Origin of the sequence: Pyxidicoccus trucidator, assembly GCF_010894435.1 — a bacterium.
Taxonomy (GTDB): Bacteria; Myxococcota; Myxococcia; order Myxococcales; family Myxococcaceae; genus Myxococcus; species Myxococcus trucidator.
Map to the genome: position 1 here is coordinate 79302 of NZ_JAAIXZ010000030.1, position 44889 is coordinate 124190.

Below are 44889 nucleotides of genomic sequence, written 5' to 3' on the forward strand. Positions count from 1 at the left end.
CATCCTGCCGTTCGTGGCGCTGGAGCTGCGCCGCTACGGGCACAGGGCGGTGCTCGCGCTGCCGCCCTCCTTCGAGTCGCTGGCGCGCGGCCACGGCGTGGAGTTCGTCCCCGTGGGGGCGGACCTGCGAGGGGCCCAGGACGACATCACCCAGGCGCTGCTGGTGAGTCCGGAGCGCATTGGCGCTGCGGACCAACTCCAGACGATGTTCGGCCCCCTGGCTCAGGGCCTGCCTCGCATGCTGACGGACCTCCGTGCCGCCTGCGTGGGGGCGGATGTGCTCATCAGTGGGCGTGTGCAGCCCGCCGCGCGAATGGTGTACGACCTCACCGGCATCCCCTTCGTGTCCGTCTACGTGGAGCACTCGGGCAGCGGAGGTGGGCACCCGGCGTTCCAGGAGGCGGTGCGCGGCATCATCAACCCCGTGCGGGTGGGCGCGGGGCTTCCCCCGTTCCACAACCCGCTGGTGGACCAGGAGTCGCCGCAGCTCGTCCTCTACGCCATGAGCCAACACGTGCGCCCGCCGCCGCGCGACTGGCCCGGCCACCACCACATGGTGGGCTACTTCTTCCTGGACGGTGACGTGCTGGGTTGGGAGCCGCCCGCCGAGCTGCGCGACTTCCTGGCCGGCGGCGAGCTTCCGCTGTTCTTCACCTTCGGCAGCCTCAAGCACGAGGACCCGGACGCGTTCACCGACCTGCTGGTGGAGGCGGCACAGCGGGCCGGGCGCAGGGCCATCATCCAGCGGGGCTGGAGCGGGCTGGCGCGCAAGCCGCTGCCCCCCGGCTTCCTCGCGGTGGATGGGATGTTGCCCTACGCGTGGCTCTTCTCGCGCGTGTCGTGCGTCGTCCATCACAGCGGCGCGGGCACGTGCTCGCTGGCGTTTCGCGCGGGGGTCCCCCAGGTGCTGGTGCCGCACGCCTATGACCAGTTCCTCTGGGCGGACCTGGGACATGCCCGGGGCTGCGCTCCCGCGCCCCTGCCCGCCGCACGGCTGACCGCCGAGCACCTGGCCGCGGCCATCCAGGAGGCCCTGGTGTCCCCGCTCATCCGAGAGGCCTCCGCCGCCGTGGGCGAGCGTGTCCGGACCGAGCAGGGCCTGCTCGTGGCGCGGCAGCACATCGAGGCGCTGCTGGCGCGGCTGGGACGCGCGGGAAGCGCCAAGGACGACTGGGGCGATGACGAGGCGCCCGGGGCGCGCCGCAACTCCGCCCTGGAGCGCCAGCGCGCGCGCAGGCGGGACTTCTGACTTCCGACATCGACATGGGGACTCACACCATCATGGCTACAGACAACAACTGGAACGGGCTGGAGCTTGCGATCATCGGAATGGCGTGCCGCTTCCCCGGTGCCCGTGATGTCGAGGCGTACTGGAAGAACCTGAGGGAGGGCGTGGAGTCCATCAGCTTCCTCCAGGAGTCGGAGCTGGAGCCCTCCATCCTGGAGGACCCGGCGGCACGCAAGGACCCGGGCTATGTGCGCGCCGCGGCCGTCGTCGATGGCGCGGAGGACTTCGACGCGTCCTTCTTCGGCCTGCCGCCCCGGGAAGCCGAGATGATGGACCCGCAGCACCGCGTGTTCCTGGAGTGCGCGTGGTCGGCGCTGGAGGACGCGGGATATGACCCGGAGCGCTACCGCGAGCGCATCGGCGTCTATGCGGGCGCGCGCACCAACACGTACGTCTTCAACCTGTTCTCCAACCCCTCCACGCTGGGCAGCAGCGCGTTCGAGGTGGGGCTCGGCAACGACCTCGCCTTCCTCAGCACGCGGGTGTCGCACCTGATGAACCTGCGTGGGCCGGCGTACTCGCTGCACACCGCCTGCTCCACGGCGCTGGTGGCCGTCCACCTGGCCGGGCAGGCGTTGCTGGCGGGCGAGTGCCGAATCGCCCTGGCGGGAGGCGTGGCCATCCAGACGCCCCAGCGCACCGGCTACCTGCACCAGTACGGCGGCATCACCTCGCCGGATGGGCACTGCCGGGCCTTCGACGCGAAGGCGCAGGGCACCCTGTTCGGCAATGGCGCCGGCGTGGTGGTGCTCAAGCGGCTGGAGGACGCGCTGGCGGACGGCGACACCGTCCACGCCATCATCCGCGGCTCCGCCATCAACAACGACGGCTCGCAGAAGGCCAGCTTCGGCGCCCCCAGTCCCCAGGGGCAGGCGCGCGTCATCCGCGACGCGCTCTCCGCGGCGGACGTGGACGCGCGCAGCGTCACCTACGTGGAGGCCCACGGCACCGGCACGCAATTGGGTGACCCCATCGAGGTGCGGGCCCTCACCCGCGCGTTCCGCGCCAGCACCGACGAGGTGGGCTTCTGCGCACTCGGCTCGGTGAAGACGAACATCGGCCACCTCGACGCGGCCGCCGGCATCGCCAGCCTCATCAAGGCGGTGCTGTGCCTGAAGCACCGGGAGCTGCCGCCCACGCTGCACTTCGAGCAGCCCAACCCCCAGCTCGAGCTGCCCACCAGCCCCTTCTTCGTCAACACCACCCTGCGCCAGTGGGAGCCCGGGGCCTTCCCGCGCCGCGCGGGGGTGAGCGCGTTCGGCATCGGCGGCACCAACGCGCACATCATCCTGGAAGAAGCGCCCGCGCGGGGGCCCGGGGCCGAGGCCCGCCCGTGGCACCTGCTGCCGCTGTCCGCCAGGACGGACACCGCGCTGGACACGGCGGCGTCGGAGCTGGCGTCGTGGCTGGAGCGTCACCCCGAGCAGCCCTTCGCGGACGTGGCCTACACGCTCCAGGTGGGCCGGCAGCACTTCAACCACCGCCGCATGGCCGTGGTGAAGGACCGCGAGCAGGCTGTGCGCGTGCTGCGCGGCGAGGAGCCCGAGCGCATCGTCAATGCCATCCAGGAGTCGCGCGCCCGCCCGGTGGTCTTCCTCTTCCCCGGCGGTGGCACGCAGTACGCGGGCATGGGCGCGGGGCTGTACGCCACCGAGCCTGACTTCCGCGCCGAGGTGGACCGGGTGGCCGCGCTCTTCCAGCCGCACGTCGGCCTGGACCTGCGCACGCTGCTCCTCGCGGAGCCGGGGACGGACGCGCCGGAGCTGTCGCGCAACGCGGTGGCCCTGCCCTCCATCTTCCTCATGGAGTACGCGCTGGCGCGGCTGTGGATGGCCTGGGGCGTGGAGCCGGAGTCGATGATCGGCCACAGCCTGGGCGAGTACGCGGCGGCATGCCTCGCGGGCGTGCTGTCGCTGGAGGATGCAGTGGCGCTGGTGGCGCTGCGCGGCCGGCTGATGGACACGCTGGCTCCGGGGGCCATGCTGAGCGTCAGCCTGTCCGAGGCGGAGCTGCTCCCGCTGCTGGGCACCAGCCTGGACCTGGCGGCGGTGAACGCGCCCACGCAATGCGTGGCCTCCGGTCCGGTGGAGGCCGTGGAGGCCCTGGCCGCGACGCTGACCTCGCGCGGCGTGGAGCACCGGCGGCTGCACGTGGAGGCGGCGGCGCACTCGCGGATGCTGGACGCCCTGCTGCCCGCCTTCCGCGAGAAGGTGTCCACCCTGAAGTTGCACCCGCCGGAGCGGCCCTACGTGTCGAGCATGACGGGCCGCCAGGTCACCGCGGAGGAAGTCACCCGTCCCGAGTACTGGGTGAGCCACCTGCGCCAGCCGGTGCGCTTCCAGGACGGCCTGCGCGTGCTGCTGGCCGAGCCCGCGCGTGTGCTGCTGGAGGTGGGCCCCGGCCAGTCCCTCATCGCGCTGGCGCGGCTCCAGGGCGAGCCCCCCGGCTCACGCCCCCTGGTCGCCTCCACGCGCCACCCGAAGGACTCGCAGCCCGGTGAGGCCTTCCTCCAGGGCGCGCTGGGCCGACTGTGGCTGGCGGGCGTGGAGGTGGACTGGGCCGGTGTCCACGCGCACGCCGCGCGGTGCCGCGTGCCCCTGCCCACCTACCCGTTCGAGCGTGAGCGCTTCTGGGTGCCCCCCGGAGAGCGCTCGGCCGCGGAGGCGTCGGCGAAGGCGCCCCGGGGCAAGCTGCCGGACGTGGCGGACTGGTTCCACCTGCCGACGTGGCGGCGCACCCCGCCGCCCGCGCTCACTCCGGAGACGCTGTCCCAGCCTCGCGGCTGGGTGGTCTTCACCGACGATGGCCCGCTCGCAACGCGGCTGGTGGCCCTGCTGGAGGACGCGGGACAGGACGTCGTCACCGTGGCCGCGGGCACCTCGTTCTCGCGCGACGGTGAGCGGCGCTTCACGGCGGCGCCGGACCAGCCGGCGGACCACGCCGCGCTGATGAAGGCCCTGTCCGAGCGCACGCGGCGGCCGGAAGTCTTCGTCCACCTGTGGAGCCTCACGCCGCAGGGTGACGTCGGCTCGTCTCCGGAGCGCTTCCGGGCCGTGCAGTCGCGCGGCTACTACAGCGTGCTCGCCCTGGCGAAGGCACTGGCGGGCGCCGGCACCTCCGAGCCGGTGCGGCTGGAGGTCATCTCCAACCACGTGCATGACCCGGACGGAGTGGCCGAGGCCCTGCCCGAGAAGTCGACGATGCTGGGCATCTGCAAGGTGCTGCCCCAGGAGCAGCAGCACGTCACCGCGCGCTGCATGGACGTGGTGCTGCCCTCGGACGGAGGCGTGGACGCGCTGGCCTCGCGGCTGCTGGCCGAGCTGGCCACGCCCTCGCGGAACCAGCTGGTGGCGTACCGGGGTGCCCGTCGCTGGGTGCAGGACTTCACGCCGACGCGGCTTTCGGGAGACTCCGCTCCCACGCGTCCGCTGCGCGAACGGGGCGTGTACCTCATCACGGGCGGTCTGGGTGGCGTGGGCCTGCTGCTGGCCGAGCACCTCGCGGAGACGCGGAAGGCACGGCTCGTGTTGCTGGGCCGCTCGCCGCTGCCTCCTCGTGACGAGTGGGGCGCGTGGCTCGCGGAGCACCGCGAGGATGACCGCATCAGCCGGCTCATCCACCGGGTGCAGCGCATGGAGGCGCAGGGCGCCGAGGTGCTCATCCTCGGTGCGGACGTCGCGGACACCGGGCGCATGCGCGAGGTGCTGGCCCAGGTGGACGCACGCTTCGGCGCGCTGCACGGTGTCCTGCACTGCGCCGGCGTCACGCATGGCGACTCGCTCTACAACGCGCTCGGCGACCTGGGCACGCAGGCGTCCGAGACGCAGTTCCGTCCCAAGGTCCACGGCGCCTACGTATTGGAGGAGGTGCTGCGCGGACGCACGCTGGACTTCGTGCTGCTCTTCTCCTCGAACGCCGCGGTGCTGGGCGGTCTGGGCTACCTCGCCTATGCGTCCGCCAACCTGTTCCTGGACGCGTTCGCCGCGCACCGTGCCCGGCCGGGAGACGGTGGCACACGCTGGGTGAGCGCCTCGTGGGACGGCTGGCCCGAGGAGACGAAGCACTACGCCGGCTTCCGCACCAGCATGGACCAGTACGCGATGACGCGCGACGAGGGCGCGGACGCCGTGCGCCGGCTCGTCACGCTGGACCTGGACGGACCGGTGGTGGTGGCCACGGGTGACCTGGCCTACAGGCTGGCGGTGTGGATCCACCGCGACGCCCCGGTGAGCCGGCCCGGCGCGGGGAGCGCGGCGGCGCGGCAGGCGCGCAAGGGCCCGCACGTGCCTCCCGCCAACGAGGTGGAGCAGGCCATCGCGGGCATCTGGCAGGAGGTCCTCGGCCTCGAGGCCGTGGGCCGCCATGACAGCTTCTTCGACCTGGGCGGCCACTCGTTGCTGGCCACGCGCATCGTCGGGAGGCTGCGGTCGGCGTTCAAGGTGGACCTGCCTCTGGCGAAGCTGTTCGAGGCCTCCACCGTGGCGGGCCTCGCCCAGGCCGTCAGCGCCGCCCAGGCCGAGCAGGAAGAGGCGCTCTACCGGGAGCTGCTCGCGCAGGTGGTCGACATCCCCGAGGACCAGCTCGAGGCCGAGCTCGAGCGTGCCGGCGGCAACTGAGCGCGCCACCTTCGCTCCCGTGGCCGGGCTGCATGGCCCGGGCGCCAGCCCCTCCTTCACTGCCTCCGCCCCGGCCTCGCCGCGTGGCGGGGGTATGTCCCTCCCCCTTCTGGGTTTTCCGCCATGAGCGACATCTCCAAGCAGCTCAGCAAGCTCTCTCCCAAGCAGCGGGAGCTGTTCGAGGCGCTGCTGCGCCAGCGTCAGAAGCAGCAGGAGGCCGCCGCGCCTCCGGCCCTCCAGAAGCGGGCGGGTGAGGGGCCTCTGCCGGCGTCGTTCGCGCAGCAGCGGCTGTGGCTGTTGAACCAGCTTGAAGGGTGGCACTCCGCCTACAACATCTCGGTGGCCGTGCGGCTGGACGGCGCGCTGGAGCAGCGTGCACTGGAGCGGGGCCTGAAGGACCTGGTGCGCCGCCACGAGGCCCTGCGCACCTGCTTCCGGACCGGCGAGGACGGCCTGCCCCTGCAGGTCATCCAGCCCGAGGCCAAGCACCCGCTGCCCGTCGTCGACCTGAGCGGGCTGCCGGAGGCGCAGCGCGAGCCCGAGGCGCGGCGGCTGGCGACCGAGGAGGGCCAGCGCCCGTTCGACCTCGAGGCGGGGACGCTGTTCCGCACCACCCTGCTGCGCCTGGCCGCGGACCGGCACGTGCTGCTGATGTCGATGCACCACAGCATCTCCGACGGCTGGTCCACGGCCGTGCTCGCGCGGGAGATGGCCGTGCTCTACACGGCCCATGCCTCCGGGCGTACGCCGACGCTGCCGCCGCTGGAGGTGCAGTACTCCGACTACTCCCTCTGGCAGCGGGAGTGGCTGCAGGGCCCGGTGCTCCAGACGCAGCTCGACTACTGGCGCCGCCAGCTCACCGGGGCCCCTGCCCTGCTGGAGCTTCCCACCGACAGGCCGAGGCCCATCGAGCAGACGTTCCGGGGCGCCGCGGTGCGGGTGGAGATGGGCGCGAAGCTGTCGGAGGCGGTCCTCGCACTGGGCCAGCGTCACGGCGCCACGCCCTTCATGGTGCTGCTGGCCACCTGGCAGCTGCTGCTGTCGCGCTACTCCGGCCAGCAGGACGTCGCCGTCGGCTCACCCATCGCTGGCCGCACCCGGGCCGAGCTCGAAAGCCTCATCGGCTTCTTCGTCAACACCCTCGTGCTGCGCTCGCAGGTGTCGCCGGAGCTCACCTTCCTCGGGCTGCTGGCCCAGGTGAAGGCCACCACGCTCGCCGCCTATGAGCACCAGGACGTGCCCTTCGAGCGGCTCGTCGAGGAGCTGCGCCCCAAGCGCAGCCTCAGCTACTCGCCGCTGTTCCAGGTGATGTTCGTCCTGCAGAACACCCCGGGCACGGAGCAGAAGCTGCCGGGGCTCGCCGTGGAGGTGCTGCGACCGGAGGTCAAGACCACCCAGTTCGACCTCACGCTGGCCCTGGCCGAGTCCCCCGGAGGCTTCAGCGGCATCCTCACCTACAACACGGACCTGTTCGACGCCGCCACCGCCGAGCGCATGGTGGGGCACTACCTCACGCTGGTGCGCGAGGTGGTCCGCGCTCCGGACACCCGGGTGGGGGCGCTGCCCCTGCTGTCTCCGGAGGAGTCCCTCCGCATGCTGGAGACCGGGAGGGGCCCGCCAGTCCCCTCGCCGGAGGACTGGCGCCAGTGTCTCCACCTGCGCTTCGCCACCCAGGCGGAGCGCACGCCCGAAGCCACCGCGCTGGTCTGCGGTGAGCACCGGCTGTCGTACGCCCAGCTCGACGCGCGGGCCAACCGGCTGGCGTGGTACCTGCGTGGGCAGGGCGTGGGGCCCGAGGTGCGGGTGGGTGTCTGCGCGGAGCGCTCGCCGGAGCTGGTGGTGGCGCTGCTGGGCATCCTCAAGGCGGGGGGCGCGTATGTGCCGCTCGACCCGGGCTACCCGGCGGACCGGCTGGCGTTCATGCTGGAGGATGCCGGCCTCGCGCTGGTGCTGACGCAGCGCCCGCTGCTGGAGCGGCTGGGCACGCCGGGCGTGCGCGTGCTGTGCCTGGACTCCGAGGAGGCACCCGTCGAGTCACGGCCCTGGGACGCGGCGCCGGAGAGCGGCGTGCGCCCGGAGCACCTCGCCTACGTCATCTACACCTCCGGCTCCACCGGCAGGCCCAAGGGCGTGACGGTCACCCACGCCAACCTCGCGCACTCCACCTTCGCTCGCGTCGCTCACTACCCCGAGCCGATGGAGCGCTACCTCATGCTGTCGTCGTTCGCGTTCGACAGCTCGGTGGCCGGCATCTTCTGGGCGCTCACCCAGGGTGGCACGCTGGTGCTCCCCCAGGAGGGAGCGCAGCAGGAGCCCCGGCGGGTCGCCCAGGTGTTGGCGCGGGAACGGGCCACACACCTGCTGTGCGCGCCCGGGATGTACCAGCTCCTGCTCGCCGAGCACGCCGTGTCGCGCGCGCTGGACTCGCTCGAGGTGGCCATCGTCGCGGGCGAGGCCTGCCCCCGTGAGCTGGTGCGGCAACACCATGCGCTGCTGCCGGCCACCCTCTACAACGAGTACGGCCCCACGGAGGCCAGCGTGTGGTGCACGGTGCACCGCTGCTCCGCGGAGGACTCCCGGCCGCTGGTCCCCATCGGGCGCCCCATCCCCAACACCGCGGTGTACCTGCTCGACGAGTCGCTCCAGCCGGTACCGACGGGGGTGCCGGGCGAGCTCTACGTCGGCGGCGCCGGGGTGGCGCGTGGCTATCTGGGCCGTCCGGAGCTGACCGCCGAGCGCTTCCTCACAGACCCGTTCAGTCCCGTGCCGGACGCGCGCATGTACCGCACCGGGGACCTCGTGCGCTTCCTGTCCGACGGCAGCCTGGAGTTCCTGGGCCGCGTGGACCAGCAGGTCAAGGTGCGTGGCTTCCGCATCGAGCTGGGCGAAATCGAAGCCGTGCTGCGCCAGCACGCGACCGTGGAAGGAGCGGTAGTGCTGGCGCGCCAGTACGCCGCGGATGACACGCGCCTGGTGGCCTGGCTGGTTCCCGTGAAGGGCCAGGCCCCGCAGGTGGAGTCCCTGCGGCGCCACCTGCGCGAGCGCTTGCCGGACTTCATGGTGCCCTCCGCCTTTCTGCTGCTGGAGTCCTTCCCGCTGTCGCCCAACGGCAAGGTGGACCGCAAGGCCCTGCTCGCGCGGGACGTCGCGCCCCAGGGTGAAGCACGCGACTACGAGGCGCCGCGCACCCCCACCGAGGAGCGGATTGCCTCGCTCTGGGCACAGGTGCTCCAGGTGGAGAAGGTGGGCCGGCAGGACGACTTCTTCGCGCTGGGCGGCCACTCGCTGCTGGCCACGAGGGTCGCCTCCCGCCTCCGCGCCGACCTCGGCGTGGAAGTGCCCCTGCGCGCGCTCTTCGAGGCGCCCACCGTGGCCGCGCTCGCCGCCCGCCTCGACGCCGGCCTTCGCGAGTCGCCGCGGCAGCCCCCGCTGCGGCCCGTGCCGCGCGAGGGAGCGCTGCCGCTGTCCTTCGCCCAGCAGCGTCTGTGGGTGGTGGAGCAGCTGACGCCCGGCAGCGCCACGTACAACAACCCCGCCGCGCTGCGCATCGACGGCGCGCTCGACGTGCGCGCGCTGGAGCAGGGCCTGCGGACGGTGGTGCACCGGCATGAAGCGCTGCGGACGACCTTCCACGAGGAGGGCGAGGTCTCCGTCCAGCGCATCCACCCGCACGCGACGCTGGAGCTGCCGCTCACCGATTTGTCCCCGCTGCCGGAGGCCGAGCGCGAGGCCACGGCGCGGCGGCTGGCGGTGGAGGAGGCCCACCGCCCGTTCGACCTGGGGCGCGGCCCCCTGTTCCGCACGCACCTGCTGCGCCTGGCCCCGGAGCGCCACGTCCTGCTGGTGACGATGCACCACATCGTGTCGGACGGCTGGTCCATTGGCGTACTGGTGCGCGAGGTGGCAGCGGGCTACGAGGCCGCGACGCGAGGCCAGGACGCCGAGCTGCCCCCCCTGCCGGTGCAGTACGCCGACTTCGCCGCCTGGCAGCGCGAGTGGATGCAGGGCCCGGTACTGGACGCCCGGCTGGACTACTGGCGTGAGCAGCTCGCCGGGGCGCCCGCCGCCCTGGAGCTGCCCACGGACCGGCCGCGCCCCGCGGTGCAGACGTACAGGGGCGCGTACCTCCCCGTGCGCTTCCCGGCAGACCTGTCCCGGGCGGTGGCGGACCTGGCGCGCCGTCACGGCGCCACGCCCTTCATGGTGCTGCTGGCCACCTGGCAGCTGCTGCTGTCGCGCTACTCCGGCCAGCAGGATGTCGCCGTCGGCTCCCCCATCGCGGGCCGCACCCGCGCCGAGCTCGAAGGCCTCATCGGCTTCTTCGTCAACACCCTCGTCTTCCGCGCCCGCCTGTCGCCGGAGCTCTCCTTCCGCGAGCTGCTGGGCCAGGTGAAGGCAGCGGCCCTGGGAGCCGCCGAGCACCAGGACGTGCCCTTCGAGAAGCTGGTGGAGGTGCTGCAGCCGCCCAGGGACCCGGGTCGCTCGCCCCTCTTCCAGGTCACCTTCACCCTGCAGAACACGCCGCCCGTGCGCCTGGAGCTGCCCGGGCTGTCGCTGCGCGTGCTGGAGACGGAGCTGGAGACCGTCAAGTTCGACCTGAGCCTCCTGCTGGAGGACTCCCCGGAGGGGCTCGGCGGCGCGCTCAACTACAACACGGACCTGTTCGACGCCTCCACCGCCGAGCGCATGGTGGGGCACTACCGCACGCTGCTGGAGGCCCTCGTCGCGGGCGAGGACCGGCGCCTGGGTGCGCTGCCCCTGCTCACCGCCAGCGAGCGCGAGCAACTGCTGGTCCACTGGAACGCGACGTCCGCGGAGTTCCCGCGCGACACGCCCCTGCACGCCCTCTTCTCCGAGCAGGCCGCGCGCACTCCGGACGCGGTGGCGCTGGTCCTCGGTGGGGAGCAGCTGACCTACGGCGAGCTGGAGCGGCGCTCCAACCAGCTCGCGCACCACCTGCGCGCCTACGGCGTCAAGCCGGGCACCCGCGTGGGCCTGTGCCTGGAGCGCTCGCTGGACCTGGTGGTGGGGCTGCTCGGCATCCTCAAGGCGGGGGGTGGCTACGTGCCCATCGACCACCACTACCCGGCCGAGCGAATCTCCCTGCTGCTCCAGGACGCGGGCGTCGGCGTCATCGTCACGAGGGAGGCGCTGGCGGACACGCTACCCGCCGCCGGCCTGTTCGTGTGCCTGGACTCGGACGCGGACCTCATCGCCGGCCTGCCGGATGGCGCGCCTCCTGCCGGGGCCGTGGGCGGTGACGACCTGGCGTACGTCATGTTCACCTCCGGCAGCACCGGCCGGCCCAAGGGCGTGTGCATCCCCCACCGGGCCGTGGCGCGACTGGTGCTCGCCAATCCCTTCATCCACTTCGGGCCCGAGGAGGTCTTCCTCCAGCTGGCCCCGGTGGCCTTCGACGCGTCCACGCTGGAGCTCTGGGGCGCGCTGCTGCACGGCGCGCGGCTGGTGCTGGCCCCGCCGCATACGCCTTCGCTGGAGGAACTGGGCGCGCTGCTCACCGGCCAGGGCATCACCACGCTGTGGCTGACGGCGGCCCTCTTCGAGCAGCTGGTGCTGCACCAGGGAGAGGCCCTGGCCCGGGTGCGCCAGGTGCTCGCGGGCGGCGACGTGCTGCCGGCACTGCGCGTGCGCCAGCACCTCGAACGCATCCCCGAGGGCGCCGTGCTCGTCAACGGCTACGGCCCCACGGAGAACACCACCTTCTCCGCCACCCACACCCTGCGCGCCGGGGCGAAGGCAGGCACGTCCGTGCCCATTGGCCGTCCGCTGGGCCACTCCACGGCCTACGTGCTGGACCCGCACGGGCATCCGGTCCCCGTGGGCGTTCCCGGAGAGCTGTATGTCGGCGGACACGGCCTGGCGTGGGGCTATCTCAACCGGCCGGAGCTGACGGCCGAGAAGTTCGCCCCCCACCCCTTCGCCACCGCGCCCGGAGAGCGGCTCTACCGCACGGGCGACCGGGTGCGCTGGCGCAACGACGGCACGCTGGAGTTCCTGGGCCGCACCGACTTCCAGGTGAAGGTGCGTGGCTTCCGCATCGAGCCAGGCGAAGTCGAGTCCGTGCTCCGGCAGGCGCCGTACGTGCAGGAGGCCGTGGTGCTGGCGCGCGAGGACGCGCCGGGTGACAAGCGACTGGTGGCCTACGTCGTGGGCACGGACGGCCCGGAGTCCGTGGAGCCCCGGACCCTGCGCGAGCACCTGCTGCGCAAGCTGCCCGAGTACATGGTGCCTGCGGTCTTCGTCCCCATGGAGGCCCTGCCGCTGTCGCCCAATGGCAAGGTGGACCGCAAGGCCCTGCCCGCGCCGGACGCGGAGCGGGCACGGACGGACGCGCCCTTCGAGGCGCCGCGAGACGCCGCCGAGCAGGCCCTGGCCGCCGTCTGGTCCGAGGTGCTGGGCGTCCGTCAGGTCGGTATCGACGACAGCTTCTTCGAGCTGGGCGGTGACTCCATCCGCAGCATCCAGGTGGTCGCGAAGCTGCGGGAGCGCGGCCTGGAGCTGCCCATTCTGCAGCTGCTCCAGCACCCCACCATCCGCCAGCTCTCCGGCGCGGTGAAGGCCACGAGCGGCGCCGCCGCTCCCGCGAGCGACGTCGCGCCCTTCAGCCTCGTGTCGGAGGCGGACCGCCAGCGCCTGCCCGGGGATGTGGAGGACGCCTACCCGCTGACCACGCTCCAGTCCGGCATGCTCTTCGAGAGCGCACTGGACCCCTCGGCCGGCATCTACCACGACATGTTCAGCTTCCACCTGGAGGTGGAGCTGCGTGAGCCCCCGCTGCGCCAGGCCCTCCAGGAGCTGCTCGCGCGTCACACCATCCTGCGCACCTCGTTCCACCTGGACGGCTACGAAGAGCCGCTTCAGCTCGTCCACCGGCAGGTCTCTCCGCCGCTGCGCCTCGAGGACCTCCGGCACCTGGAAGCGGCCCGTCAGGGCGTCTTCCTGCGCGACCAGGCGGAGGCCGAGCGCCGCCAGCCCTTCGACTGGAGCCGGGCGCCCCTCCTTCGCCTCGTCCTGCACCGGCGCACCGACACCACCGTCCAGCTCACCGTCATCTTCCACCACGCCATCCTGGATGGATGGAGCGCCGCGTCCCTGCTCTCGGAGCTGTTCGGCCGCTACCTCGCCCTGCTGGAAGGGAGCGCCACCCCCGCCGCCCCGCCCCCGGCCGCCACCTACCGGCAGTTCGTGGCGCTGGAGCGCGAGGCCCTCACCTCCGCCCAGAGCGAGCGCTTCTGGCTGGAGCGCATGGAAGGAGCGGAGACGGCCCGCGCCCGCCCCCACCGGGCCGAGGGCGAGGAGCGCGTGTTGCACCGACACACGGTGAACCTCTCCCAGTCCCTTCAGGAAGCGCTGCACCGGGTGGCCCACGACACCGGAGTGGCCCTGAAGACAGTGCTGCTGGCCGCGCACCTGCGCGTCCTCGGCTTCCTCGAAGGCACCCCGGCCGCCGTCACCGGCATCGTCACCAACGGCCGTCCGGAGGTCCTCGACGGTGAGCGGATGATGGGCCTGTTCCTCAACAGCGTGCCCTTCCCGGTGGCGCTCGGCGGAGGGACGTGGGTGGAGCTGATCCGCGAGGTGGCGAAGCGTGAGCAGGAGCTGCTGCCCCACCGCCGCTACCCCATGGCACGGCTCCAGCAGAAGCTGGGCGGGCAGCCCCTGTTCCACACGCTCTTCAACTTCGTCCACTTCCACATCGCCGGAGGGCTGTCCCGGCAGAAGGGCCTGCGCTTCCTGGACGACATGCTGGGCGCCGCGTGGATGGAGCTGGCCCAGGGTGTCACCTTCACCCAGGACCCGGACACCGCGTCCCTGTCGCTCTCCATCTCCAGCACCGGCACGCGGCAGGAGGCGGAGCGGACGCAGGTCGTGGGGCAGTACTACCTGCGCGCGCTGGAAGCCCTGGCTTCCCATCCGCACGGCCGCTACGAGCAGGCCGCGCTGATGCCGGAGCCGGAGCGCCGCACGCTGCTGGAGGCCTGGAACGACACGCGCCTCGACGTGGAATGGGAGGGCTGCTGGCACGAGCGCGTCGAGCGCCGTGCGGTCCTCACTCCGGACCGACTGGCCGTGCTCGACGACGAGCGCGCGCTCACCTTCTCCGAGCTCAACCGCCGCGCCAACCAGCTCGCCTGGACGCTGCGTGCCCGGGGCGTGGGGCCCGAGTCCCGCGTGGGCCTGTGCATGGAGCGCTCGGTGGACATGGTCGTGGCGCTCCTCGCCATCCTCAAGGCGGGCGGGGCCTACGTCCCCATGGACCCGACCTATCCCGCCGAGCGCCTGAGCTACATGGTGCGGGACTCTCGCGCCGGGTGGGTGCTCACCGAGCAGCGGCTGGCGGACCTGTTCGCCGGGCTGGAGGTGGAGGTGCTCTCCCTGGACACCGCGGAGCCCGACCATGGCCGGCAGCCCGAGTCCAACCCTCCGCCGCTCAGCGCCCCCCAGCACCTCGCGTACGTCATCTACACCTCCGGCAGCACCGGCAGGCCCAAGGGCGTCATGGTGCAGCACGCCTCGGTGATGAACCTGCGGGCGGCGCTGGCGGCCACCGTCTACGCGGGCGTGCACGGCCCCCTGCGCGTCAGCGTCAACGCACCGCTGGCCTTCGACGCTTCGGTCAAGCAGCTCATCCAACTGGCCGACGGGCACACCCTGTGCCTGGTGCCGCGGGCCGCGCGCGAGGACACGCGCCTGCTGCTGTCCTGGCTGGAGCGGCATGAGGTGGAGGTGCTGGACTGCTCCCCGTCGCACCTGCGCCTGCTCATGGAAGAGGGGTTGGGCGCACACCGCTCCCTGCGCGTGCTGGTGGGTGGCGAGGCGGTGGATGAGGCGCTCTGGGCCCGGCTCTCCACGCATCCGCATATCGAGTGCTTCAACGTCTACGGCCCCACGGAATGCACCGTGGACGCCACCGTCCGCGACGTGCGCGGAGCCGGGAAGCGCCCCACCCTGGGCGGTCCGCTGGCCAACGTGCGGACCTACGTGCTGGATGCGCACCTGAATCCGGCGCCCGTGGGCGTGCCCGGTGAGCTCTACATCGGCGGAGCGGGCGTGGCGCGTGGCTACCTGGGCCGGCCGGAGCTCACCGCCGAGCGCTTCGTGCCCAATCCCTTCAGCAGGGCGCCTGGCGCGCGGCTCTACCGCACGGGAGACCGGGCGCGCTGGCTGCCCGACGGGGAAATCGAGTACCTGGGCCGCATCGACCACCAGGTGAAGCTGCGCGGCTTCCGCATCGAGCTCGGGGAGATCGAATCCGCGCTGCGCCAGGCTCCTGCGGTGCGGGACACGCTGGTGCTGGTGCGCGAGGATGTGCCGGGGCTCCAGCGCCTGGTGGCCTACGTGGTGCACGCAGCGGGCGAGCCGCCCGACGTCACCGCGCTCCGCGCCTGGCTCCAGAAGTCGCTGCCGGAGTACATGGTGCCCTCGGCCTTCGTCTTGCTTGAGTCGATGCCGCTGACGTCGAACGGCAAGGTGGACCGCAAAGCCCTGCCCGTGCCGGACGGTGCGCGGAATGGCCTCGCCCACGTGGCGCCGCGCACGGCGCTGGAGGAGCGCCTGGCCGGTATCTTCGCCCACGTGCTCCGGCTGGAGCGGGTCGGCGTCCACGACGACTTCTTCACCCTGGGAGGCCACTCGTTGCTGGCCACTCAGCTCGTCTCACGAGTGCGGCGGGACCTGGGCACCGAGCTGCCCCTGCGAGCGCTCTTCGAGGCGCCCACGGTGGCCGCGCTCGCCGCCCGGCTCGGTGCCGGACGCCGGGAGAACGGTGAGCAGCCGCCGCTGCGGCCCGTGCCGCGCGACGGAGCGCTGCCGCTGTCCTTCGCGCAGCAGCGTCTGTGGTTCATCGACAGGCTCGAGCCGGGCAGCACCGCGTACAACATTCCGGCTGCGGTGATGCTCGAGGGTGAGCTGGACGCCTCGCTGCTACGGCAGGCGCTGGAGGCGCTCGTGCTCCGCCACGAGGCGCTGCGCACCACATTCGGCCTCCAGGGCGACGAGCCCGTCCAGGTCATCCATCCGCGCCTCGACGTCCCACTGCCGCTCGTTGACCTGAGCGCGGTGGAGGACTCTGCGCGCGAGGCGGAGCTCCGGCAGCGCATCACCCAGGAGGTCCAGCGCCCGCTCGAGCTGGAGCACGGGCCCCTGCTGCGCGCCCTGCTGCTGCGGCTGTCGCCCGGGCGGCACGTGCTGGTGCTCACCCTGCATCACGCCATCTCCGACGGCTGGTCCACGGGCGTGTTGGTGCGGGAGGTGGGGGCGCTCTACCAGTCGCTGACCTCGGGCCAGCCCTCCGCCCTGCCGGCCCTGCCCGTGCAGTACGCCGACTATGCCGCCTGGCAGCGCGCCTGGCTGCGAGGGCTCGTGCTGCAGACCCAGCTCGACTACTGGCGCCAGCAGCTCTCCGGCGCCCCGGCCCTGCTGGAGCTGCGCACCGACAGGCCTAGGCCCTCCGTGCAGTCCTTCCGCGGCGCCGCGGTGCCCCTGCGCCTGCCCGCGCAGCTCGCCTCACGGCTCAACGCACTGGCGCGCCAGCACGGTGCCACGCCCTTCATGCTGCTCCTGGCCGCCTGGCAGTTGCTGCTGTCGCGCTACTCCGGCCAGCAGGACGTCGTCGTCGGCTCGCCCATCGCCGGCCGCACCCGGGCCGAGCTGGAAGGCCTCATCGGCTTCTTCGTCAACACCCTCGTGCTGCGCTCGCACGTGTCACCGGAGCTCACTTTCGAGGAGCTGCTGGCCCGGGTGAAGGCCACCACCCTGGGCGCCTACGAGCACCAGGACGTGCCCTTCGAGAAGCTGGTGGAAGAACTGCGCCCGGAGCGCAGCCTCAGCTACTCGCCGCTGTTCCAGGTGATGTTCGTCTTGCAAAACGCGCCCGCCGAGCCGCTGCGGTTGCCCGGTGTCTCGCTGCGTCCGCTGGAGCTTGAAGGCACCGGGGCCCGGTTCGACCTGAGCCTCGCGCTGGCCGAGGACGCCGATGGCTTCTCCGGACGCCTCGAGTACAACACCGACCTGTTCGACGCCGGTACGGCGGCGCGCATGGCCGAGCACTTCGGCGTGTTGCTGGAGACCCTCGCCAGCGAGCCGGGGCGCCCCATCGCCACGCTGTCCCTGCTTCGCGCCGAGGAACGCCACCGGCTGCTGGTGGAGTGGAACGACACGCGCACCTCGCTGCGCCGCTGCATCATTCCCCAGCGCATCTCCGAGCAGGTGGCCCGCACGCCTGGGGCCACCGCCCTCGTCCGCGGTGAGGAGCGCCTCACCTACCGGCAGCTCGACACACGCGCCAACCAACTGGCCCACCACCTCCAGTCTCTCGGTGTTGGCCCCGAGGTGCGCGTCGCTGTCTGCATGGAGCGCTCCGCCGAGCTGCTCGTCTCCCTGCTGGCCATCCTCAAGGCCGGCGGCGCCTACGTCCCGCTGGACCCGGACTATCCACGGCAGCGGCTCGACTCCACGCTCCTCGACTCCGGGGCCCGACTGCTTCTCTCCCACCGGCCCCTGCTCGACTCCCTCCAGCTCGCCACCGGCGACGCTCGCGTCGTCTGTCTCGACGCCCTGCCCGGGTCCTTCTCCTCACTCCCCTCTTCCCCGCCTGGCTGCGCGGCCGTCGAGGAGCACCTCGCCTACGTCATCTACACGTCCGGCAGCACCGGCCGGCCCAAGGGCGTGGCCATCTCCCATGCCAGCGCCACCACCTTCCTCGACTGGGCCACGCGCACCTTCTCGCCCGAGCAGCTCGCCGGCACGCTGGCGGCCACCTCCATCTGCTTCGACCTCTCCATCTTCGAGCTGTTCGCACCGCTCACCTGCGGTGGCACCGTCATCCTGGCGGACAACGCGCTGCACCTGGCCTCGCTGCCCGCCGCAGGTGAGGTGACGCTCATCAACACCGTGCCCTCCGCCATCGCGGAGCTGCTGCGCCTGGGCGCCATTCCGCCCTCCGCTCGGACCATCAACCTCGCCGGCGAAGCCCTGCCGGGCGCGCTGGTGCGGGGCCTGTACGCCACGGGCACCGTCCAGCACGTCTTCAACCTCTACGGCCCCACCGAGGACACCACCTACTCCACCTTCACCCGAGTCCCCCAAGGCCCGGGCGAGCCCACCATCGGCGTGCCCCTGCCGCAGACGAGCGCCTATGTGCTCAGCCCGGGGTTGGAGCTGCAGCCCATCGGCGTGCCCGGTGAGCTGTACCTGGCCGGCGCCGGACTGGCACGCGGCTACCTGGGCCGGCCGGACCTCACCGCCGAGCGCTTCGTCCCGGACGCCTTCAGCACCACCCCGGGCGCCCGCATGTACCGCACCGGTGACCTGGCGCGCCGCCGCGCCGACGGGCAGCTGGAATACCTGGGCCGCATCGACCACCAGGTGAAGGTCCGCGGCTTCCGCATCGAGCTGGGTGAGCTGGAGGCCGCGCTGCGCCTGCACCCGGCGGTGCGGGACGCGGTGGTACTGGCACGCCAGTACGCCGAGGGCGACAAGCGGCTGGTGGCCTACGTGGTGCCGAAGGAGGGCCAGTCGCTGGAGGCCGAGGAACCGCGGCGCCACCTGCAACAGCGCCTCCCGGCCTTCATGGTGCCATCGGCCATCATGACGCTCGCGGCCTTCCCCCTGACCCCGAACGGCAAGGTGGACCGCAAGGCCCTGCCAGCTCCGGAGGGCTCTGTCTCGCGGCGAGCACACGTCGCGCCCCGGGACGCGTACGAGCTGGAGCTGGCGCGCATCTTCGAGGAGCTGTTGGGGACCTCCACCATCGGAGCCCAGAGCGACTTCTTCGAGCTGGGCGGCCACTCGCTGCTCGCGATCCGCCTCGTGTCCACGCTGCGCGAGCGGACGGGACGTACGCTGCCCGTCTCCGCGATCTTCCAGGCGTCCACCGTCGAGGGGCTCGCGGCCCTGCTACGGCAGGCGCCCACGCCGTGGACTCCGCTGGTCCCGCTCCAGCGCGGAGGCTCACGAGTCCCCTTCTTCTGCGTCCACCCGGTGGGCGGCACCGTCTTCTGCTACACCGAGCTGGCGCGGCGACTCGGCCCCGAGCAGCCCTTCTACGGACTCCAGGCGCGAGGCATCGATGGCGCGCTGCCGCCGCGTGAGTCCCTGGAGGCCATGGCCGTCAGCTACGTGGACGCGATTCGCGAGGTCCAGCCTCACGGTCCCTACCGGCTGGGAGGCTGGTCCCTGGGCGCAGTCATCGCATTCGAGATGGCCCGCCTCCTGCGCCAGCGGGGAGAGACGGTGGACGTGCTTGCCCTCATCGAGCCCAGTCCCACCTCCCTGGCGGGAAGCCAGGTGGCAGGCAATGAAGTGGCCGCGGCGGCCCTGTTCGCCCTGGATCTGGCGCGCACGGCCGGCATCTCGCCCTCCGCGCCCTTGGAGCTCCCCGAGGGCGACTCGAAGGGGCTGCTGGAGCGGCTGCTCCAGCAGGGCCGGGAGGCGGGCATCCTCATTCCGGATGCAGGCCTGGAGCAGCTTCACGCCCTGCTGCGCGTCTTCACCGCCAACTACCGTGCGCTCCAGCGGCACACGCCAGGCACCTTCCCGGGCGCCCTCACCGTGCTGCGCGGCCGAGACACGAAGCTTCCGCCCCCGGAGGCGGAAGACCGGGGCTGGGGAGGCCACGCCGCCGAGGTGGAGCTGCGCGAGATTCCCGGCGACCACTACACCGTCCTGCGGGCTCCGGGGGTTGACGCGCTCGCACGCACGCTGGCCGAACTCCTGGAGCGCGCCAACACATGAGCTTCGCCATGACTCCCGTGACTGCTTCGCGCGCCGCGCAGCCCTTCCTGCCGAACTGGGTGCTGGTGCTGCTCTTCATCACTTTCGTCGGGCTCACGTTCGCCGTGAAGTCGCTCGTCTTCCCGGACCGATACCGGGACGTCGACGTCGCGTCGTATTGGGCGGCGGCCCGGACGGCCTTCCTCGACGAGGTCTCGCCCTACGGAGCCGAGGCGCCCCGGCTCGCGCAACAACGCTGGATGCCCGACCGCCTGGAGGTGCCGCCGTTCCTCTACACACCGGTCGCGCTGCTGGCCTTCGGGCCGCTGCAGTGGATGGAGCCATTCACCGCCGCGCGGGCGCTGTTCGGGCTGAACCTGCTGGCGGCCGTGGTGATGATGACCTTCCTGGTGCGCACGCTCGGCCTGGGCAGCTCGCGCCGCGTCGCCTGGGCCAGCGCCCTCTACACTCTCCTCTTCCCCCCCCTGTACGAGTCCATCGGCGCCGGGCAGATCAACCTGCTGCTGATGCTGCTGGTCTTCGGCGTGTGGCACGTATACGGAAGCAGGCGCTCCACGGTGGCCGGAGGTCTGGCGGCCGCCTCGGTGGTCTTTCTCAAGCTACACCTCGGCCTGTTGCTGCTGCCGGTGCTGCTGCGCCAGCGCGTGTCATTGCTCCTGACATTCATCGCATCGCTCGTCCTGGGCTCGGGGCTGGCCGCGGCGGTGTTCCCCTTCAACGCCTGGGGGAGCTGGCTCGAGCACGTCGTGCGGGCCAGCTCGCTCGTCAAGCTTCCCGAGGGACTGCCGAGCGTCGCCATGATGACGAACCTGAGCATCCCAGCGATGACGGCGCGCTTCCTGGTCCCGAGCCGCCACCGTCCCTTCCTGGACGCGCCCGCCTGGATATCCTCCGCGGTGCCCGCCCTGCTGTGCGGTCTTGTCCTGGTGTGGACGGCATGGGTGCTGTGGCGCTCCAGCCGCATGCCACATACGCCCGAGCGCGCCAATGCGGAGGTCTGCCTCGCGCTCGCCGCGGCCTTCGAACTCTCCCCGCTCTCCTGGACCCACCACCTCGTTTTCGTCTTGCCGACGATGCTCCTGCTGCTACGACACGTCGTCCTGGAGCCGGGGCGCCCTCCCCTGACCCGGGGTGTTCTCGCGGCGTCGATGCTCATCCTGGTTCCGCACCCCTACCTCTTCGGAAAGGCGAATGCCCTCGTCCTGGTGGCGATGGCCACCCTGCAATCCCTCGCGGCCCTCGCCATGTGGGGCGCCATCAGCGTCTGGGTGCTGCAACTGGCTCGGGAGCCGTCCCCGGACATTCGGAAGGACGGCGCCTCCGAAGCCCTCGTGAACGTCACGCCCGCGCCGTCGGGACGCTGAAGAAGCTTGAAAGGATTGCACCCATGAGTCGCCCCGCCATCACCTCGCCGACATCTGTGTTCGGGCTCACCTGGCTCGGGCAGCTGGTCTCCTCGCTGGGCACGGGGCTGACCAGCTTCGCGGTGATGGTGCACGTGTACCGGAGCAGCGAGTCCATCACCCAGTACTCGCTCGCATCCTTCTTCTCGTTCGCCTCGATAGTGTTGGTCACCCCCATCGCCGGAGGCCTGGTGGACCGGTGGGATCGCCGCCGGGTGATGCTGCTGTCCGACGTAGGGGCAGGCTGCGCCGTCTTCGTGATGTGGCTCATGGTGGTGGCGGACGCCGCTGGCCACTGGAAGCTCCAGAGCTGGCACTTCTACCTGCCGCTCGCGGTGTGCTCGGGCTTCAGCACCTTCCGGGGGCTGGCGTACTCCGCCGCGACGACGTTGATGGTGCCGAAGCAGCACCTGGGGCGGGCAAACGGGATGATCGAGCTGGCCCTGGGCATCGGCCATCTCATCGGACCTGTCGCCGCGGGCTTCCTGGTGCTGCGCGTCGGCATCCGAGGCATCCTGCTGGTCGACCTGGTGACGTACCTGTGCTGCATGCTGGTGCTGTGGGCCGTGAGGTTTCCGCAACTGCCGGGCAGCGCCGCCAAGGGGAAGCCCGTGGGCTCGCTGAAGGAAAACGTGGCCCTGGGCTGGGCGTTCATTCGCGAGCGGCCGGGACTGATTGGCATGCTGCGGTGCATCTTCATCGCCAACCTGTTCACGGTCCTCGTCACGGTGTTGATCACCCCCATGGTGTTGAGCTTCGCGGACGCGGCGACGCTCGGGGGGGTGGTGTCCTTCTCCGGCGTGGGCATGCTGACCGGAGGCGTGGTGATGGGCATCTGGGGTGGACCGCGCCGTCGCATCCTGGGCGTGCTCGGCTTCCAGCTGCTGACAGGGGTCGCGCTGTTCGCCGCCGCGCTTCCAGCGAATGCCAGCACCCTCGCGTGCGCCGCCTTCGTGTTCATGTTCGCCTCGCCGGCCATGGTGGGCAACGCGCACGCCATCTGGCAGGTCAAGGTGCCTCCAGAAGTGCAGGGCCGGGTCTTCGCGGTCCGGAGGATGGTGACCCTGTCGGCGCCCCCGGTGGCGGCACTGCTCGCGGGGCCGCTCGCCGACGGCCTCTTCGAGCCCGCCATGGCCCCGTCGGGAGCGCTGGCGGACAGCGTCGGGAGGGTGCTCGGCACGGGACCGGGACGCGGCATCGCGCTGCTGTTCGTGGTGCTGGGCGCCCTGGCCATCCTCAACGTGCTGCTGGCCTGGCTGTCTCCGCGGATTCGGAACGTGGAGGAGGAGCTACCGGACGCCTTGCGACCGGAGCCGGCGACGGCTCACAGGCCACCGCACACGCCAGGGCTCCTCAATCCGCCACCACTTCAATCAGCGGATTGAGCTCCCCCCACGCCTCGGGCGCGGTCATGACCCGCTCGCACCAGGCCCGAAGTGTCTCGAGATGCCGGTCCTCACCCACTGGCACGGACTGCAAACGCCGGTGCCACACGGCCACCGAAGGCAGGGCCTCGCGGCGGCAGTCGCGCCAGTGACGAATCTTCCAGCCCGCGCCCTCCACCAGCTCGCGAAGCCGCCCGGAGCTGACCATGTGCATCGTCCCGCCGAACGCCGAGCTCGCGGGTGAGCCGTCCTGACAGTTGACGCGCATCACCAGGCGGCCCGCGAAGACTCGCAAGACCCGCAGCAGCCGCGCCTTGTCGCGGATGTGACTCAGGGATTCGAGCAGGATGGCGCAGTCGAAATGGCCGGGCGGCAGCGTCTGCTCGGCATCGCCCCAGCGAACCGGCAACCCCAATCCGGCGACGTACTGGAACTGGTTCCGGCTGATGGTCAGGCCGAGACTCCGGCATCCGAGCTCGCGAATCCACATCGCCAGCGGCCCGCCCCAGCCACACCCGACGTCATGGATGCGCCCGCCCGCCGGAATGAACGGGTACAGCGCGCTCACGGCGCGGCGCAGCGCTTCGTCCATCGCCGCGTCGCTCGCATCGAGCCCAGGCGTGTCGAACAGCCCGGCGTGGTAGTGCATCTCGGGTCCGAGCACGGCCCGCCAGGTCTCCAAGTCGCCGCCATAGAACGCATCCAACCCGGTGGGCTCCCCTTGCGTCCGTGACAGCGCAGGAAGACGCCGATACACCGTCTCCTCGACATCGCGGTGCCCCCCCAGGGCGCCCTCTCGGACCCGAGCCTGGAGCGCGGCCTCACTGGTCGGCCACGCCCCCTCCAGCGACGCCGCGGAATACAGCGTCACCTGCGGAGCCCCCTCTCCTACCCGCGCGGCGACATGACGGATGGGCAGCTCACTCCACCGCGAGTCATCCCGAGCCGGCACCGCGAGCACCCTGGCCAGCTCACGCAGTCCCTCTAACGTTCCAGCGATGGGGCACCAGGGGAACGCGAGGTCGACCTGCTCCACCGAGCCGTCACTCCCCTCGCGCAGCCAGAAGCCCGAGCCCTGCTGGAGCCGCTCCTCCTGCACCAGTCGCTCGAAGCCGGGGCGCAGCGCGTCCTGGATCAGGTCGGACGGCCGAAGCCCCGAGGGTGTCTCCGGCAGGAAGTGGAACGCGTAGCGCGAGCGCCGCGCCTCGCCGCCTGGCAGCCAGCGCCAGGCCCGGTAATGGTCGGCCAGGGTCGCCGGGTCACGGCCGTGCAGGTACAGCCGGAGCTCGGGCACCCCCTCAGTGAAGGCCACCGCGAGCCCCTGGCGGACAGGAAGCACCGCCTCGCGCTGTGCCGCGCGAACGGACTCGGGAGCCGCCAATCGCTCCAGCACGCGCGCCATGGGTGCGAAGGCGACCGGCTCGTCGCCCGACAACCAGCAACAGAAGCGGCCCTGGTCCTCGACCCGGCCCTGCGTCAGGCGGAGCGAGAACTCGAGGTCCACCCCGGTACACGCACCAAGCTCCGCACCGAGCTGCCCGAGCAGCCACTTCGCAGTCCATGCCTCCATGCTGCTAGTGTCCCCGAATCGCCAGCCCGCGCACCATGCTCCCGATGGAGGTCGATGACGGCGCAATCGCCGACCCCGCAGCGCTCGCACGTGCCCTGCGGCCTCGGCTGGCCGCACACCCCGTACCGCAGAGCGACCCCAGGACTCGCGGCCTGCTGCTTGAGGTGGGTGGGGGCGCGGAAGGCCATGCCTGGCTCCAGGCCGAGCTTCCAACGCTGGCCGAGCTGTTCGCGCGCTTCTCCGGCGACGCGGACGCGCTCTACGTCCTCGCCGTCAATGAGACCCCGCCGACCGCGACGGACACGTTCCTGCTTCGCCCCCACGTCGACCGCCGCTGGCTGGGCGACAGCTTCGGCTCCGCGCCGCCACGCCGGACCACGGTGGTGTTCCTGGACTTCGCCGCTGATGCCCGTGGCGGCGAGCTGGTCGTGTTTCCGCTCGACGCCTTCGATGCCACGGGCCCTGTGTCGCGCGACGGCGCGCGACAGACGGTAGAGCGCCACCAGGGAGTCCTCGTGACGCCGCGTCCGGGCCGCGCCTGCCGGCTCTCCGGAGAGCAGCCGCACGCCGTGCTCGGCTACACCGCCGCACCGGGAAGCCCCTGGCGCCTCGCCATCGTGCTCGCGGAGTTCGCGCGCGACCCCGACGAGCCGCGCCCGCGCGGCCTGCTCACCTGAGGCGCACCACCGCGCCCACCGATAACCGGCGCGCGCGGGCAGCGCTAAGCACTGCCCGCACGCGCGAGGTCACCACTTCGTCGGATCAAGCTTGCTGGCAGCCTTCGAGAACTCACCGCCGAGGCTCTTGAAGAGCTTGCTGATCTCATCCGACGCATAGCCAGCGCCCTTGAGCGTCTTCGAGAGCGCGTCAGCGCCCAGGTTGAACCCGCTCTTGAGGTAGTTGCCAACCTCATTCACGCCGTACCCCGCTCCCTTGAGCGCCTTCCCGATGGCATCGGCCGAGCTGTTCCAGCCCACCTTCAGGGCGTTGCCGACCTGGTCCGCGGCATAGCCAGCCCCCTTGAGCAGCTTCGCGGCTTCTTCCGCGCTGGTGCCATACGCAGACTTGAGAGCATTACCCACCTGGTCCGCCGCATAGCCGGCCCCCTTGAGGAACTTCGCGGCCTGCTCCGAGGACGTGCCGTATGCCGACTTGAGCGCGTTGCCAACCTGGTCCGCCGCGTAGTCCGCGCCCTTGAGCAACTTCGCGGCTTCTTCCGCGCTGGTGCCATAGGCCGACTTGAGCGCGTTGCCGACCTGGTCCGCCGCGTAGCCCGCCCCCTTGAGCAGCTTCGCGGCCTGCTCCGCGGACGTGCCATACGCCGACTTGAGCGCGTTGCCGACCTGGTCCGCCGCGTAGCCAGCGCCCTTGAGCAGCTTCGCGGCTTCTTCCGCGCTGGTGCCATACGCGGACTTGAGCGCGTTGCCGACCTGGTCCGCCGCGTAGTCCGCGCCCTTGAGCAGCTTCACGGCCTGCTCCACGGACGTGCTGTACGCCGACTTGAGGGCATTGCCGACCTGCTCCGCCGCATAGCCGGCGCTCTTCAATGCGGCCGTGGCTTCCTGCTCGGTCGCCTTGTACCCCTTGCTCAGGGCCGCGCCGACCTGCTCGGTGGCGTAGTTGGCGCCCTTCATCAACGTCGCCGCGCCCTCCTTGGAGACCTTGTAGCCGGAGCTCAAGACTTTGCCGATGGCCTCGCCAGAGTCCTTCGCGAAGTCGATGGCTCCACTGCCCACGTTCTTGAGCCAGGTCGCCGCATCCGCGAAGAGGTGCTCGAGGTACTTCTCCGGCGCGTCGATGATCTTCTGTTTGATCCAGTTGATGAGCTGCTCGAAGTCCGCGGGCGGGATGTCGACCCCCATGCGGAGCTCGAAGCCCTTGCCGTTGATCTTGAACCTCGCGGTGATGTCTCCGGAGAAGCCCTGCCGGGAGATGACCACCGACACGTCCGCCAGGACATCGATGGAGATGCTGACGTTGTTCGCGACCTTCACTCCTCCGATGCGAACCGCGCCGAAGTCGAGTCGGGGCGACGCCTTGAACCCCACGGAGCCCTTGAAGACCGGATCGTTCTTGTCCCACGAGACGTCGAGCACCAGGTACGCGCCGAGCCACCGGCCCTCCAGCCGAAGCTGGTCGTTGGACATGACCACGCGCGACTGCGACAGGGCGAGCCCGAAGAGCGCGTTGCGCGTCTCTCCCTGCAGGTAGAAGCGCTGCTTGCTCACCATCCCTTCGACGGAGCCGGTCACCGACAGGGGCCAGTCCTTCGGGAAGAGGTCGAGCTGACCGCTGAACCAGAACTGGTCATCGACGAGCTTCAGGTCTCCGCGCATGACCTGACGACCGGCCACCTTGAGGTGCGTATGGCCCTGGAGCTGGATGGCTGCCCGCTTCTGCGTCGCGGGGGCGGCCGCGAGCGCCCACTGGCCGCCGATGACCACGCCATGAAGCTTGTTCGCGCCGAGGTCGACGAGCTGCGTCCCCGCGGTGTGGTCCATGTTGTAGTAGGCCACGAGCCCGGCCTCCTGCCCCGTGAGGAGCAGGTTCATGGCATCCGAGATCTGCTCCGCCGTCCGGGCCACGGACCAGTACCGCAGGTCGTCGATGCTGCCGCGGAACCAGGCCTGCGCGCTGGCGTCGCCGCTGCGCCCCACGTTGACCGAGGCGGCCTCGGAGACGAGCTCGCCCGGCATCCCGCCCTGGGCGCTGAGGACTCCGTTGACGAAGACGGTGCACGTCTTTCCGTCGTTCGTGACGGCGAGGTGGTTCCACTCACCGAACCGGAGCACCCCCACGCCCGTATTGAGAACGTTGACCTGTTCCGACGTGGTGGTCTGCACCGTCGTCTTGGGCACGCTCATGCCAGGAATGCTCATTCCTGGCATCTTGATGGTGGGGGCCTGCACGGATTGGGTCGAGACGGACGTCGTCTTGACGCGCGCGGTGCAGCGATGGGAGACAATCCCGTTGTTGCTCACGAAGAGCTTGGGCGCCTTCCCGCTGCCTCCCCAGATGCATTGCCACGAGCCCGTCGGGTCCTTGTCGGGACGCACCCACGCCTCGATGGTGTACTGGCCCGTCTTGAACCTGTCCGACTGCGCGATGAACGCGGAGTCACTCTCGCCGTTGAGGACGAGCCCGTCGTGACGCAGAGTCACGGGCGCCGCCGAGGCCTGCTTCTCGACGCCGCCCGGGTTCCTCAACCGCAGCTCGGACGGGACGAAGCGGGCCTTCGTGAGGGTGCCGTGATTCCGGCCGCAGAGGTCGATGGCCCTAGTCCCCGTGTCCTCTTCGAAGCGATACAGGGAGACCAGGTCCTGGCGGTCGGCGGCCATGCGCTCGAACATGCCGCCCGAAATCTCGGCGGCGCTCCGAGCGCGCTTCCAGACGCGGATCTCCGCGACCTCGCCCTTCCAGGGGACACCTTGAGGGGACACCTTGCCGACCCAGACGGAGTCCTTGAACGTGACGAGCGCCCCATTCACAGGGCCGCTCGCGAGCTCCTTCCCGTCGACATAGGTCTTCGCGGTGACGCCGTCGTTCGTCAGCGCCACGTGCTGCCACTGCCCCCAGCTCACGGTGCCGTTGGGCGTGTTCGGCGGGCCCGAGTTCCCCCCGCCGGAGTCCGTGAACCGGTGGTGGTAGAAGCCGGACTTCGAGTTGACCGCGAGGAAGTAGTTCCTCCAGAGCCCACCCTTCCGCGTGTCGATGCCGAAGATATCGGCCCACTCCCCGCCCTGGTCCTTCGCCGAACGGATCCACAGCTCGATGGTGTACTCGGGCAGGACCAGGCTGTCGGCCGCGGCAATCTCGACCCAGGTGTCCTTCCCGTTGAAGGACAGCGCCTGGACACCCTGGGCCGCGCTGGGAGTGACCGTGGCCGCTGGCAGCACCTGGGTGGCAGGGACGTCCGTGGCCAGCGGCGCGTTCACCATGACGGCGCCGGAGAGCTCCAGCTCGGAGACGCCGAAGGTGCCGCCAAGCTTGAACCCCGTGTTGAAGCCCATGGCTCCGGACGCGGCGATCCCGAACGCCGCCTCCAGGCGGAGGAACTCGAGGTCCACCTCGCCGCGAACGAAGGCGACGAGTCCCTCCTCGTTGCCTGTCTGGCCCTGCGTCGGCGTGCTCGCCACCGAGGGCAGGACGGTCATGAAGTCGTCACGGTCGCTCTCGCTGAGCTCCAGCCGCTGGAACGCGCCCTTCCGGAACTCGGCGGGCGTCGTGAGCAGCCAGTCCGCGTCGAACTTCAGGAAGGCGAATTTGTACTCCGCGCTCCCGACCCGGTTCTCGATGGGAATCGAGCCGATGCAGTCATTGATGGAGAACGTCTTCCCGAAGTTCATCAACGCCGCGATGTACTTCCACGTGCCGACCTTGACGTTCTTTCCCTTCGTCCCGAGCAGGCCCGCGCCGAGGTACTCGGGCGCCTGCAGGAACTCGTCATGGAAGTTGAACGCGAGCTCCACGCCACCCGGCGGAGTGTTCGGGTCGAGCAGCGCCTTGCGGTCGTTGAAGAACGCGCTGAAGGCCTGGAAGACAGCGACCGCCGCGGCCCCGTCGAGCTGCGGCTTCGGGAAGCCCACGTGGGCCTGGAGCCCCAGGCCCTCGATGCCCAGGTACTCGAACCCCAGCTCGTCATAGAAGATGGGGAGCGGGACGGGCAGGCCCTGGGAGACGGGGATGATGCAGAACACATCATCCAGGATGATGCGCCGCTGCAGCTGGTCCGAGGTGGGCAACGGGAAGCTCTCGTCCCGAGGCAGCATCAGCGAGACGGCGAGCGACGGGAGGTCGAACTGGTCGATGAGCGCGTCGACCTCTCCGTAGAAGAGCGAGCCGGACAGGAGCGTGCCCACGGAGAACTTCCGCACCTCGATGCCGGTGAGCCCGGGCATGGGCACGTAGCTCTGCACGACGGACGGGAAGAGGACGCGCACCGGCTTCTTCGGCGCCAGCATCCCAAGGCTGATGCGTCCGGCCGGGGAGAAGCCGAACTTGAACTCGAGCTGCTCGGGAACCTCGATCTTGAGGTACTGCTTGAACCCGTCCGGGAACCGATTGAGCACCTTGCCGGTCTGCTTCAGCGCGGTGACGACCTCGTTGGGGACACCCCCGGCCTTCTTCAGGAAGGTGACGAGCTCGTCGACCTTCAAGTCATTGTTCTTGTCGACCAGGTCGAGCCCCTCGATGGGGAGCTTGTCCGGAAAGATGTCTGCCATCGCCTTCGAACCGCAGGCCTCCAGGAAGAGCTTGAGGGGCGCGAGGGGCAGCGCGAGCGGCCGGGTGACCTTCAGCCCGCCACCCGCCTCGAAGTACTGCGAGACGCCGTCATAGACGAACGTCGGCATCTTGAAGCTGACGGCGCCGTACTGGCCGAAGTCGACGTCGAACCAGGCCTCGTTGTTGACGACCACGGTGTTGGCGCCAGTGAACGGCGAGCTGAGAAACTGCATGGCCACGCCGGTTCCCGAGATGGTGAACCGGGTGCGGGCCATGGTGAGGGGATTCCCCTGCTGGTACACGCGGAACATCTGCGCGCCGAGGTACGTGTTGAGCTCCGCCGGCAGCCCGAGCCCGGCTTCGAGCACCATCCCGAGCTGCGGCTTGACGGCGATGCCCAGCTCGGTGAGCTGGATGACCACCTTGCCGAGGTCCTTGCCATTGGCCCTGGGCAGCGCGAAGTCGATGGAGCCGGAGACATTCACCGCCGAGAGACGGGCCTCCGTCTTCCCGGCGACGAGCATCGCGTTGACCTTGGAGGGCAGCACCTGGGCAAGGCCGCCGGAGATGCCGGTGAAGCCGAGGATGGTCGTCCCCGTGAAGCTCCACCCCGCGCTCACGGACTCCTTGACGAGTCCGACCTCGAAGAGCTCGCCCTGGAAGCCGAGTCCCTCGCCCGTCGGGAAGTCGATCTTGAAGGTGGTGGAACCCGTGTTCGGCTTGAAGACGAGCGCCTTCTTCCCTTCGGCGGTGCTGCTGATGCCCAGGTAGCCGCCGAGCTTGAAGAGCGAGTCGATCTCCAGCGTGGAGGCCAGACGGAGGTCGAAGTACGTCTTCTTCTTGCCGCCCTCGCCGCTCCGGCGGTCGAGCAGGAGGTCGAACTGCGCGAAGGAGTACGAGCCCACGCCATCGAGGTCGATGAGCGTCTTCGTCGGCGACGCCATCGCGCGGAACTTGATCTTCTGGATGCCCTGGGTGGCCTCGTAGCCCGCCTGGAGGTCGAGCACCGTGTCGACGAGCTCGGCAGTCACGCCGCCGGAGAGCTGCCAGCTGCCGCCTGTCTGGTAGCTGAACAGGAGGTTGAAGGCCTTGAGCGCGAGGCCCTCGGCGACGGGCACCGGGCCCTGGCCCTGGACGCTCAGGCTCGCGTTGAACGAGGAGACCCGGGAGCCGGGCTCGCCGGTGACGTTCCGGTTGAGCGAGAACTGCACGTTCGTCTTGAGGCTCCCCTCCTCGGTGAGTGGGTCCCACTCCACCGAGGCGTCACCGAACGCGGAGAAGGCGCCGGTCTTCGTGTTGATGCGGAAGGAGAGCGTCTCGAAGACGATGTCGGGCACCTCGTCCGGCAGCGCCTCGCCGTTGGTGACGAGGGACCAGAACTTCTTCAGCTCGAAGTTGGAAAGGCTGCCGGCGAGCGTGAGCCCGTTGTTCACCTCGCCAGACAGCGCGACCACGGCGTCCGCGATGGCCATCTGGGCGGTCACGAGGCCCCGGGCACGGCCTCGGGCCTTGCTGTAGTCGACGAGGACCGAGAGGCCGGTCACCTCGAACGCCGTCGCGCCGACGGGGATGGACAGCAGGTCCTCGATCGCCGCGTCGAGGAAGAAGGCCTTCTCCTTGGGCGTGGCCGTCGCACGGAGGCGGGTGATGGTGAAGGGCGGGAGGTCCGTCTCCCCCGGCAGGAACGACTCGATCACGTCGCCGAGCGGCAGGGTCTCCCCTGCCGGCAGGCCGGCGCCGATGCGGAACGCGGGCAGCTCTCCGAACGCGGCGAGGCTGAACTTCTTGAACGCGAGGAGCCCGGCGACGGTGGTGGTGAGCGTCCGGGCCCGATCGAACGGGTTGCGCACGAAGAAGGTGAAAGCCACCTCCTTCAGCGTCATCACGTCCGGGAAGAGCTCCCAGTTCGTCTTCGACCCGATGCCGACCATCAAGGCGGTGACGGAGGCGTCATCCAGGTCGAGCGTGGTCCCAAACTCCGTGAGGGAGATTCCCTCGGGCGCCGGGAAGTCCTCGGGCATGTCGTCATCGAAGCCCTCCACCCCCACGGTCTGGGACAGGCTGGAGAAGCCGGCGACGGCGAAGTCGGAGAACCGTCCATGCAGCGAGAGCTCGCTGTCACTGGCCGAGTACTCGTACTTGCCGATCATCTCGACCGGACGCCCTCCGAGCTCGGCGTCGACGAGGAGGTAGATCCCCGGCGCCTGAGTGGCGGTGACCACCGGGTCCTGCTGGAACTCGTCGACCGCTGCCTTGAGGTAGACGAACGACTTGTTGAGCGTCAGGGGACCGAGGTTCGAGGTGCCGAGCGCGAGCGGCGCCTTGAGGCGGGCCCCGAGGAACACCATCGGGTCGTACACCTTCCGGAATTCCTTCAGCGGCCCGACGAGCGGGATGGGGTCGTCCTGCTTGACGAGCGACCCCACCGTCCGCAGCGCGCCGGAGAAGGGATAGAGCTCTCCGACGAAGTTGAGCCCGGGCACCACGTCGCACGCGTAGCGCTCGTCGAAGTACGCCTCGCTGCTGACAATCAACCGGCCGGCGCCCAGGGAGAGCTGCTTCAGGAAGTGTGGCTCGGGGAGGGCAGCGCCCCAGGTGGTGCTCTGGTACGTGCCGGTGCGGCTGGGGAGGTTCGGCAGGACGTTGGAGAAGGACCAACCTCCTGGGAGCTGGAGCTCCAGGACCACGGAGAGCTCTCCCTCGCGCTCCCGGGCCAGGAAGGACACCTGGACGTCCTTCAGCTCGTTGAGCGTCGTGGTTCCGAAGAGCTCGAGGCGCTCCGCGGTCCGGGAGATCGTCTCGGTGACCGTGTCGATCGTGAGGGACTCCACGTCGAGAGCGGAGCGAAGGATGGTGGCGATCTCCGCCGAGCCGATGAAGGTCTGGTCGATCTTGATGGAGTGGCGGGCCCCCATGGGACCGATGGCATCGAATTGCTGGAGCACGTAGTCGAGCGACATGGTTTCGATCCTCCTTTCTGGACGGGGCGCTACTTCACCGCAGCGGCATCCGTGGGGCGCGACGGCGTCGGGTCCCGGAATTTCACCTGACTCTTGTACGGATCGATTCTCCTGACGTTGACGTCTACCCGGACGTCCTTCAGCGGGTATTTCTTGATGTCGAGCGCCTCGACGATGAGCTTGTTCAGCTCCTTCTCGATCTCTTCCTGCTTCTCTCGCTCCACCGCCCGCAAATCCCCCGCCTCGCGCGCCGTGGCCTGAGTGAGTGCGCTCTGCTCCAGGTTGATCGCGTTCTGCTTCTCGGCCTTGCCCTCGACACCTTCCTGCATCCTGTCGAGGTCCGATCTCAGCTGGCGGAGCCTGGTCTCATGCTTCTGGATTCGCTCCTGATGGTTCGCCTTCACCTGCGCGCTCTTCTTCGCGTAGTACGCCTGGTATTCCTGTTCGAGCGTGAGCCGCAGCCGCGCAATCTCCTTCTCCTGATCGGGGCTCAGCCGGCCTGGGACCTTGAAGGTCTGCTTCAGCAGCTCGTCGTAGATGGGGAACGGCGCGACGACGATGCCCCGGAGGTACGTGGGTCTGTCGGCGTACAGGTCCTGGATGGTGGTCTCGATGATGGTGCCGGTGCTGGCATCGAGCTCCAGCATTCCGTGCCCCAGCGTCATGTTGAACTGCTGCCGCGCGGCCCGGTTCTGGATCTCGGTGAGCTTCCCGGTGGAGAGCGCCACGTGATCACCCATGCCGAAGAGGAGCACTCGCCCCCGCGGGATGATCCAGTCACTCGGGATCCACGCGCATCCTCGGGTAGGGACCTTCCGGCCCTGGTACGCGACCGGCGTGGCGGAACGGATGTAGCAAGGGTTCTTGTCCGGCTCGTCGGGGTCATACGCCCAGAAGAAATAATCCATGGCCGTCAGGAGCCCGGACTGCATGCGGCTCGGGAATGAGCCGGCGTACATGGGGTCGTCCGCATAGTCCCCGTGCTTCGCTCGGGACGGTGCGTTGGAGAAGGCGATGTATTCGGGAGGTACGAGCTGCGTCTTCACGAGTGAGTACAGGACGGCTTCCCAGCAGTTCATCTTCCGGGGCTCGCGATCCTTGACCGCGCTGATCATCCACTGAAACATCGGGCGGTAGGAGAGCGTGGTGTTGTCGGTGAACGACGCCGGCCCCCAGGTGATGACATCCGCCTTCTCCATCGCCTCGTCCGCGAAGAAGAGCTTGGCCTTGGCCACATCCCCCGAGTCCCGGTACTTCACCCGTTTCGAAGGCTCGAGCTGGGCCTCTTTCATCCAGGTCTCGTCGGCCTCCTTGTTGAACGCCTTGATTGCGTCCTGGGCCTTCTTGTACCGGTCGGTGTGCTCCTTCATCAGCGCTTCCATCACGCTCGCGGCCTGGTAGCCGACGTTGCGGATGTGGACCTCCTGCACGAGCGCCGGCCAGTCCTTGAAGTTCAGCCCCTCGTTGATCAGGTCATCCGTGATGACGTTCAGATCCTTGATCTTGTTCGCGTTGGCCCCGAGTTGGAGGACGACGTCCTCCTTGAACTGCTTCTCGCCCCCGTTCGAGTACTGCGATCCGCCGACAGTCACGGTGCCCATGGTCACTCGCCCCCCGTTTGAGGAATGGAGGTGGAGCGTAGCAATGTGCTGACCCGGACCGCACGAGGGGGGCCCGAGGTGCTCGCACGCACGGAGAGCGGGGACTTGGAGCCGACTGACAGACTCGCGCGGCGCCCCTCGGCCTCGCGGTCGCCGGGCAGGCCCGCAGCATCGAACTGATACTGGCCCCGGAGCCTTTGCCCGTCCTGCTCTGAGCAGGTCCAAAGCCAATCGGTCAGAACCTCTGTGCCGATGTACTAGTTTGCTGCTGGGTTCCTCCCCGGTGGCGCTCGTGGCCTTGGATTCTGGCCGGCTTCTGGCCGTCCGGGAGGTCGCGGAGCGACTGGGGGTCTGCCGGGCCACGGTGTACCGACTGTGCGAGCGGGGCGAACTGCTCCACATCCGCATCTCGAATGCGGTGCGAATAGACGCTGAGGCTCAGGAGAGATTCATCCGGGGACCTTCGTCGCAGAATCGAATGTAGGCCACTCCCCTACTCCTTACTTCAACCTCCCTCGAACGAACTACTCGACCAAGCTGCCGTGCCGCGTCTGGCAGTTGCCGGCGGGGCGCAGCCTCAAGCTGAGCAGCTCGTTCAGACTCCGAGCGCAATGAGCTCGTCGCCGACCGGCAGATCCACGTAGATGCTCATGTGCGTCGTGCGGGCCTGGAACGGCCCCTGCGTCCACGGTCCCACCACCGACTTGCACTCTGCCCAATCGAGGCCGCTGTCGAAGAGCACCTTGAGCGAGCTGTGCTTGCCTCCCGGCGCGAACTCGATCACCAGCTTGCGCGGGTGTTCGAGCTCAAAGCGGCGCTCGAAGCGAAGGCCGAGGCCCTTCTTGCCCGCCTCGACGGAGCACCACTTCGCCAGCATCTCGGACTGCTTCGGCCCGAGGTTGCCGGGAGCCTTCTTCAGCTTAAACAGCTCGTCGCTGGTCTTCGCCTGGCCGTCGTACCCCTCCGTCTCGCGCGTCCAAATCATGCCCTTGGCATTCGGCGCATAGGCGAAGCGCTGAAGCAGCTCGCCGAGCATCCACATGGCGATCGCGCTCTTGCCGAGGTGCCGATCGTTGTACGCGAGCCTCGTCACCTTCCCCAGCTGGTTCAGGTCGCCGATGTGCGACCGGAGCAGCCGCCATGCGTAAACGAGGTCGGGGTTGATCACGCCCTTTGCGATCTCGACTAGCGGACAAGCATTGGGCGACTTCGGCGTGAGATCGTCCACCGTCACTGGCTGGCCGCGTCCCCAGCGCTCGGCAAACCTGGACCACGCCTCCTTCGCAGCCTCGGGCTTCGCCTCGATGGGAGCGCAGCCGTCGAGCCACGCGGAGCCGAAGCGTGGACCATCGCTGCCGGTAGTCTGTACACCGCCGATGGCCGCAGCGCGCGTCGGGCCGTTGGAGAAGACCTGCCACACGTCTTCGCCGAGCGCCTTTCGATCCGCAGCGGCAGCGACGCGTATGTGCACGTCGCTCTCGATCAGGCGCCGCAGATGCACGGCGACGACGGCATCCTCGTCGTTCTTTCCGCTGGCGTCGGGCAGGCGGCTAAGCAGCAGCCGCGGCACATGCTTCTCCGAGTCGAGAGCGCGCCGCTTCACGGTACGCAGGAGCCCGCCCGCAGCGAGCGCATCGCCAGCGATCTCGGCGGCCTGGAGCCCGAGCTCCGAGCCGGTGTCCTCGACCAGTTCAATTGCAGCGAGCAGCGGCCCGCGTCCACGTAGCACTGCGGCCTTGTGCTTTTCGAGCGGATTGGCCGCATCTAGCAACATCTTGCGCGCGGGATCGAGAAAGTGCGCCCGCAGCAGATCGACGCGCAGCATTCCGCGCGCGGCGAGGAACTGCGTGTCGAAGCGGATGATCTGCGCCTCGTTGTCCTTCTCGAGCATGGCGACCACGTCGCGAAGAAGCGCGACCGGATCGTCCATGAGGTGCCGCAGCATCCCGGAGCCGCTGGTCTCGTACACGATCGCTTCTCGTGCGGAGACTCCATCGTGCCCGTTACTCAGGCTGGCGTCCTGCCACGTTGCGACGGCAGCATGCAGCGTGCGCGGATCTATTTGGAGCCTCCGCGCTGCGACGAGTTGCAGGTAGGCCGCGAGCGTGTGGAAGAACGCTTCCTCCTCATTTGGCAGGACGGCAGGACGGAACTCCTTTGTCAGCCGCAGTCGGAATGCATCGACGGTCATTGAGGTGCCGAGAACGGCGTGCCGCCAAGTGCCCTGGCCTTCGCAGGGGCGGAACCCCCTGAGCCGATCGTGCTCAACGAACGCCTTGGGAAGGGGACCGTCGAACAACTCCTCCGGCTCGGAGAATCCGCAACGTTGACAGATGGCGAAGCCGAACCCTGGTCCGCCCGGCCGCTCGGACCTGCCCTCGGAGCGCACGAACACCGTCGAGTTGGCGGTGAAGCCACCGATGACGCCAGCGGGAAGGATATCCACGAGGCCTATGGAGTTGGAGGCGCGAACGGTCACGCGCGGGGAGGGCATCCGATCAATTTCGGAGCCCACTCGCCGCGGCCGGCGACCGGCTTTGACCGCGAAGCCACTCGGCCGCATGTAGCGGCGCACGAGGCTTGGAGGAACTTCGCCCGCCTCAAGCGGCGTCTCCTCCTCCTCGGCGGCCTTCTTCTTTCGACGGCGGCGTCCGGTCGTTTCGGTGGCCGACGCCAACTCCTCTTGGAACACCGTGGGATGGCCGCAGATCTCGCATGCAACCGGCGGCGCGTTGTGGTCCTCGAAATGCCCACACTTAACGCACTCAAGGTAGAAGTGCTGGACGACGCTGCTCTCGTCGCCGGCCAGCCAGTTGCGAACCACACCCGCGACCCGGTGCAGTTTCTTGCCGGCGATGATTTCGGAGCCGGGCGCGTACTCGCTCAGCGCGATGTCAAGGGCGCGCTCCATACGCAGATCGAGCGGCTCTTCCTGCTGCTTCGGCTCGTCCTCGTCGTTGTGCTCGCCCTTGTCCTTCTTCTTCCTGAACTTCCACTTCGTGTCGAGATGCACGACGTCGAGCGGAAAGCCGAAGCGTGGCAGGAAGCAATTTCGCGCGAGGCATGCGATCAGCGTCTCGACTAGAAGCACGCGTTCTTGGTGGGCGAGAGCGGCGAGGAACGTCTCGTCGCGCGCGGACTCACCTTTCTGCAGCTCGCGAGCGCGCTGATCCTTGAGCACGTCGTAGTCCCTCCTGACCGCCTCGACAGCGCGCGCGATCGCCTTGGAGCAAGAGGCTGCCAGCTCGGAGATCGAGTACGTGGCCAGCGTCGTGCCCTGCGTCAGATCACGGATCTGCGGGGTCACACTTGAATCGTCGTCGAGCCGGTCGAGCCAGCGCTCGAACGCATGCGCGAGCGGGTCCTCACTCTGCAGATCAAGCTTGCCGGCGAGTTGCTTGTCCATGCCGCCGCAACCGATGGCAGATCTGAACAGGAACTCGTCGACCGTTCCAAACGCGCGCATCGGGCTGCCGGCGCCGTCACGCTCCACCACTTCCTCGAAGAACGCCGCCAGCAGCGATGCGTTCACGTGCCGAAGCAGAAGCGGCGGCGAGTCGAGGCGCACCTGCGGTGGCGTCATCTCTGAGTGGAGGAAGCGCCGCGGGCTGGTGAACACCAGTTGATCGTGCGGCCGGTTGAGCGCGAGCGTGAGCACCATTGACGAGCCGTCGGCGCGGCGGCCGGCACGGCCTGCTCGCTGCCAGTAGTTCGCGGGGCCCGGCGGCACGTTGGTCAGCATCACGAAGGTGAGGCCTCCGATGTCGACGCCCATCTCGAGCGTGGTGGACGATGCGAGTAGGTTGCGTTCGCCGCGGCGGAAGGCGCCTTCTTCCCCTTCGAGCGAGTCGACTCCGATCTGCGCCGTGTGCTCCACGCTGTGCAAGCCAAGGAGCGGATCCTCGAGGATGCGGCGTACTGAGTGACGGGCAGCCCAGAGGACCCGCTCGTCGTCGTTCATCGGCGCGAGGGTGCGCGGGCAATTCGGCGCCGGAACCACACCGCCCACGGAACGGAAATAGACACGGCCGGAGTCGACGTCGACGAGCGGCGGCTGATCGTGAAGCCGGAGCTCGAGGCGCGACAGATCAATCTGGAGCTTGTCCTGCTTCAGCCGGAGCCACTTGCAGCCCTGCTCTGCATGCTGGGTGAGTGCGCTCCACGCGAGTGAGAGCAGGGAGTCGACGCCCATCGAGTCGGGCATCTTGAGGCGCTCGCGTACGCGCGCTGTGTACTCGTACATCCGGCCGATCTCGGGACGGCGGCGCGGGTACATAGGGATGTCCCGGCCGGTATCCTCGTCGTCCGTCTCGGATTCGTCCTCGTCCGGCAGATCCTCCGCTGTGCTCCAGACAAGCTTGTTGCCAATCGTGTTCGGGAGGAAGTGCCCGAGCATTTCCTCCGCTTCCGGCTCGTCGGTGCTGGGCTTGCTTACCACGCCGCGGCTACGCGCAAAGTCGATCAACTGGGCGACGAAGTCCTTCCATACCTTGTCGCTACCAAAGTAGGGTAGCGCTTCGCTCGGGCACGGCGGCAGGTTTGGGTACACGACCTCCACGATACCGAGCGTCTCGAGTGTGTTGGCGCGGCTCGGCGGCCTCGCAAGCTCCTCATAGATCGAGAGCAGGCCGAGGTATTCGAGCGATTCGGATTGCTTGAGACCGCGTGAGGCCGCGCGCTCGAGGAGCAAGTTGTCTTGGCCGAGCGCGCGTGCCAGCTCCTTTACCGTCGCCTTACCGCCTTCGGCACGGAGCGCCGTGACGATAAGCTGGCGGTTGACGCCGGTGTCGTGCGTGCTCTCCACGACCGCGGCGATGCGAGCCGCTTCCTGGCGGCTATCCGAGAACGTGAGCAGGCGACGCCCGCCGCCCGGGCGGAATTCTTGCTCCGCACTGCTCGGCGGCATCTCGCCGAGGTGCGGATACACCATATCGACCACGGCGCCGAGCGCCGCGCGCGGGCTGAGCAGCAGCGGGCGAAGCCGAGTCGCAACGGTATTGCACTGCAGGCAGGTCATTGGCGAACGCCCGTGACGGTCCGCCGCCCCGAGCACCGCAAACTCGACGGGGACGCACGTTTCGCCGACGCACAGCACGTACTCGCTTCCTTCCTTCGGGCGGACTGCGAGGCGAGCCGACTTGTCGGCCTTCTCGATCCGCAGCTCCTTGGCCTTGCCGACTCGATGAGCGACGAGGTAGGGCGCACCACATTCTGCGCAGACGCCGAGCTGCGTACGCGGAGATTCGGCGGGATCGCCGGAAGGCGCGAGCGAGGTCACCGGCCCCCAAGGCCACCCCTCGACGACCTTCGCCTCGGACGGGCGCGGATCGACCCAAACACCGGTCGGCGCGCGCACGAGTGCATGCATGCGGATCGGGATGAATGGGTGGCGCTTGGCATCAAGGCGTGCGAGCGAGCCAAGGCGCAGGATCGCATCGGTCGCGCGCCGCCGCTGCTCGCTCGGATCAGCAGGACCATACATCTTGGCGGCGACCTGGTCGATGTCGGGTAGCTCCTCCTGCTCGGAAAGCCACACGCGCAGCTCGGTGAGCCGCGGATGCGTCGCGTACACGTGATGCAGGAGGAGCGCCGGACAGTCGGCGATCTCCGCTGGCAGCTGCGCGCGCTCTGCCTCGATCACCAGTCCGAGCGCTTCGCATGCCTTCCAGGCGGTGTTGGCGAGCGCGGCATCGCGGAGCAATGCGGAGGGATTGCCCGCGCCGTCGTATTCGAGCGTGCGGAGCTCGGCGGCTATCAACTGCTGATCGGCAGCGAGCGTGGTGGGAGCGCGAAGCTCCGGCACCTGGCGCGGCGGGCAAGCTTCGGCTGGCAGATAACGGCGTCCCTCGACGGACTTCACGCCGCTCTTCTTCGCGAACATGCGGGACGCGTACTCATCGAGCACAGCGCGTCCTTCGCTCTCCCCCTGCGCGAGCGTCGCGGAAGTCGCGAACCCCTGCACCGCCTCAAGCTTGGTGCCGAAGCGCTGCGCGGCGCGGCGCAGCAGCATGTGGATCTCGGCCGCCTGCGCGCCTGCGTACACGTGCGCTTCATCGAGCACCATCATCTTGAGGCGCGGATACTCGCCGTAGAAGAGGTTCTCGGGCTCGAAGATCGTCCGGTCGCTCGGGCGGATCAGCATGTACTCAAGCATGCTGAAGTTGGTGACGAGAACGTGCGGCGGTCCCTTAGGTCGATCGTCACCACCATCGAGTCCACGCAGCGTCGCGCGGTCAATGATCTGACACTTCGGCGGTATCGGCTTACCGCGGCGCTCGTACGAGTTCTTCGCCGAACGCCACGTGTCCTTCAGTCGGCTGGTGTAGTAAGCGAATTTGATCTCGTCTTGCTCGCCAAGCATCGCCATTAGGCGATCCACTTGGTTGTTCACGAGGGCGTTGAGCGGGTAGACGACCACGGCGCGCACACCCGGATGGCTGAGATCGTCGCGGCCCTCCTCATGATCCCAGAAGAGTCGATCGATGAGCGGGATAACGAACGCCTCGGTCTTGCCACTGCCCGTGCCCGCGGAGAGGACCACGGTTTCGCCGTGAGAAGCTGCACGGATGGTGTCGACTTGGTGCTCGAACAGTGGGTAGTCGATTCCCGCCTTCTTTAGCAGAGAGACCGTCTTCGGGTGCAGTGGCCGCTCCATGGTGCGCTGCTTGGTCGAGGGTGCCTGGAGGTCGGCAAGCGTCTTCCCCGGGCGGAATGGGAACGCGGCTTGAACGAGTAGCGGGGCGAATAGCGAGAAGCCGTTGTCGCTGCTCCAATGCCTGCGAAGAACGTTCGCGAGAGGCCCGGGCCGTACTCCAAACACGTCGAGCAGGAAGTCAGCGTAGCGGCCCTGCAGTGCGTGATAGGCTTGGTAGCCGTCGAACTGGTAGTGCTTGCTCATGTTGCGCTTTCCTCCGCTGCCCAGCGGTTGAGCCAGTAGTCGAAAAGAGTTGGCGCGCTGCGCTGCAGCACCCGTACGTCGTCCCAAAGCTTCGGAAGCACAGGACCGCCTGCGCGCCAGCGATGGACGCGCTCGGTCACGTGAACGACCGCGTTTTCGAGTGCGCGTGCATCGGGTGGCAGCGCCTGTTGCCAGATTGCGTTGAGGCGGGGATGCACGCCTCCGGAATCGTCGTCACGAACGATGAGACTCCGGAGGTCGGGATCGTCTGACAACTCGGTGTGCTTCCGCCGAATCTCTACCAGGCCAGCAAGCCGGCCGCTGGCCGTACTGCTGGTGGGGTTTCTCATCCCTTCGGCTTCGGGACTACACACCGCATCGATCTCGGCGCTGCTGAGCAGCCTCGGGGCCTCGTGGATCGGAGCAAGAAGCACTGCGACGTCCATGTAGTGATCCCTCGGGTCCCACTTAAGAAATGCGGGAACGAGCAGCCCCGCGTGCCACTCGGCGATCCTCCGCAAGGCGACGACAAGGTCGGATGGCTCGACGCGATGGAAATCGGCGTAGCGGACGCGGGCCAATGGCCAATCGAGCTCGCGGAAGACCGCTTCGACGTCGTCGGACTCCTCGGTGGGCGCGACGAGGGCGCCGAGGCGCAGATGCGTCATGGCATCCGCGAGATGCTCGGCAATTTTGAACCAGCGCGTGCCATAGCGGCGGAGCGTTTTAAAAGTGTCGAAGACCCACTGCTCGCGGTGCTTGGCGAGGCGGCGCTCGATCGCGTCGCGCCAGAGTTCCCGCTTGCGCTCGGTCCCATCCCAGAGCAAGCGTTCGAGCAGGCTGTACTCAGGCGGCGCTGGCGGGCGGCCAACGTGAGAGTAGAGCAATCCCATACCGGCGATCCGTTCTGCGCCAGAGAACGCGGTGACCTGGTACGGACGTCCGGGGGCAGGGACGGGTACCTCGTAGAGGATGCCACTCTCGTCGCGAGAGACGACTTCCGCCTCAAAGCGCTGCGCGGGCATCCACGGCGCCCATGCGTTTACGAACTCGATGTGCACAGGGGGTGAATCTGAAAGCTTGGTACGCGCGTACCAGGTGCCGGCCCGCAGTTCAGGGATGACGTTCAGGCGGCGAGCAGTGCGCCGTGTGAAGTGCAGCATCTCGGAGAGCCAGTTGCCCACGTGCACACGGATGCGGAGACCACCGTCGCCAACTTGGAGGATGCGCCGCGGTAGCTCGGAGTAGCGGATGAAGCGGTGGCCGGTCGAGTCGAGATACCGGACGAAGACGGCTTCGCCTGCAACGATGCGGACGCCGGCTCCCGGGGGGCCGTCGATCTGAAGGCCGCCAGTGCCAAGGAGCAACTCGAACCCACGCTCGTCGGTCGCCTCGGCGTCAGCCGCCGGTCGAACCTCCACGCGCGGCGGGTAGGCGCCGATGGAATACACACCGCGCAGGTCGGCACGCTGCCAGAAGACGCCGATTGAGAGCTTGCCGTGAACCGAGGGGTTTACGGTCAATGCGCGCGTGTGCTCGTGTGCATGCGTGAGCAGCGACAGCTCGTCGCCGGAAATGGCGATGTGCGTGCCGAGAGCGTCGGACCTCGACGTGAGCGCGGTGCCTTCCGGCACGATCACAAAGTGAGCGATGCCACGCCTTCCGTCCGCAGACACCTCGAGCCGGTAGCGGCCGGGAATCGCGGCGAGCCTTTGCGCGGGCCTGACGAGGCGATTGCGCAGAGCACCGGACTGCTCGCCTGCAGGACCAGTGAGGAGATAGCTGAACGTGCGGATGTCGCCCTCGACGAAGAAGCGAGGGAAGCGCGAGTAGACGGCGGCGCGACCGAACGCCAAACCGGGAACATGGGGCGGCTCGAAGACGATGCGAAGCGGAAGCGCCTTGGGATCGAGTGACCACTCCTCCGCCGAGCCATCGGGGCAGTACATCGTCAGCGTTTGTGCGTGTGCTGGAAGCGTGCACGCCCATGCGTCCAGATCGGCGAGCGACCGAGGCTTGAAGCCTTCCGGGGCGTCGAGTCGGTAGCCAGGCGCGCAGACCAGGACGACCGAGGAGCCGGCCGGCGCTGTGGAGAGCTGCGCTCCGGTATCCGTGTCGAAGAGGGCCACCGGCTCGGCCGGTGCCTCTACCTCCATGTACGGGACTTCGAATTCGCCCTGAGCCTCGAAGGCGAGGATGGCAGCCGGAAATTTGGTAGCGCGCGGCAATGGCAGTGACGACGAGCCGGGCTCGCGCTCGTATCGATCGCCTTGGCGCAAGTAGGCGACTGTGATGGTTCCGTTCGCGAAGCCGAGTAAGATGCGCTGCTGCTCGGGGCCGGCGTCGGGAACGGTGATCAGATTGGGCAGGCGCAGTACGAGCCGATCCAGTCCATTCTTGCTGTCCCAGCGCCACTCGGCCTGCGCCGGGGCCTGCACCGTAGTCGCGGGTGGAGCCAGGCGGGCTGCGAGAGCGCGGGCCGTTTCCTCGTCCGGAGCGCCGAGCACTTCGGTGAGCGCACTGCGAGCGAGCGGGATAGCGGCGCGCTGGGCGAGGAACGACTTCACCTCGGCGAAGCGTTGCAGATGCTCGGCGAGATCAAGGCACGTGCCTTCGTCGCGAAGGGCCGAGCGCAGGCCTTCACGCACCTGCAGGAGCTTGGCGTGGTTCGCCATCCAGGCTGAGATCGCCTGCAGATCGGCTTGCGCCAGCGATTCCCAGCTCCAAGAGCGTTCGACTTCGTCCGTGAGCGCCTCGAGCAGCGGCCAGAGCGCGCCGGAGTGCAGCAGCATGGTTTCGAGAACACGGCGTGCAGCTGCACGGGAGCGCATCAAGCGTACGCCCCAGACCTGGCGAGCTCCGACCTCGATGGCAGACCAAGCGTCGGTAGTCATGTACTGAGCGAGCTGGTCGATGCCGAGCTTGACGCCGACGTTCGCGTATTCGAGGCGTGCGTCCGGATTGTCTTGGAAGAGCCGCTGAATCGCGCGCGCGCCGGCCAGCAGCATTGCTGCGCCCCAGGCGACCTTGAACTCGTCACGGAGCCTCTTGACCTTATGAGCGCGCTCGCCGACCCACACGTTGAGCTGGCCGAGCTGCGAGTCGGTCAGCTGGAGTGTGGCGAGATTGTCGCCGGGCTCCCATCCCGGCGAACTCGCCTTGATTGAGTTTAGGAACTGTTCAATGCGCATGTTCCCGCCCCCACAACGCCTGTCGGCAATGTCAGCGCGAACTACGGGAATGCTGCTCGAGCGTTCTCAAGTCTCACTTGCGAGCGCTTGGTGGTCAATGCGTGATTAGGGACCCTGGGACGCGGATGACCTAGCCCGGCTCCTCAAAGCAAGCCGGAGCTGGGTCTATCAGAGGGCCCAGGCAGGGCAGCTCCCGTGCCTGAAGATTGGCAGGCTGCTGCGCTTCGATCCTGCGGCCATCCGGCGTTCATCAAGGGGCAGGGGCTCCGTTATCTGGCAAGTGGCGCCCTCGCCCGTCGGCAATGATTACAAGATCTCCAGGGTTTTCAGATGGATGGACTCTTTGACGGGTTCTATCTACCGCAAGAGCGACAGGTGGTACGTTCGCGTCAAGGACGGCCCTGGCCGGAGGCGCGACACCGCCCCCAGGCCACCACGAAGACCGAGGCGAAGTCACTCCTGCATACCTGGAGGTTCAGGCCGACCGCCAACGACGCGGCCTGGAGCCCTGCCCAAGCACAGCAAGCAGGTCACCTTCGGGGAGGCCCTGGACGCGTGGAGGACCGAGGTGGGCAGCTGACTCCGCTCCACCACCATCATCGACTTCGGCGAGAAGCACCTGCGCGATAAGCTGGGGTCCCTGCCCCTCAAGGACGTCGCGCCTGGAGATGCTGCTCAACGCGAAGCTCGGAGAACTGTCTCCCGCGTCCCGCAACCACCTACGCGCCCTCCTCCACCGCATCTTCGAGCTGGCGATCCGGCGCGGTCTCTTCACCGGTCTCAACCCGGCCAAGTCCGTCCCGCGCGTCAAGAAGCCGAAGAAGCTCCCGCAGTACCTCAAGGCCGAGGAGGTCCCGCTGATGCTCGCGGCCCTAGAGCGCCAAACAGGTTAGTGGAACCTCAGGCCGCAAGCCGCCGCTTCTCGTCGATGCGGCGGTGGAGGGTCTCCAGGTTCTGGAGAGCGCAGAGCCTGCGAAGGTCGAAGGTGTTCTTCCGGGT

General features: G+C 69.1%; 13 protein-coding genes and 1 pseudogene (1 of these 14 cut by a window edge). 9 read left to right on the top strand and 5 right to left on the bottom strand.

All coding sequences use genetic code 11. From position 1 onward, the window contains the following. The 5 genes from G4D85_RS46100 to G4D85_RS46120 form a co-directional block, all read left to right on the top strand. On the top strand, positions 1 to 1249 hold the 3' portion of the coding sequence (locus G4D85_RS46100) for a glycosyltransferase (RefSeq protein ID WP_164021069.1). 38 nt of this gene lie to the left of the window's left edge; only the last 1249 of its 1287 coding nucleotides appear in the window; the start codon falls outside the window, past its left edge; the stop codon is at positions 1247 to 1249. A 32-nt stretch (positions 1250 to 1281) separates the two neighbouring features. Then, entirely contained in the window at positions 1282 to 5904 is a 4623-nt protein-coding gene (locus tag G4D85_RS46105; protein ID WP_164021071.1) for a type I polyketide synthase, read from the top strand. A gap of 123 nt (positions 5905 to 6027) precedes the next feature. Continuing rightward, entirely contained in the window at positions 6028 to 19659 is a 13632-nt protein-coding gene (locus G4D85_RS46110) for an amino acid adenylation domain-containing protein (RefSeq protein ID WP_164021073.1), read from the top strand. Further along, entirely contained in the window at positions 19656 to 21023 is a 1368-nt protein-coding gene (locus G4D85_RS46115) for a glycosyltransferase family 87 protein (RefSeq protein WP_164021075.1), read from the top strand. Before G4D85_RS46110 ends, G4D85_RS46115 begins: the two co-directional genes overlap by 4 nt. Positions 21024 to 21046: 23 nt before the next feature. Further along, the gene (locus tag G4D85_RS46120; protein WP_240359914.1) at positions 21047 to 22447 is read left to right on the top strand and encodes an MFS transporter; all 1401 of its coding nucleotides are present in this window, start codon (positions 21047 to 21049) and stop codon (positions 22445 to 22447) included. Here G4D85_RS46120 and G4D85_RS46125 read toward each other — a convergent pair. After that, on the bottom strand, positions 22416 to 24017 hold the full coding sequence (locus G4D85_RS46125) for an SAM-dependent methyltransferase (protein WP_164021078.1): 1602 nt from the start codon (positions 24015 to 24017) through the stop codon (positions 22416 to 22418). The two genes, G4D85_RS46120 and G4D85_RS46125, sit on opposite strands and share 32 nt — an antisense overlap. Positions 24018 to 24052: 35 nt before the next feature. Between G4D85_RS46125 and G4D85_RS46130 the strand changes: the two genes are divergently transcribed. Next, entirely contained in the window at positions 24053 to 24694 is a 642-nt protein-coding gene (locus tag G4D85_RS46130; protein WP_205526006.1) for a hypothetical protein, read from the top strand. A gap of 69 nt (positions 24695 to 24763) precedes the next feature. Here the strand turns inward: G4D85_RS46130 and G4D85_RS46135 are convergent, their stop codons facing one another. Further along, positions 24764 to 32200: a LamG domain-containing protein gene (locus tag G4D85_RS46135; RefSeq protein ID WP_164021082.1), complete on the bottom strand. Its 7437-nt coding sequence runs from the start codon at positions 32198 to 32200 to the stop codon at positions 24764 to 24766. A gap of 29 nt (positions 32201 to 32229) precedes the next feature. After that, entirely contained in the window at positions 32230 to 33801 is a 1572-nt protein-coding gene (locus G4D85_RS46140) for a hypothetical protein (protein WP_205526007.1), read from the bottom strand. Between the two features lie 292 nt (positions 33802 to 34093). On the opposite strand from G4D85_RS46140, the gene G4D85_RS50545 reads away from it, so the two are divergent. Next, positions 34094 to 34285: a helix-turn-helix domain-containing protein gene (locus tag G4D85_RS50545; protein WP_275900412.1), complete on the top strand. Its 192-nt coding sequence runs from the start codon at positions 34094 to 34096 to the stop codon at positions 34283 to 34285. A gap of 111 nt (positions 34286 to 34396) precedes the next feature. Here the strand turns inward: G4D85_RS50545 and G4D85_RS46150 are convergent, their stop codons facing one another. Further along, positions 34397 to 40699 (bottom strand): DEAD/DEAH box helicase, encoded by a 6303-nt coding sequence (locus G4D85_RS46150; protein WP_164021086.1) that lies wholly within the window; start codon positions 40697 to 40699, stop codon positions 34397 to 34399. Further along, positions 40696 to 43890, bottom strand: a complete 3195-nt coding sequence (locus G4D85_RS46155) for a hypothetical protein (protein WP_164021088.1) — start codon at positions 43888 to 43890, stop codon at positions 40696 to 40698. The genes G4D85_RS46150 and G4D85_RS46155 overlap by 4 nt, the downstream gene beginning before the upstream one ends. Positions 43891 to 44023: 133 nt before the next feature. On the opposite strand from G4D85_RS46155, the pseudogene G4D85_RS46160 reads away from it, so the two are divergent. Further along, positions 44024 to 44470: pseudogene (locus G4D85_RS46160) on the top strand (helix-turn-helix domain-containing protein); the annotation flags it as partial. An 88-nt stretch (positions 44471 to 44558) separates the two neighbouring features. Beyond that, complete coding sequence (locus G4D85_RS46165) at positions 44559 to 44783, top strand: site-specific integrase (RefSeq protein ID WP_164021090.1); 225 nt, start codon at positions 44559 to 44561, stop codon at positions 44781 to 44783. The last annotated feature ends 106 nt before the right edge of the window (positions 44784 to 44889 follow it).

Bases quoted from the DNA above. Each gene is read 5' to 3' on its own strand.
- G4D85_RS46105 (WP_164021071.1), top strand. From the start codon at position 1,282: ATGGCTACAGACAACAACTGGAACGGGCTGGAGCTTGCGATCATCGGA.
- G4D85_RS46110 (WP_164021073.1), top strand. From the start codon at position 6,028: ATGAGCGACATCTCCAAGCAGCTCAGCAAGCTCTCTCCCAAGCAGCGG.
- G4D85_RS46115 (WP_164021075.1), top strand. From the start codon at position 19,656: ATGAGCTTCGCCATGACTCCCGTGACTGCTTCGCGCGCCGCGCAGCCC.
- G4D85_RS46120 (WP_240359914.1), top strand. From the start codon at position 21,047: ATGAGTCGCCCCGCCATCACCTCGCCGACATCTGTGTTCGGGCTCACC.
- G4D85_RS46125 (WP_164021078.1), bottom strand. From the start codon at position 24,017: ATGGAGGCATGGACTGCGAAGTGGCTGCTCGGGCAGCTCGGTGCGGAG.
- G4D85_RS46130 (WP_205526006.1), top strand. From the start codon at position 24,053: ATGCTCCCGATGGAGGTCGATGACGGCGCAATCGCCGACCCCGCAGCG.
- G4D85_RS46135 (WP_164021082.1), bottom strand. From the start codon at position 32,200: ATGTCGCTCGACTACGTGCTCCAGCAATTCGATGCCATCGGTCCCATG.
- G4D85_RS46140 (WP_205526007.1), bottom strand. From the start codon at position 33,801: ATGGGCACCGTGACTGTCGGCGGATCGCAGTACTCGAACGGGGGCGAG.
- G4D85_RS46150 (WP_164021086.1), bottom strand. From the start codon at position 40,699: ATGAGCAAGCACTACCAGTTCGACGGCTACCAAGCCTATCACGCACTG.
- G4D85_RS46155 (WP_164021088.1), bottom strand. From the start codon at position 43,890: ATGCGCATTGAACAGTTCCTAAACTCAATCAAGGCGAGTTCGCCGGGA.
- G4D85_RS46165 (WP_164021090.1), top strand. From the start codon at position 44,559: ATGCTGCTCAACGCGAAGCTCGGAGAACTGTCTCCCGCGTCCCGCAAC.